Below are 57,671 nucleotides of genomic sequence, written 5' to 3' on the forward strand. Positions count from 1 at the left end.
GATTTATCGGCTAATGAGAGTAAAACAGAGATATATGAATACACACCATCTATAGAGACTCTAAACTTTGAGTATCTTGGATATAATTTTAATATATCCGATCAAAAGGTACATATTGACATTGCTAAAAAAAAGTATGACAAAAAAGTATTAAATAGACTTACGAGATATTTTAAATATTATAAATCTTCCTCTCATACTGATGAAGATTTCTGGGTTCTTTATTATAGATTAAAAAATTTAATTTATGGTGTAACATCGAGCGGGGAAAAAGGTACTGATCATAAGTTAAAATTTGGAATTGGTTTTAATTATAAGTTTATTAATTCCGACCACAGATTAAAAGATTTATTGAAGGCATTTCATTATTTTAGAACTAAATATTCAAATTATTTTACCTCGGAACAAACCGCACGCCTATTTAGTCTGATTACTGTTGATTCCGGGGTAAATGGAAGAATAATTCTTAACCAATTTTCTGACACCAATGATATTTTACTTTTACTCAAGAAGAGAATAACTTATACTAAGTATTCAACAATAAAGTTAGAAGAAATTGCACAGCAAATTGGTTGTCCATCAATTGTCAGAAGTAACGATAGCTTGTATCGATATAATCTACAAATACAGATAATGAAAAAATTACGAATTCGTTGATTTAACTGAGAGCTCAGGCTCTCTTTTTTCTTCCCCTCCCCTCTTGACTATGAAGTAGTCATTTTCCTAATTATTCCTTGTTGATCTTGGAGGTGGGATAGATGTAGATCTAAACTTGTCATCAAATTAACATGTTTTCCTGGTTCGTGTCATGGTTTTGTAATGGAAACGTACTTTCTTTGTAAGATTCAAAATGCTATAATGCTCTAAACAATTTTCCTTGCATAAGGAGGTTATTATGAAAAAAGATAGATTGTTAAAGAATCCATTCTTGGTGCGTCTACTTGGATTGCTGATGGCATTTTTCTTCCTATCAGCATTCACTGCACCTGAAAAACCAGACTACGGTATTTATGACCCAAATCATTATTTGACAGAGGAAGTAGTTACTCAGATTCGTGATTTGAATGAAGCCAATAGTCAAAAGGCAGAAAAGCTTCAAATAGGTGTCTATATCGTAGACAGTCTGGAAGGTGAAAGCATTGAAACAGTAGCAAATGAAACCGCTAGGGCATGGAAGATTGGCTATTCAGGCGATAATTTTGGAACTCTCATTGTAGTAGCTGTTCAAGACCGTAAATCAAGAATTGAAACCAGTAATAACACCGCCATTAGAATAACAGACTATCAAACCAAGCAGATCTTGTCAGCCAGTCGTACAGATTTTAAAACTGGTGACTATAGTAAAGGAATTCTAGCGATTGCCAAAGGCTTAGACAATCAGTTTTATAGAGGAACTGGGACCTTCTCGTCTGATGATGGCTCCTCTGATATCAAACGTTATTCCGAAAGTATCAGTGGGAAAAAATCTAATCGAGATAGAACTAGTTCATCAAACCGCCGTCAAAAAAATGACCCCATAAAAGATTTCTTTATGTTCCTGACGATAATATATTTTATTGGAGTCATTATTGCCATTATCAGAGGTAGAGGTGGCGGAGGGGGAGACTCCTCTGACGGCGGCTGGTGGTTTAGTGACTCATCCGATTCGGGTTCATCTTGGTCTGACTCAGGCTCAGATTCTTCTAGTAGCTGGGACGGTGGTGGCTTTGATGGTGGTGGTTCATCTGATGATTGGTAATGTTCGTATGTAATTTAAAGAAATAAGTAGGTTTAAGAAATGAAAAATAAAGGAATTATTTATGTATTAAGTATTTTACTGGCTATTCTCTTGCTAGGTGGATGCTCAGTAGTAGGTACCTATAATGGTCTTGTATCAGAGCAAACCAAGGTTGAACAAGCACAGGCAGATGTAGCGACAGCCCTTCAACGTCGTTCGGATTTGATTGGAAATCTGGTAGAGTCTGTAAAAGGACAAATGAACCATGAAACAGAGGTCTTTACCCAAATCGCAGAAGCGCGAGCAAAAATTGGAACTGGCTCAGTCACCTCTAAAGAAAACCAAGAAGCTCAAGGAGAGTTGAGTTCAGCTATTTCACGTTTGCTTGTGTTGACGGAGAACTATCCTGAGCTTAAGAGTAATCAAAATGTTGAACAACTCATGACGGAGTTGGCTGGAAGCGAAAATCGTATTTTTGTAGCCCGCAAGGATTACAACCAGGCAGCAACTGACTACAATCAAAAATTAAGAAGCTTTCCAACTGTTCTCTTTGCTAATATGATGAACTTTAAAGAAGCAGAAACCATCAAAGAAAACGAAGAAGCCAAGACAGCTCCAAAGGTTGATTTTGGCAATTCTACAACCAAAGAATAGGCTTGAAATTTCTAAAAGAAAATTGATGATTAGCAATTGTTTGATCATTTACAAAAAAAGGCTCTAAATGAGCCTTTTTTATCTTGTATAAACATGGATTCTTTCTTGAAAAAGTTGGTCAAATATGCTACAATAAAAAGAACATTCTAAAATATTCAGAATTTAAAGTAAGGAAAAAAATGGCAAATTTATTAAAAACAATCATCGAAAATGATAAAGGGGAACTTCGCCGCTTAGAAAAGATGGCTGATAAAGTCCTCAAATACGAAGATGAAATGGCTGCTTTGACAGACGAGCAGTTGCAAGCTAAGACAGAAGAATTTAAGCAACGTTATCAAAATGGTGAAACGCTTGATCAACTCTTGTACGAAGCCTTTGCGGTTGTACGTGAGGGAGCTAAGCGTATTCTTGGACTTTTCCCATACAAGGTTCAGGTTATGGGTGGTATCGTTCTTCACCATGGTGACGTTCCAGAAATGCGTACCGGTGAAGGGAAGACCTTGACAGCGACCATGCCGGTATACCTCAATGCCCTTGCAGGCAAAGGGGTTCACGTAGTTACCGTCAACGAATACCTTACAGAACGTGACGCGACTGAGATGGGTGAGTTGTACTCATGGCTTGGTTTGTCAGTAGGGATCAACTTGGCAGCTAAATCTCCAATGGAGAAAAAAGAGGCTTACCTTTGCGATATTACCTACTCAACCAACTCAGAGATTGGTTTCGACTATCTTCGTGACAACATGGTTGTACGTGCAGAGAATATGGTTCAACGTCCACTCAACTATGCCTTGGTCGATGAGGTTGACTCTATCTTGATCGACGAGGCTCGTACACCATTGATTGTTTCAGGAGCGAATGCTGTTGAAACAAGCCAGCTCTACCACATGGCTGACCACTTTGTGAAGTCTTTAGATAAAGATGACTATATCATTGATATTCAGTCTAAGACAATCGGGTTGTCTGATTCAGGTATTGACAAGGCTGAAAGCTTCTTCAAACTAGAAAATCTTTATGATATCGAAAATGTGGCGTTGACTCACTTTATCGATAACGCCCTTCGTGCCAACTACATCATGATTCTTGATATCGACTATGTGGTTAGCGAAGAGCAAGAAATCTTGATTGTCGACCAATTTACAGGTCGTACAATGGAAGGTCGTCGTTACTCTGACGGATTGCACCAAGCGATTGAAGCCAAAGAAGGTGTACCAATCCAAGATGAAACGAAGACATCAGCATCGATTACCTACCAAAATCTTTTCCGTATGTATAAAAAATTGGCAGGTATGACTGGTACTGGTAAAACAGAAGAAGAAGAATTCCGCGAAATCTACAACATCCGTGTTATTCCAATTCCAACCAACCGTCCGATCCAACGTATCGACCATTCAGACCTTCTCTACGCTAGCCTCGATGCAAAATTCAAGGCTGTCGTTGAAGATGTTAAGGCTCGTTACCAAAAAGGTCAACCAGTCTTGGTAGGTACTGTTGCCGTTGAAACCAGTGATTTTCTTTCTAAAAAATTGGTTGAAGCAGGCGTACCTCACGAAGTATTGAATGCTAAGAACCACTACAGAGAAGCGCAAATCATCATGAATGCTGGTCAACGTGGTGCGATCACTATCGCAACCAACATGGCCGGTCGTGGTACCGATATTAAGCTTGGTGAAGGAGTTCGTGAACTTGGTGGTCTCTGTGTCATCGGTACAGAACGTCATGAGAGCCGTCGTATCGATAACCAGCTTCGTGGACGTTCAGGTCGTCAAGGTGACCCAGGTGAATCACAATTCTACTTGTCACTTGAAGACGATTTGATGAAACGTTTTGGTTCAGAACGTTTGAAAGGTGTCTTTGAACGTCTTAATATGTCTGACGAAGCCATCGAATCTCGTATGTTGACACGTCAGGTCGAAGCAGCGCAAAAACGTGTTGAAGGAAATAACTATGATACTCGTAAACAAGTCCTCCAATATGATGACGTTATGCGTGAACAACGTGAGATCATCTACGCACAACGCTATGATGTTATCACTGCAGAACGTGACTTGGCTCCTGAAATTCACGCCATGATTCGCCGTACGATTGGACGTATTGTAGATGGCCATGCTCGTTCTAAGCAAGATGAAAAACTCGAAGCAATCTTGAACTTTGCCAAGTACAACTTGCTTCCAGAAGATTCAATTTCACTTTCAGACCTAGAAGGTTTGTCAGACCAAGCTATCAAGGATGAACTATACCAACGTGCGTTGAAAGTCTACGATAGTCAAGTTGCCAAGCTTCGTGACGAAGAAGCTGTGAAAGAATTCCAAAAAGTATTGATTCTACGTGTAGTTGACAACAAATGGACAGACCATATTGATGCCCTTGATCAGTTGAGAAATGCTGTTGGTCTTCGTGGTTATGCCCAAAACAACCCTGTTGTAGAGTATCAAGCAGAAGGCTTCCGTATGTTTAACGATATGATTGGATCCATTGAGTTTGATGTGACTCGCTTGATGATGAAAGCACAAATTCATGAACAAGAACGTCCACAAACAGAACACCATATCAGTACGACAGCAACTCGCAATATCGCTGCGCAACAAACAAATCTTCCAGCTGATTTGGATCTAAGTCAAGTAAAACGCAATGACTTGTGTCCATGTGGTTCTGGTAAGAAATTTAAAAACTGTCACGGTAAACGACGTTAAAATTGACTAATTTTCAGGCGGATGCCTAGTGAAAACTGAATTTTCGCTTGGCGTCCGTTTGCTTTATAAGGAGATGAATGATGGTATTTACAGCAAAAAGCCCTAAAATTAATATTGAAGAAGTTCGTAGTTTGTCTAAATTAGAAGGACAAGCGCTGGCCAATAAACAGCAACGCGATCAAGAGCTTGAAGCGATTATTCGTGGTGAAGATCAGCGTATTTTGTTAGTGATTGGTCCTTGTTCATCTGATAATGAAGAAGCAGTTCTCGAGTATGCCAAGCGATTGGCAAAACTGCAAGAAGAAGTCAAAGACCGCGTCTTTATGGTGATGCGTGTCTATACTGCTAAACCACGTACTAATGGTGATGGCTATAAGGGTTTGATTCACCAACCAAATGCCAAAGAAGCACCTAGCCTCATCAATGGGATCAAGGCAGTTCGTCATTTGCATTATCGTGTTATTTCTGAAACAGGAATGACGACAGCAGATGAAATGTTGTACCCAGAAAACCTTCCTTTGGTAGATGACTTGATTTCTTATATGGCAGTTGGAGCTCGTTCGGTTGAAGACCAACAACACCGTTTTGTAGCCAGTGGAGCAGATTTCCCAACAGGATTTAAAAATCCAACATCAGGAAATCTCAATGTTATGTTCAACGGTATTTATGCGGCTCAAAATAAACAGAGTTTCCTTTTCCTAGGGAAAGAAGTCGAAACTACAGGGAACCCTCTAGCGCATGCTATTCTCCGTGGTGCCCTCAATGAATACGGGAAAAACATTCCGAACTATTACTACGATAATTTAATGGATACTATTGCCCAGTATGAAAAGATGGGACTTGAAAATCCATTTATCATCATTGATACCAACCATGATAACTCAGGGAAACAGTACATGGAACAAATTCGTATCGTACGTCAAACTTTGATTAACCGCGATTGGAATGAAAAGATTAAAAAACATGTTCGTGGCTTCATAATTGAGTCTTATCTAGAAGATGGTCGTCAAAATGAACCAGAGGTCTTTGGAAAATCTATCACTGACCCATGTCTTGGATGGGAAAATACTGAAGCTCTTGTTCGTGAAATCTACCAAAGACTAGGAGAATAATATGGCATTTATCGAGAAGGGTCAAGAAATCGATATTGAAGCGATTAAGGCGGAAACACAGCTATCTGCAGAAACATTGCAACATAAGGAAAGTCGTGACCAGGAACTAGCAGACATCCTTTCAGGAAAGGATGACCGCATCTTGTTGGTCATTGGGCCTTGTTCGTCTGATAATGAAGAAGCAGTGCTTGAATATGCTCGTCGTTTGGCAGACTTGCAGAAAAAAGTAGCCGATAAGATTTTCATGGTCATGCGTGTTTACACAGCTAAGCCACGAACCAATGGAGATGGCTACAAGGGCTTGGTTCATCAGCCAGATACTTCGAAGGCTCCAAGCTTGATTAATGGTTTGCAGGCAGTTCGTCAACTTCATTATCGAGTGATTACAGAAACTGGATTGACCACAGCGGATGAAATGCTTTATCCGGCTAATCTCGTCTTAGTTGATGACTTGGTGAGTTACCATGCAGTGGGTGCGCGTTCAGTAGAAGACCAAGAGCACCGTTTTGTAGCTTCAGGAATCGATGCACCAGTGGGAATGAAGAATCCAACCTCTGGAAATCTGTCTGTTATGTTTAATGCTATTTATGCTGCACAAAACAAACAAACCTTTCTCTTTCACGGCCAAGAAGTTGAAACTTCAGGAAATCCCTTGGCTCACGTAATCTTACGTGGAGCTATGAATGAATATGGGAAGAATGAGCCAAACTTCTACTATGAAACTCTTTTAGATGCTATTGGACGTTACGAGTCTATGGGGCTTGAAAATCCTTTTATCATGATTGATACCAACCATGATAATTCAGGGAAACAATATATGGAGCAAGTTCGAATTGTTCGCCAATCTTTGCTCAATCGTGACTGGAATGAAAAAATAAAGAAGACAGTTCGAGGCTTCATGATTGAGTCTTACTTGGCAGATGGTCGACAAAATCAACCAGAAATTTTTGGCTGCTCTATTACAGACCCATGTTTAGGATGGGAAAATACAGTAGCCCTGGTAGAAGAAATCTATTCTACCTTAACAAAATAAGTGAAAAGGATGGAGTTGGGGGTATCTCAACTCCTTTTGAGAAAAATGATAGTTGGACACGGAATTGATATTGAAGAATTAGCATCAATACAAAATGCAGTTGAAAAAAGAAAAGGTTTTGCCCAGCGTGTCTTGACAGACAAGGAAATGGAGCGCTTTTCCAGTCTCAAAGGTCGCAGACAGGTCGAGTATTTGGCTGGTCGTTGGTCAGCTAAAGAGGCTTTCTCAAAGGCTATGGGAACGGGAATTGGGAAGCTGGGCTTTCAAGACTTGGAAATCTTGAACAATGAAAGAGGAGCTCCCTACTTCAGCAAATCCCCGTTTTCAGGAAAAGTTTGGCTATCAATCAGCCATACAGATCAGTTTGTGACAGCTAGTGTTATTTTGGAGGAGAATCATGAAAACTAGTCCACATAGACCAACCAAAGCCCTCATCGATCTGGGTGCTATCCGCTACAATATCCAACAAATGGGAGCGCACATTCCCAAAGATACCCTCAAATGGGCAGTTGTAAAAGCCAATGCCTACGGACACGGAGCGGTAGCTGTTGCGACGGCTATCCAGGATGACGTCGATGGTTTTTGCGTTTCTAATATCGATGAAGCCATTGAACTTCGTCAGGCAGGAATTTCTAAGAAGATTCTTATTTTAGGAGTATCTGAGGTTGAATCTCTTTCATTGGCTAAGGAGTATTCCATTACCTTAACAGTGGCAGGATTGGAATGGATCCAGAAACTCATAGCTACAGAGCCAGACTTATCAGGTTTAACCGTTCATCTTAAAATTGACTCAGGTATGGGACGAATTGGTTTTAGAAGAACTGGTGAGGCAGCACAAGCTCAAGCTTTACTCAAGGAACATGGGGCTAATGTTGAAGGGATCTTTACCCATTTTGCAACTGCTGATGAAGAGTCGGATAGTTACTTTAATCAACAGTTAGAATGCTTTAAGGGAATCCTAGCTGACTTGCAAGAAGTACCAGAACTAGTCCATGCGAGTAACTCTGCGACTACTCTATGGCATGCGGAAACGATTTTTAATGCAGTTCGTATGGGAGATTCTATGTATGGTCTCAATCCAAGCGGACAAGTTTTGGAGTTGCCTTATGAACTAAAACCAGCCTTGACCTTAGAAACTGCTATTATTCATGTTAAAACAGTCCCAGCTGGGGCTTGCATGGGCTACGGAGCGACCTATCAGGCAGACAGTGAGCAAGTCATTGCTACTTTGCCAATCGGTTATGCGGATGGTTGGACACGAGATATGCAGAATTTCTCAGTGCTGGTGGATGGACAATTGTGCCCTATTGTAGGGCGAGTATCTATGGACCAAATCACGATTCGTTTGCCTAAGCTGTATCCATTGGGGACCAAGGTAACTTTGATTGGCTCAAACGGTGACAAGGAGATTACTGCAACAGATGTAGCAGTCTACAGAGGGACGATTAATTATGAGGTGGTTTGCCTCCTTAGTGATCGAGTTCCGAGAGAATATCATTAAGAAACAAAAGGAAAGGATAGGAGCATGAATTTACATCAACCCTTGCATGTCTTGCCTGGCGTGGGACCAAAATCAGCAGAGAAATATGCCAAACTAGGAATTGAAAACCTGCAAGATCTCTTGCTCTACTTTCCTTTCCGTTATGAAGATTTTAAAACCAAGCAGGTGCTAGAACTAGAAGATGGCGAGAAAGCAGTTCTGTCTGGTCAGGTGGTGACGCCAGCTAGTGTTCAATATTATGGTTTTAAGCGCAATCGCCTACGTTTTAGTCTTAAGCAGGGTGAGGTTGTGTTCGCGGTGAACTTCTTTAACCAACCTTACTTAGCAGATAAGATCGAGCTAGGAGCGACTTTAGCAGTCTTTGGCAAGTGGGATCGTGCCAAGGCAAGTCTCACTGGTATGAAGGTTTTAGCCCAAGTCGAGGACGACCTTCAACCTGTTTATCGTTTGGCGCAAGGAGTTAGTCAAGCAGGCCTTGTTAAAGTCATTAAAACCGCCTTTGATCAGGGACTAGATCTCTTGATAGAGGAAAATCTCCCTCAGTCCTTGCTAGACAAATACAAACTCATGCCCCGTAGTCAAGCTGTTCGTGCCATGCACTTCCCTAAGGATTTGGCAGAATACAAACAGGCCCTCCGTCGAATCAAGTTTGAGGAACTCTTTTATTTCCAAATGCAATTACAGACCCTCAAGTCTGAAAATAAGGTTCATGGAAGTGGTCTAGTCTTGAATTGGTCGCAAGAAAAACTAAGGACGGTAAAAGAAAAGTTGCCTTTTGCCTTGACCCAAGCCCAAGAAAAGAGCCTGCAAGAGATCATAACAGATATGAAGTCGGACCATCACATGAATCGACTCTTACAAGGGGACGTTGGTAGTGGGAAGACAGTGGTTGCAGGTCTAGCGATGTACGCAGCCGTAACGGCAGGGTATCAGGCTGCCCTCATGGTTCCGACCGAGATCCTTGCAGAGCAACATTTTGAAAGTCTAGAGAGTCTCTTTCCTGAGTTGAAACTAGCTCTTCTAACAGGCTCGCTGAAAGCTGCTGAAAAGCGCACGGTTTTGGAAACTATTACTAAGGGCGAGGTTGATGTAATCATCGGTACCCATGCCCTTATACAGGATGGGGTGGACTATGCTAAACTCGGTTTGATTATCATCGATGAGCAGCACCGTTTTGGTGTGGGGCAAAGGCGTATTTTACGTGAAAAAGGAGAAAATCCAGATGTCCTCATGATGACGGCAACTCCGATTCCACGAACCTTAGCCATCACAGCCTTTGGAGATATGGATGTTTCCATTATTGACCAGATGCCAGCTGGACGTAAACCCATCGTGACACGTTGGATCAAGCATGAGCAATTACCCCAGGTTTTGACTTGGTTGGAAGGTGAGATTCAAAAAGGTTCTCAAGCCTATGTTATTTCGCCCTTGATTGAAGAATCTGAAGCCTTGGACCTTAAAAATGCCATTGCTCTATCAGAAGAGTTAACAGCTCATTTTGCAGGGAAAGCAAAAGTTGCCCTCTTACACGGTAAGATGAAGAGTGATGAAAAAGACCAGATTATGCAGGAATTCAAGGAAAGAAAGACAGACATCTTGGTTTCTACGACAGTTATCGAGGTCGGGGTTAATGTTCCCAATGCAACAGTCATGATTATCATGGATGCTGATCGCTTTGGGCTTAGTCAACTTCATCAACTTAGAGGTCGTGTCGGTCGTGGGGACAAGCAGTCCTACGCAGTTCTAGTTGCCAATCCAAAAACTGATTCTGGGAAAGACCGCATGCGTATCATGACAGAAACGACCAATGGTTTTGTCCTTGCGGAGGAAGATTTGAAAATGCGAGGCTCTGGAGAAATCTTTGGGACCAAACAGTCGGGTCTACCAGAGTTTCATGTGGCCGATATTATTGAAGACTTCCCGATTTTAGAAGAAGCTAGAAAGGTAGCCAGCTATATCAGCTCCCTCCCTAACTGGCAAGAGAACCCGGAGTGGCACATGATTGCCTTGCATCTAGAGAAAAAAGACTTCCTGGATTAAGCTTTTTCTAAGAAAAATATAAGTTTGCTTTTAGGATTGTTATCTATACTAGAGTCATCAAAAAGAAACGAGGACTCTCTCATGACCATTAAAGTAAACTATCAAAAAACATTTTAAAAGGAAACTCAACCTTCTCCTAAATACTAAGAAAAGAGCGAAATCGCTCTTTTTTATTTTTTTTAAAACTACTTTCAGAGGGATTCTTGCAGGGGTCAGACATTAAATCCACTTTCCGTTTCCCTTTCTTTCTTGCATTGCTTCTCCATATGTGCTACAGTTATGATAACGGTTACAAAATAAAGGAGAATTCTATGAGAAATACAGCATTAGTAGAAGAAATGAAAACATATAAAGGAAGAGATGAAGTTCCTCAAGATTTTGATGCTTTTTGGGATGGTGAGATTGACAAGGTTTCGGTCTTACCTGAATACCAACTAGAGGAACGTAATTTTCATATTCCAAATGTGAAGTGCTATGAGTTAACCTTTAAAGGTACACGTGATGGTCTCGTTTATGCGCGTGTAGTTTTACCAAAATCAGAAGAGAGAGTGCCTGTCATTTTCCACTTTCATGGCTATATGGGACGTTGTTGGGATTGGACAGATATGCTAGCCTTTACCGTCGCTGGTTATGGTGTTGTATCGATGGATGTTCGTGGGCAATCCGGTTACTCACAAGATGGTTTGCGCTCACCACTTGGCAATACAGTAAAAGGCCATATCATTCGTGGTGCAGTAGAAGGAAAAGAGCAACTATTCTACAAAGATGTCTATCTAGATATTTATCAATTGGTTGAAATTGTAGCTAGTCTGCCTCAAGTAGATGAAGAGCAGTTGGCTAGTTACGGAGCTTCACAAGGTGGAGCGCTGGCTTTAGTGGCTGCAGGGCTCAATTCACGTATCAAACGAACTGTGGCTATCTATCCGTTCTTATCTGATTTTAGACGCGTATTAGAGATTGGAAATACCAGTGAAGCTTACGACGAGCTCTTCCGTTACTTTAAGTTCCATGATCCATTCCATGAAACAGAAGAACAAATCATGGAGACGCTTAGCTATATCGATGTGAAAAATCTTGCCCATCGAATCAAAGGTGAGGTGAGAATGATTACGGGTCTTGATGATGATGTCTGTTACCCAATCACCCAGTTTGCTATCTACAATCGTTTAACCTGCGAAAAGAGCTATCGTATCATGCCGGAATATGCTCATGAAGCCATGAATGTCCATGTCAATGATCAGGTATACAATTGGTTATGTGGTAGTGAAATTCCCTTTACCTATGTTTGCCAGTAAAAGTTTGTGAGATGAGCCTTGCCAAAGCAGGGCTCTTTTTGTGACAAAGCTCAGAAAGTAGTTTCAATTACTTCGAAGTCTAGAAACATATTGGGAAGTAAAATCTATTATATAGCAATACTCAAAAAGTAACATCTTTATTATATAATAAAGGTAAGATAAAATTTGAAAGGAGAAAATGGTCATCTTTTTGCAGCCAGAAAGAATGATAGACGCATCTAAAATCAAAAAGAATGGGAGACCATTCGATTGATACTTTTAACTTTCGATGTAGGAGAGTTAAAAATTTTAAGCAAGAAAGAAAGCGCTTTATTTTAGTGAAAATGAAAGGAAAAATATGAAACAGAGAGAATTTGATCAAAAAGAACGCTATGGAATTCGAAAATTGACAGTGGGAGCTGCATCCGTAGTCATTGGAACAGTTGTTTTTGGAGTTTCACCAGTTTTAGCTCAGGAAGCTCTAACAACTAATGGTGAAACAACTGGTCAAGCTTTGCCAGAATTGCCTAAAGAAGTAGAAACAGGAAATCTTGCTAATCTTGATAAGGAACTTGCAGATAAGTTGACAACAGCTACAGATAAAGGGACTGAAGTCAATCGTGAAGAATTACAAGCAAACCCAGGTTCTGAAAAACCAACAGAAGATGGAACCACTGAAACTACGGCTACTGAAAACGAAGAAGAGCCTGGGAATGTTCCTCGTGACTTTTATGCAAAAGAACTAGAGAATGTCAATACTGTTGTAGAGAAAGAAGATGTAGATACCAATGCAACAAATGGTCAACGAGTTGATTTGAATGATGAACTCGATAAACTGAAAAAACTTCAGAATGCAACTATTCATATGGAGTTTAAACCAGATGCATCTGCTCCTCGTTTTTACAACCTATTCTCAGTTTCTAGTGATACAAAAGTAAACGAGTATTTCACTATGGCAATCCTTGATAACACAGCTGTCGTTGAAGGTCGTGATGCCAATGGGAATCAATTCTATGGTGATTATAAAGATGCTCCTTTGAAAATCAAACCAGGTCAGTGGAACTCTGTAACCTTTACAGTTGAAAGACCAAAAGCAGATCAACCTAAAGGTCAGGTTCGCGTCTATGTAAATGGTGTCTTGTCGCGCACAAGTCCTAAGTCTGGTCGCTTCATCCAAGACATGCCAGATGTTAATCATGTACAAATCGGAACAACAAAACGTACAGGCAAAAACTTCTGGGGTGCTAATCTTAAAGTCCGTAATCTAACTGTTTATGATCGTGCCCTTTCTCCAGAAGAAGTTAAAAAACGTAGCCAGTTCTTTGAAAGAGGTGAATTGGCGAAAAAACTTCCTGAAGGTGCAGAAGTAACTGAAAAGTTAGATGTATTTGAAGGTGGTGTGAACCGCAAGCCAAATAAAGATGGTATTGCAAGTTACCGTATACCTGCACTTCTAAAGACAGATAAAGGTACCTTGATTGCCGGAACGGATGAAAGACGCTTGCATCACTCTGACTGGGGTGATATTGGTATGGTCGTTCGTCGTAGTGATGACAATGGAAAGACATGGGGAGATAGAATTACCATCTCTAATCCTCGTGACAATGAGAAAGCTAAAAATCCAGAATGGCCATCACCAGTTAATATTGACATGGCTTTAGTCCAAGATCCGAAAACCAAGAGAATCTTCTCAATTTATGATATGTTCCTCGAAGGGAAGGCAGTATTCTCTCTACCAGGGAAAGCACCACAAGCCTATGAGCAAATCGGTGATAAGGTTTACCAAGTCTTGTACAAACAAGGTGATGCGGGACGTTATACTATCCGTGAAAATGGTGAAGTTTTTGACCCTGAAAATAGAAAAACCGATTATCGTGTTGTAGTGGATCCTAAAAAGCCTGCTTATAGTGATAAGGGTGATCTTTATAAGGGTGAAGAACTACTTGGTAATGTTTACTTTGAGTATAGTGACAAGAATATCTTTAGAGTAGCGACTACGAGCTACCTGTGGATGTCACATAGTGATGACGATGGCAAAACATGGTCTGCACCAAAAGACATTACATATGGCATTCGTAAGGAGTGGATGCACTTCTTAGGAACAGGTCCAGGTACAGGTATTGCCCTCCGTACAGGTGCTCACAAAGGACGACTTGTAATTCCTATTTACACAACAAACAATGTATCGCAACTTAGAGGTTCTCAGTCTTCACGCGTTATTTACTCGGATGACCATGGTGAAACATGGCAGGCTGGAGAAGCAGTCAATGATAATCGTCCAGTTGGTAGACAGATAATTCATTCTTCTACTATGGATAATTCTGGAGCTCAAAATACGGAATCGACAGTGGTTCAGTTGAACAACGGAGACCTCAAGCTCTTCATGCGCGGATTAACAGGCGATCTTCAAGTTGCAACAAGTAAAGATGGCGGAGCGACTTGGGAAAAAACAATCAAGCGTTATACGGATGTCAAAGATGTCTATGTTCAAATGTCTGCAGTCCATACTATGCAAGATGGTAAAGAGTACATCATCCTTAGTAATGCTGGTGGACCAGGACGTTATAACGGTTTAGTACATTTGGCTCGTGTTGAAGAAAATGGTGAATTAACTTGGCTTAAACACAATCCAATTCAAAGTGGCAAATTTGCTTATAATTCACTGCAAGATCTTGGTAAAGGTGAATTTGGTTTGCTATATGAGCGTGCTGATAGTCAACAAAATGAATATACCTTGTCTTATAAGAAATTCAACTGGGATTTCTTAAGTAAGGATATGATTTCTCCAACAGAAGCAAAAGTAAAAAATACTGTGGGGATGGGTCAGAATGTTGTTGCTCTTGAGTTTGACTCTGAAGTTTTGGTTAACAAGGCACCAGTTCTTAAATTGGCAAATGGAAATTTAGTTCCATTCTTGACACAATACGATACGAAAACCTTGTTATTTGCAGTCAATAAAGAAGACATTGGTCAAGAGGTAAGAGAAATCGTATCAGGTTCGATTGAGAGTATTCATAATTTGCCAATCAATCTAGAGGGTGCAGGAATACCAGGTGCTATTCATGGAGAGTCTTCCTCTGTTGAAGAGCTTCCAGACTTCACAGGTGGCGTGAATGGTGAAACAGAAACCAATGAACTACCTGATTACGAAGGTGGAGCAAATGGAGAAGGAACTATCCAGGAGAAGCCAGAATTCACGGGCGGTGTAGCCCCAGATGACACTCCAGTTCACACAAGCGCAGACTTCACAGGTAGAGTGAATGGAGAAACGACAGTTAATGAGCTTCCAGAATACGAAGGTGGCGTGAACGGAGAAACAACTCTCCAAGAAACACCAGAGTTTACGGGTGGGGGTTCCCCAGTTGACACTCCAGCTAGCACAAGTCCAGACTTCACAGGTGGCGTGAATGGTGAAACAGAAACCAATGAACTACCTGATTACGAAGGTGGAGCAAATGGAGAAGGAACTATCCAGGAGAAGCCAGAATTTACGGGCGGTGTAGCCCCAGTTGACACTCCAGTTCACACAAGCGCAGACTTCACAGGTGGCGTGAATACTGAGGAGGCTGTCGTAACGGAAATTCCAGAGTACACTGAACCTATTGATACAGCAGGCGACCAAGCAGCACCAATAGTAGAAATTCCGGAATTCACGGGTGGCGTCAATGCGGTCGAAGCAGCAGTCAATGAAGTCCCAGAATTCGTAGGTGGTGTGAATGCAGTTGAGGCTCTTAAGAATGAATTGCCTGAGTTCGTAGGCGGAGTCAACTCTATTCTAGCTCTCAATCATGAACTTCCAGAATACGTAGGAGGAATTAATGCGGTCGAAGCAGCAGTCAATGAAGTTCCAGAATTCGTGGGTGGCGTGAATGCAGTTGAAGCGCTTAAGAATGAACTTCCAGAATTTACAGGTGGATCTAATGCAGTCCAAACACTTGAGAGAGAACTTCCAGAATTTACAGGTGGATCTAATGCAGTCCAAACACTTGAGAGAGAACTTCCAGAATTCACAGGTGATGTCAATGCAGTCGAAGCGGCAGTCAATGAAGTTCCAGAATATAAGAGCGAGGAACAACCACTTGTAACTCTAGTAGCACAACAAGATAAGACTTACCAAGCTCCTGCAGCTCAACCACAACAACCAGCTCTCCCTGAAACAGGAAGTGAAGTTTCAACTTCTCTAGTATCTCTCGGTCTTGTTGGTATGTTCTTGGGATTGTTTGGAATGGCCAAGAAAAAAGAAGATTAATCTACTATTAAATCTTAAAGATATCTAAGAAAAATAGTGAAATTGAAAGAGTCTGTGACGGTGATTTGTTACAGACTCTTTCGTTTATAGAAAGCATAGAAAGTGCTGGAATAGCTAGAGCGAAGATGATTCGAGTGGAAAGCTCCCCTCTGAAACTACTTTCAGCAGAATCTGTTTCATAAAATTGTTTTGAAACTTCAATCTATTCTAGTACAAGTTATTGAAAGCGCTTTAAAAATGATATATAATAGGCTCATAAGAAAAAAGAAAAGGAGGAAAGTAGATGCCACAAATCACTAAAGAGGCTTTGATTGAGCAGATTAAAGATGGAATCATCGTTTCTTGTCAGGCACTTCCTCACGAACCGCTTTATACAGAAGCGGGAGGTGTTATGCCCTTGCTAGCCAAAGCAGCTGAGCAAGGTGGAGCAGTGGGTATCCGAGCAAATAGTGTTCGTGATATTAAGGAAATTAAAGAGGTCACAAACCTTCCGATTATCGGAATTATCAAACGTGATTATCCGCCACAGGAACCATTCATCACAGCCACTATGAAAGAGGTTGATGAATTAGCGGCTCTAGACATTGAGGTTATCGCTCTTGATTGTACCAAGAGAGAACGCTATGATGGTTTAGACATTCAAGAATTTATCCGTCAAATCAAAGAAAAATATCCAAATCAATTGTTGATGGCTGATACAAGTACCTTTGAAGAAGGTCTTACAGCAGTTGAAGCTGGAATTGACTTTGTTGGAACAACCTTGTCAGGTTACACATCTTACAGTCCAAAAGTTGATGGCCCAGACTTTGAATTGATTAAGAAACTTTGCGATGCAGGAGTAGATGTTATCGCAGAAGGTAAGATTCATACACCAGAACAAGCTAAGCAGATCCTAGGTTACGGAGTGCGAGGTATCGTAGTTGGTGGCGCTATTACTAGACCAAAAGAGATTACGGAACGATTTGTTGCGGGTCTCAAATAAGACAATTAAAACACGAGGAGAGTGGTTGATTCGCAAAATAAAATGAAAACGTATACAAAATTGCCAATACTCATTATCCGCTTCGGATACGCTTATCATCATTTAGGAGAATACTAATGAAATTTAAAAAACTAGCTTGTACAGTACTTGCAGGTGCTGCAGTTCTATCTCTTGCTGCTTGCGGCAAATCAGACGCTAAAAAAGATGCTGCAAGTGATTCAGGAAAAACAGAAATCACTTGGTGGGCATTCCCAGTCTTTACTCAAGAAAAAACTGGTGACGGTGTAGGAACTTATGAAAAATCTATCATCGAAGCTTTCGAAAAAGCAAATCCAGATATCAAAGTTAAACTAGAAACAATCGACTTCAAATCTGGTCCTGAAAAAATCACTACAGCTATTGAAGCTGGAACTGCTCCAGATGTACTCTTTGACGCACCAGGACGTATCATCCAATACGGTAAAAATGGTAAATTGGCTGAGTTGAACGATCTCTTCACAGATGAATTTGTAAAAGATGTTAACAACAATAACATCATCCAAGCAAGTAAAGCTGGTGATAAAGCTTACATGTATCCAATCAGTTCTGCACCATTCTACATGGCTATGAACAAGAAAATGTTGGAAGACGCAGGAGTTGCAAACCTTGTAAAAGAAGGTTGGACAACAGATGACTTCGAAAAAGTTTTGAAAGCGCTTAAAGATAAAGGCTACACACCAGGTTCATTGTTCAGTTCAGGTCAAGGGGGAGACCAAGGAACACGTGCCTTCATCGCTAACCTTTATGGCGGTTCTGTAACTGACAAAGATGTAACTAAATACACAACTGACGATCCTAAATTCGTTAAAGGTCTTGAAAAAGCATCTAGCTGGATCAAAGACGGTTTGTTGAACAACGGTTCACAATTTGACGGTGGTGCAGATATCCAAAACTTTGCAAACGGTCAAACTTCTTACACAATCCTTTGGGCACCAGCTCAAAACGGTATTCAAGCTAAGCTCTTGGAAGCAAGTAAAGTTGAAGTGGTTGAAGTACCATTCCCATCTGACTCAGGCAAGCCAGCTCTTGAATACCTTGTAAACGGATTTGCAGTATTCAACAACAAAGACGAAAAGAAAGTCGCAGCAGCTAAGAAATTCATCCAATTCATCGCAGATGACAAAGAATGGGGTCCTAAAGACGTAGTTCGTACAGGTGCATTCCCAGTTCGTACTTCATTTGGAAAACTCTATGATGATAAACGTATGGAAACAATTGGTAGCTGGACTCAATACTATTCACCATACTACAACACAATCGATGGATTTGCTGAAATGAGAACACTTTGGTTCCCAATGTTGCAAGCTGTGTCTAATGGTGACCAAGAACCTGCTGCAGCTTTGAAAGCATTCACTGAAAAAGCGAACGAAACAATCAAAAAAGCAGCTAAATAATAAGTCCTAAATAAAAACTGAAATCCCCCCTTTTCCCTGTGCATATCTGTGTACGAAAAGGGGGGCATTTGTTTAAAAATATAAGCAACTGACAGGTCAAAATTAAAATGAAGTTCTTACATTAGCTAATCTTTAAAAGAATTTCATTTTGATTTTAGATCAATGTCAGATGATAGTCAAAAAACAAAACTATTTGAAAGTGAGGTGCCAATTGTGAAAGTCAATAAAATTCGCATGAGGGAAACAATTATTTCATACGCGTTCCTAGCACCAGTATTAATCTTCTTTACCGTCTTCGTTTTAGCTCCAATGATCATGGGCTTCATCACTAGTTTCTTTAACTACTCGATGACTAGCTTTGAGTTTGTGGGCTTGGACAACTACATTCGTATGTTTAAAGACCCTGTCTTTACAAAATCTTTGATTAATACCGTAATCTTGGTAATCGGATCTGTACCAGTCGTAGTACTCTTCTCACTATTTGTGGCATCGCAAACTTACCAACAAAATGCCGTTGCTAGATCTTTCTACCGTTTCGTTTTCTTCCTTCCTGTTGTAACAGGTAGTGTTGCCGTAACAGTAGTTTGGAAATGGATTTACGATCCACTATCAGGTATTTTGAACTTCGTGCTTAAGTCAAGTCATATCATCAGCCAAAACATTTCTTGGTTGGGAGATAAAAACTGGGCTTTGATGGCGATTATGATTATCCTTTTGACAACATCAGTTGGTCAACCAATCATTCTTTACATCGCTGCAATGGGTAATATTGATAACTCACTTGTAGAAGCAGCTCGTGTTGACGGTGCGACTGAGTTCCAAGTATTCTGGAAGATTAAATGGCCAAGCCTTCTTCCAACAACTCTTTATATCGCAATTATCACAACCATCAACTCATTCCAATGTTTCGCCTTGATTCAATTGTTGACATCTGGTGGTCCAAACTACTCAACAAGTACACTTATGTACTACCTATACGAAAAAGCCTTCCAATTGACTGAATATGGCTATGCCAATACTATTGGTGTATTCTTGGCAGTTATGATTGCCCTTGTCAGCTTCGCTCAATTCAAGATCCTCGGAAACGACGTAGAATACTAAGGAAAGGAGACAGCTATGCAATCTACACAAAAGAAACCTTTAACAGCCTTTACTGTTATTTCAACAATCATTTTGCTCTTATTAACTGTACTCTTTATCTTCCCATTCTACTGGATTTTGACAGGTGCATTCAAATCACAACCAGATACCATTATGATTCCACCACAATGGTTCCCTAAAGCTCCAACTATGGAGAACTTCCAACAATTGATGGTGCAAAACCCAGCCTTGCAATGGATGTGGAACTCAGTCTTCATTTCTTTAGTAACTATGTTCTTGGTTTGTGCAACCTCTTCACTAGCAGGTTATGTATTGGCTAAGAAACGTTTCTATGGACAACGCATTCTCTTTGCGATCTTTATCGCTGCCATGGCTCTTCCAAAACAAGTTGTCCTTGTGCCATTGGTACGTATCGTCAACTTCATGGGAATCCATGACACTCTTTGGGCAGTTATCTTGCCTTTGATTGGATGGCCATTTGGGGTCTTCCTTATGAAACAGTTCAGTGAAAACATTCCGACAGAATTGCTCGAATCTGCTAAAATCGATGGATGTGGCGAGATTCGTACCTTCTGGAGCGTAGCTTTCCCTATCGTGAAACCAGGATTTGCAGCTCTTGCAATCTTTACCTTCATCAATACTTGGAATGACTACTTCATGCAATTGGTAATGTTGACTTCACGCCAAAACTTGACCATCTCTCTCGGGGTTGCGACTATGCAGGCTGAGATGGCAACAAACTACGGTTTGATCATGGCAGGGGCTGCCCTTGCAGCTGTGCCAATCGTAACAGTCTTCCTTGTCTTCCAAAAATCCTTCACTCAAGGTATTACTATGGGAGCTGTCAAAGGATAGTACTCTGCGAAAATTGAATATAGTACAAATTGTTTATCAGTATGCAGAAGTATAGTTGATAGACTAAGAGAATACAGGATATATAAGTGTCTACAAAATGGAGAGGAGTTGCTTGCTTCACGAAGTTTTGTTAGACACTTATAAACTTACTGGCTAGACATCTTATGTCTGAAGGTATTAATCAGGTAAAGGAAATTACTATGATTTTTGATGATTTAAAAAACATTAGCTTTTACAAGGGAATTCATCCAAATCTGGACAAGGCTATTGATTATCTCTATGAGCATCGTAAAGATAACTTTGAATTAGGGAAATACGAGATTGATGGAGATAAAGTCTTTCTAGTTGTACAGGAAAATGTTCTCAACCAAGAAGAAAATGATCGCTTTGAGCATCATAAAAACTATGCAGATTTGCATTTATTAGTTGAAGGACATGAATATTCTAGTTACGGTTCTCGTGTCAAAGATGAGGCTGTAGCCTTTGACGAAGCTAGCGATATCGGCTTTGTCCATTGTCATGAACAATACCCACTTTTATTGGGTTATCACAATTTTGCAGTCTTTTTCCCAGGTGAACCTCATCAGCCTAATGGCTATGCAGGTATGGAAGATAAAGTTCGCAAATATTTATTTAAAATTTTAATCGATTAGTCAGTTAGGAGGAGCAAACAATGGCACATAAAGGATCTGGATTGATAAAAGCAGCATTCGATACGGATAACTTTCTTATGCGATTTTGTGAGAAGGTTTTAGACATCGTGACGGTCAACCTACTCTTTGTTGTGTCTTGTTTGCCTATTGTGACAATCGGAGTAGCAAAAATTAGTCTCTATCAGACAATCTTCGAAGTTAAGAGTAGTCGACGTGTTCCTGTTTTTAAAACTTATATGAGAGCCTTTAAGCAAAATTTGAAATTAGGTCTCCAGTTAGGTCTGTTGGAACTAGGAATTTTTCTGATTAGCGTTGTTGATTTATCTCTATTCTGGGGGCAAACCAGCCTAGGCTTCCAGCTAATTAAGGCCATTTGCTTAGGAATTCTGATATTTTTAACACTAGTTATGTTGGCTAGCTATCCTATTGCAGCGCGTTATGACTTGACTTGGAAAGAAGTACTCCAAAAGGGCTTGCTCTTAGTTAGCTTTAACTTCGTGTGGTTCTTCTTGATGCTTGCGATTATTTTATTAATCATTATGCTTCTCTATCTATCAGGCTTTACTCTAGTGCTCGGTGGATCAGCATTTCTACTCTTTGGCTTTGGTCTTCTTGCCTTTTGCCAGGCTGGATTAATAGAAAAATTGTTTGCTAAATATCAAGCAGATTGAAAATGATATGAAACTACTTTCAAACATGAAAAGCTATGGAAGATGAATAGAAATTAAAATCTAAGTGGCTTGGATGTATTGAAAGCGTTTTTCACAAGGTGTATACTAAAATAGTAAAAATCATCTGCTCAAAGCAGAAAATAAGAAATCTTAGGAGAAATCTATGTCAGATTTAAAAAAATATGAAGGTGTTATTCCTGCCTTCTACGCATGTTATGATGATGAGGGAGAAGTAAGCCCAGAACGAACTCGTGCTTTGGTGCAATACTTCATTGATAAAGGTGTTCAAGGACTTTATGTTAACGGTTCTTCAGGTGAATGTATCTACCAAAGTGTAGCAGACCGCAAGTTGATCTTGGAAGAAGTCATGGCTGTTGCTAAAGGTAAATTGACAATCATTGCTCACGTGGCTTGCAATAATACCAAAGACAGTATCGAGCTTGGTCGCCATGCTGAAAGCTTGGGAGTAGATGCTATTGCAACAATCCCACCAATTTACTTCCGTTTGCCTGAGTACTCAGTAGCAAAATACTGGAACGACATCAGTGCAGCAGCACCAAATACAGACTACGTTATCTATAACATTCCTCAATTGGCAGGAGTTGCTTTGACTCCAAGTCTTTACACAGAAATGTTGAAGAACCCACGTGTAATCGGTGTTAAAAACTCTTCAATGCCAGTTCAAGATATCCAAACTTTTGTAAGTCTTGGTGGTGATGATCATATCGTCTTTAATGGTCCAGATGAACAATTCCTCGGTGGTCGTCTCATGGGTGCTAAAGCTGGTATCGGTGGTACTTATGGTGCTATGCCAGAACTCTTCTTGAAACTCAACCAATTGATTGCAGATAAAGACCTAGAAACAGCGCGTGAATTGCAATATGCAATCAACGCTATCATTGGTAAATTGACTGCTGCACATGGAAACATGTACGGTGTTATCAAAGAAGTCTTGAAAATCAATGAAGGGCTTAATATCGGATCAGTCCGTTCTCCACTTACACCAGTGACCGAAGAAGATCGTCCAGTTGTTGAAGCAGCTGCTCAATTGATTCGTGAAACTAAGGAGCGTTTCCTCTAATCAATAGGAGGCTTTATGACTAATTACGTTGCAATTGATATTGGTGGAACTAATATCAAATATGGTTTGATTGACCAAGATGGACAACTGGTAGAGTCTCACGAAGTAGCAACTGAGGCACACAAGGGTGGTCCACACATCTTACAAAAAACAAAAGATATTGTAGCTAGCTATCTCGAAAAAGGTCCAGTGGCAGGTGTGGCGATTTCCTCTGCGGGAATGGTTGACCCTGATAAAGGTGAGATTTTCTATGCTGGTCCACAGATTCCGAACTATGCTGGGACTCAATTTAAAAAAGAAATTGAAGAAAGTTTCCAAGTTCCTTGTGAGATTGAAAATGATGTCAACTGCGCAGGGCTAGCAGAAGCGGTATCTGGTTCAGGAGATGGTGCGGGCATAACGCTATGCTTAACCATTGGGACAGGTATCGGTGGTTGCTTAATCATCGATGGTCAGATTTTCCATGGTTTCAGCAATTCAGCCTGTGAAGTTGGCTATATGCATATGCAGGATGGAGCCTTCCAAGATTTAGCATCTACAACTGCTTTGGTGAAGTATGTAGCTGATGCTCATGGGGAAGATGTAGAGCATTGGAATGGTCGAAGAATTTTTAAAGAAGCTACCGAAGGCAATAAACTCTGTATGGAGGGGATTGACCGTATGGTAGATTATCTGGGAAAAGGTTTAGCAAATATTTGTTATGTGGTTAATCCAGAAGTTGTCATCCTTGGCGGTGGCATCATGGGACAAGAAGCAATTTTAAAACCTAAGATTCGTAAGGCTTTGAAAGATGCCCTCGTTCCAAGCTTGGCAGATAAGACACAACTTGAATTTGCCCACCATCAGAATACTGCCGGTATGCTCGGTGCTTATTATCATTTTAGAACCAAACATTCCTAAATTGGCTTTGCCAATTTAGGTTTTTTACATAAAAGCAAAGAGTAACTTGCTTACTAATGTCAAGGAATCTTGCATTTTTGACTTCGATATAGTATATTTAAGTTAATTCAAATATATGCCAGTAACACTAACAGATATGAACTAAAGGAAAGCAATCATTGACCTATAATCAACAAGAAAAATATAAAAGTAAAGTAAGCTCCCCTGAGGACCAAGAAACAGAAATCGCAGCTTACGGTCCACTGCCAAGTAAGGCCCAATTGGATTATCACAAGGAAGAATTAGCAGCATTTATCCATTACGGGATGAATACCTATACGGATTCTGAGTGGGGTAACGGTAGAGAAAATCCTCAAAACTTTAACCCGACTAACCTTGATACAGACCAGTGGATTAAGACATTGAAGGACGCTGGATTCAAACGAACAATTATGGTTGTTAAACACCATGACGGATTTGTCATCTATCCTTCTCAATATACAAAACATACCGTAGCTGCTAGTCCATGGAAAAATGGTAAGGGTGACCTTCTTGAAGAAATCTCAAAATCAGCGACTAAGTATGACATGAATATGGGTGTTTACCTATCGCCATGGGATGCCAATCATCCAAAATACCATGTTGCAACTGAGAAAGAGTACAACGAATACTACCTCAACCAGCTCAAGGAAATCCTTGGGAATCCTAAATACGGAAATAACGGTAAGTTCATCGAAGTATGGATGGATGGTGCGCGTGGTAGTGGAGCTCAAAAAGTAACCTATACCTTTGACAAGTGGTTCGAGTACATCAAGAAAGCTGAAGGGGATATCGCTATCTTCTCTGCTCAACCGACAAGCGTCCGTTGGATTGGTAATGAACGTGGAATCGCTGGAGATCCAGTTTGGCATAAGGTCAAGAAAGCTAAAATCACTGACGATGTGAAGAATGAATATCTCAACCATGGAGATCAAGAAGGAGATATGTACTCAGTCGGTGAAGCAGACGTTTCTATCCGTTCAGGTTGGTTCTACCATGACAATCAACAGCCAAAATCAATCAAAGATTTGATGGATATTTACTTCAAGTCTGTTGGTCGTGGAACGCCACTCCTACTCAATATTCCACCTAATAAAGAAGGTAAATTCGCAGATGCAGATGTCGCTCGCTTGCAAGAATTCCGAGCAACCTTGGATCAAATGTATGCGACTGACTTCGCCAAGGGAGCAACTGTAACTGCAAGCTCTACTCGTAAGAATCACTTGTATCAAGCAAGCAACCTAACAGATGGTAAGGATGATACTAGTTGGGCATTGTCAAATGATGCCAAGACAGGTGAATTCACTGTGGATCTCGGTCAAAAGAGACGCTTTGACGTAGTCGAACTCAAAGAAGATATTGCTAAAGGTCAACGTATCTCTGGATTTAAGGTTGAAGTTGAGCTCAATGGTCGCTGGGTTCCATATGGAGAAGGTTCGACTGTTGGTTATCGTCGTCTCGTCCAAGGTCAACCTGTGGAAGCACAAAAGATTCGTGTGACTATCACGAATTCACAAGCAACTCCTATTTTGACAAACTTCTCTGTTTATAAGACACCAAGTAGCATCGAAAAAACAGATGGCTATCCTCTAGGTTTAGATTACCATTCAAATACAACAGCTGATAAAGCAAATACAACCTGGTATGACGAATCTGAAGGCGTCCGTGGAACATCCATGTGGACCAATCAAAAAGATGCTAGCGTAACCTACCGTTTCAATGGAACTAAGGCTTATGTCGTATCTACAGTGGATCCAAATCACGGTGAAATGTCTGTTTACGTGGATGGTCAAAAGGTTGTAGACGTACAAACTAATAACGCAGCTCGTAAACGTAGCCAGATGGTTTATGAAACAGATGACTTGGCTCCAGGTGAACACACCATCAAACTCGTCAACAAAACTGGCAAAGCGATTGCAACTGAAGGTATCTACACGCTCAATAATGCTGGTAAAGGTATGTTTGAGTTGAAAGAAACTACCTATGAAGTTCAAAAAGGCCAACCAGTTACTGTTGCCATTAAACGTGTTGGTGGTAGCAAAGGAACAGCAACAGTCCATGTTGTAACAGAACCAGGAACAGGGGTTCATGGTAAAGTGTACAAGGACACAACAGCTGACTTGACCTTCCAAGATGGTGAAACTGAGAAAACAATCACGATTCCAACGATTGACTTTACAGAGCAAGCTGATTCAATCTTTGACTTCAAAGTGAAAATGACCAGCGTTTCTGACAATGCTCTTCTTGGATTCGCTTCAGAAGCGACGATTCGAGTGATGAAAGCTGAATTATTTTAGAAAAATTAGCGAGTATAGATAAATGTCTATCGAGATTTTATGCAAAAAATTTTGAATGATAAAAAATCCTAAATTGTTAAAATCAATTTAGGATTTTCCCTTTCTGTGATTTCTACGATAACCATTCAGTCTATTATTCTCCCAATAGCTATTAAAGATTTTTTCTTTACTTTCGCGATCAATCTCTAGGAAATAAGCGTAGAGTAAATCAATGATAATCAGCATTGGAATCTGAGCAGAAATTCGTTGAATATAAGATGCTTGGTTTTGGCTTGCGACCAAAATAGTTTCTGTAAATGCTTGAGTATCCTTATTCGGTGAACTTGTAAATAGAACTGTCTTAGCTCCCATATCTTGGGCATCTAATAAACTATCGATGATGGACGGTGTTGTTCCTGAGAGGGAAAAACCAAAGACCAGACATTTTTCATCAATGATACTAGTCGTCCAGGCAAAACCGTCTGGATCTGTTAAGGCTTCACAGACGACACCCAATCTCATAAAACGTAGCTTCATCTCACGTGCGACTAGACCAGAACTCCCAGTTCCGAAAAAATACACGCGTTCGGATTGCTCAATCATCTGAGCTACACGTTCCAACTGCTCATCGTCAATCAATCCTTGAGAAATTTCTCGCACATTCGCATAACTTCTGAGAACTCGTTGAGTCAAAGGATTCATATCCTGTTGAGGAGCAGAAAGAGTGTCTCTTTGTTGCTGATATTTGAAGATGAATTCTCGATAGCCCTTAAAACCACATTTCTTGGCAAAACGAGTGAGCGCCGCCTGGGAAATATGAAGTTTTTGAGTAACTTGCTGAGAGGATAAGTCATCATTTATGGTATCTGCCTGCAGAAAATAGCGGGCAATTTCTTGCTCTAAATCGGTCATCTCTTCAAAGTGAAGGTCGATAATCGTAGAGATATCTTGCTTATTCATGGAACTCCTTTTATAGCTATTTGCCAAAATTACTTTGGCAAATCTAACAAATAAAATAGCGCTTACCTCCATTATATCATAGAAAATAATTTTTGGGCCAAAAAGGAAAAGTCTTTTCTTTTTCCATAATTTTCTACCTAAATTATGGTACAATGAAGAGTGTGATTTTGATTAGAAATGAGATTGATGTGTATGAGAAAATTCAATAGCCACTCGATACCGACACGGCTTAATTTGTTATTTGCAATCGTCATTTTGCTCTTTTTAGCAATTATTGGTCGTTTGCTTTATATGCAAGTTCTTCATAAGGATTTTTATGAGAACAAACTCGCTTCTGCTAGCCAAACTCGAGTAACCATGGGTTCCGCTCGTGGAGAAATTTATGATGCAACAGGTAAACCTTTAGTCCAAAACACCGTTAAGCAAGTTGTTTCCTTTACACGAAGTAACAAGATGACTGCGGCTGATTTGAAGGATATTTCTAAAAAATTGTTGACCTATGTCACAGTCACCTCTCCAGAGTTGACGGACCGTCAAATGGCTGATTACTACTTGGCTGATGCTGAAGTTTATAAGAAGACAGTTGAAGCTCTTCCAAAAGATAAACGATATGATTCAGATGGCAATCAACTTTCCGAATCTGAACTCTATAACAACGCTGCTGAGAGTATTACTTCCAGTCAATTAGACTACTCAGAGGATGAAAAGAAGGCAATCTATATCTTTAGTCAGCTCAATTCAGTTGGAAATTTTGCTACAGGAAATATTCAAACAGATCCTTTGAGTGATACACAGGTAGCTGTAATTGCTTCTGCTTCAAAGGAATTGCCAGGTATTTCTATCTCTACCTCATGGGATCGAAAGGTCTTAGAAACTTCTCTTTCATCTATTGTCGGAACTGTTTCTAGTGAAAAATCAGGTCTTCCAGCAGAAGAAGTAGACGCTTATTTGAAAAAAGGTTATTCGCTCAATGATCGCGTCGGGACTTCCTATCTTGAAAAACAATACGAAGAAGTCTTGCAAGGGAAACGGACCGTCAAGGAAATCCATTTGGACAAGCATGGAGACATGGAGAGCGTAGAGAATATAGAAGAAGGTAGCAAGGGAAAAAACATCAAATTAACCATTGATTTGGCCTTCCAAGATAGCGTAGACAGCCTCTTAAAGAGTTATTTTAATTCTGAACTTGCAAATGGTGGTGCTAAATACTCAGAAGGTGTTTATGCAGTAGCCCTTAATCCTAAGACAGGTGCTGTATTGGCAATGTCAGGAATTAAACACAATCTAGAAACAGGAGATTTGACACCAGACTCACTAGGAACAGTGACCAATGTTTTTGTACCAGGGTCTGTCGTTAAGGCGGCAACCATCAGTTCTGGTTGGGAAAATGGAGTCTTGTCAGGCAACCAAACCTTGACAGACCAACCAATCGTCTTCCAAGGTTCTGCCCCTATCAATTCCTGGTATACCCCTTATTATTACGGTTCCTTTCCGGTTACAGCCGTTGAGGCTCTAGAATATTCATCTAATGCCTACATGGTTCAAACTGCGCTAGGAATGATGGGTCAGACCTATCAACCAAATATGACAGTCAAAACCAACCAACTTGAGTCTGCCATGGGAAAACTACGCGCGACTTTTAGTGAGTATGGTTTGGGTGCTTCTACAGGTATTGACTTGCCCGAGGAATCAACAGGATTTATCCCCCAAAAATTTGACTTGGCTAATTATTTAACTAATGCTTTTGGCCAGTTTGATAACTACACACCGATGCAATTAGCCCAGTACGTTGCAACTATTGCTAACAATGGTGTTCGTCTAGCTCCACATATTGTCGAGGGAATATACGACAACAATGATAAGGGTGGCCTTGGGGAATTAATCCAAGCAATAGATACCAAGGAAATCAACAAGGTCAATATTTCTGAATCAGATATGGCAATCTTGCACCAAGGATTTTACCAAGTATCGCATGGAACTAGTCCCCTTACGACAGGACGGGCGTTTTCAGATGGCGCCACTGTTTCTATCAGTGGTAAGACCGGTACAGCTGAAAGCTATGTAGCTGGTGGTCAAGAAGCTAATAATACCAATGCCGTGGCCTATGCTCCAACAGAAAATCCTCAAATTGCAGTTGCAGTAGTCTTTCCTCATAATACCAATTTAACCAAAAATGTTGGGCCAGCAATTGCTCGCGACATTATCAATTTATATAACCAACACCATCCAATGAATTAGAAAGGAAGCCATGCTTTATCCAACACCTATTGCTAAGTTGATTGACAGTTATTCCAAACTTCCTGGTATTGGGATTAAGACAGCAACCCGTCTAGCCTTTTATACTATTGGAATGCCGGATGATGACGTCAACGAATTTGCTAAAAATCTCCTTTCAGCTAAAAGAGAGTTGACCTATTGTTCTATCTGTGGACGTTTAACCGATGAAGATCCCTGTTCTATCTGCACAGATCCAAGTCGGGACCAAACAACTATCCTCGTCCTAGAGGATAGTCGAGATGTAGCTGCTATGGAAAATATCCAGGAATACCACGGACTTTACCATGTTTTACATGGCCTCATTTCCCCTATGAATGGAATTAGCCCAGATGACATCAACCTCAAAAGTCTCATGACTCGCCTCATGGATAGCGAAGTTTCAGAGGTTATCGTGGCCACCAATGCAACAGCAGATGGTGAGGCGACTTCCATGTATATCTCTCGGCTTCTCAAACCCGCGGGGATTAAGGTTACTCGTCTAGCACGAGGTCTAGCAGTAGGAGCAGATATCGAATATGCGGACGAAGTAACGCTCCTAAGAGCCATTGAAAATCGTACAGAACTTTAGTCTGTAAGGATATAGAACAGGCAATTAGTTAGCAGATAAGACTTTAAGAAATCAAGAGACTAGATTTATTTTTAATCCAGTCTCTTTTGTGCTATTCAAGTTTAAAAAAATAAACAAATGTGATATACTAAAAAGCGAGTATTCTAGTAGAAATAGGACAATCATATGAAACAAACAATTATTCTATTATATGGTGGGCGCAGTGCAGAGCGTGAAGTGTCTGTATTGTCAGCTGAGAGTGTCATGCGTGCGGTTAACTATGACCGTTTTGAAGTCCAAACTTTCTTTATCAGCCAGTCTGGTGATTTCATCAAAACCCAAGAATTTACCCAAACTCCTGGCCAAGATGAACGTCTCATGACCAATGAAACGATTGATTGGGACAAGAAAATTGCTCCAAGTGCCATCTACGAAGAAGGCGCAGTTGTTTTTCCAGTTCTTCATGGACCTATGGGAGAAGACGGTTCCGTTCAAGGTTTCCTAGAAGTCTTGAAAATGCCTTATGTCGGTTGCAACATCTTGTCTTCAAGCCTGGCTATGGACAAAATCACGACTAAACGTGTCTTGGAATCTGCTGGGATTGCCCAAGTCCCTTACGTAGCCATTGTTGAAGGGGACGACTTAGCTTCTAAGATCGCAGAAGTTGAAGAAAAATTAAGGTATCCAGTCTTTACCAAACCATCTAATATGGGTTCTAGTGTTGGTATTTCTAAGTCTGAAAATAAAGAGGAACTCCATCAAGCTCTCGAACTCGCCTTTAAATATGATAGTCGTGTCTTGGTAGAGCAAGGTGTCAATGCGCGTGAAATCGAAGTTGGACTTTTAGGAAACTATGATGTCAAGAGCACTCTACCTGGTGAAGTTGTCAAGGACGTAGCCTTCTATGACTACGAAGCAAAATACATTGATAACAAGATTACTATGGATATTCCAGCCAAGATCAGTGATAATGTAGTAGCAGTCATGCGTAGAAATGCAGAAGCTGCCTTCCGTGCTATTGGCGGGCTTGGTCTCTCACGTTGTGATTTCTTCTATACAGATAAGGGAGAAGTTTTCCTAAATGAGCTCAATACCATGCCAGGATTTACCCAGTGGTCTATGTATCCCTTGCTCTGGGACAATATGGGGATTAGCTATCCAGAACTAATCGAGCGTTTGGTTGAGCTTGCTAAGGAAAGCTTTAATAAGCGTGAAGCGCACCTATTGTAAAGATAGCTATAAGGGCGGGGCAAGACTCCCTGCCCCTTTTTAAAGGAGTAAACATGAAACTTACGATTCACGAAGTTGCGCGTGTTGTCGGTGCAAAAAATGATGTGACAAGCTATGTGGACAGCCCACTAGTCAAGGCAGAGTTTGATAGTCGTTTGATTGGACCTGGTGATTTATTTGTGCCACTCAAGGGGGCGCGTGATGGTCATGACTTTATCGAGACGGCTTTTGAAAACGGCGCTACTGTAACCCTGTCAGAGAAGGAAGTAGCAGGTCATCCTTACATTTTAGTAGAGGATGTTTTGACAGCCTTTCAAGCTCTTGCAGCTTATTACCTTCAAAAAACAGGAGTAGATGTCTTTGCTGTTACAGGTTCAAATGGGAAGACAACGACCAAGGATATGTTGGCTCATTTACTTTCTACAAGCTACAAAACCTACAAAACGCAAGGAAATTACAATAACGAGATTGGATTGCCTTATACAGTTCTCCATATGCCGGATGATACTGAAAAGTTGGTCTTGGAGATGGGACAGGATCACTTGGGAGATATTCATCTTTTGTCTGAACTGGCTCATCCGAAAACAGCTATTGTGACTCTGGTCGGAGAGGCACATTTGGCCTTCTTCAAAGATCGTTCAGAGATTGCCAAAGGTAAATTACAGATTGCTGATGGAATGGGGAACGGTAGCTTGCTTTTGGCGCCAGCTGATCCCATTGTAGAGGATTATCTACCTGCTGACCAAAAAGTAGTTCGTTTTGGTCCGGGTGCAGAACTCGAGATTACAGAATTAACTGAGCGTAAGGATAGCTTGACTTTCAAGGCTAATTTCTTGGAGAAATCCCTTGATTTGCCAGTAACAGGTAAGTACAATGCGACTAATGCTATGATTGCTTCTTACGTTGCCCTGCAAGAGGGAGTGACTGAGGAGCAGATTGGTCAAGCCTTCCAGAATCTAGAGTTGACCCGCAATCGTACCGAGTGGAAAAAGGCTGCCAATGGAGCAGATATCCTATCAGATGTTTACAATGCTAATCCAACAGCTATGAAGTTGATTTTAGAAACTTTCTCTGCTATCCCAGCAAATGAAGGTGGAAAAAAAATAGCAGTTCTGGCGGATATGAAAGAACTTGGAGACCAGTCTGTCCAACTCCATAATCAAATGATTTTGAGCCTTTCCCCAGATGTCCTTGATACCGTTATTTTCTACGGTGAAGATATCGCTGACCTAGCCCAACTAGCCAGTCAAATGTTCCCAATCGGCCATGTGTACTACTTCAAGAAAACAGCCGATGAAGACCAGTTTGAAGCCATGGCCAAGCAGGTCAAGGAAAGTCTTGGTGCGCATGACCAAATCTTGCTTAAAGGTTCTAACTCTATGAATCTAGCTAAGCTAGTAGAAAGTCTAGAAAATGAGCACAACTGATTTTGCTAAGGCTCTGCAGAGAATGTTAGCTATTACCGATACTGGTTTGACCTATACAAGGGATCCTTTTGACCGTGAACGTTATGAGGATTTACGTCAGATTTTATGGAGTGTTTTGCAGGATCAAACAGAGCTCGATCAAGAGGAATTGACTGCAATTTTAAAACCAACAGGTAGCTATGCAACTCCCTTGATGGATGTGCGGGCTTGGATTGTTCAAGACCAGAAGATTTGTTTGGTTAGAGGACAAGGAGAGGATACTTGGGCATTACCTGGTGGCTTTGGTGAGGTAGGATATTCTCCCAAGGAAAATATCCGAAAAGAAGTTCAGGAAGAAACAGGATTTTCGGCAGAAGTAGGCTCTTTATTGGCAGTTTTTGATACCAACCGCTTTCAACTTCAGAACAAGCAGTATGCAAAGTTCGTCTTTGACTGTCAGTTGTTAGATGGACGCTTTCAGGAAAATCAAGAAGTTGCAGAACTAGGATTTTTTGACATTTCGGCTCTCCCTCCCTTATCTGAAAAAAGAATAACTAAGGAACAAATGGATATTCTTTGGCAGGTCTATAAGGGTGAGCGGGAACAATATATTGATTAGAAGCTTTGCTTTATCTTAAGGCAGATAGCTACTTTGGAACACAAAAATATAAGAAATAAATGTAAGCTAGGCTCTATAGAAATGAGTAAGAGGTCTGCTTATATGAAAATGAGGAAAGTTACATGAATGTTTGGGATGCTTTATTTAGCACGCAGCCGACGGAGCCACCCCAATTTGATCTTCTTTGGTATGGAAATCTATTTACTTTATTGGCACTGACTGTATTTCTTGCTTATCGCTATGGTAATAAAAAAGTTTGTCAACGATTTTTCCAGATTTTACAGGCGACCCAGTTAATCCTTCTCTACGGTTGGTATTTGGTCAATCAGATGCCTCTAGCAGAAAGTCTACCCTTTTATCATTGCCGTTTAGCAATGTTTGTAGTGCTTTTGCTTCCTGGTGTTTCTAGAGTCAAACAGTATTTTGCTGTGCTAGGAACCTTCGGGACTTTGGCAGCCTTTGTTTATCCAGTGCCAGATCCCTATCCCTTCCCCCACATCGCTATTCTGTCCTTTATTTTCGGACATTTAGCCCTCTTTGGAAATTCCTTGATTTATCTCTTGAAGGACTACGATGCTAATTTATTGGATTTCAAACGAATCCTAGTCATCACATCTTCACTGAATGCTGTGATCTTTGTGGTTAATCTAATGACGGGTGGAGATTATGGCTTTTTGACAAAACCGCCATTGGTTGGAGACCACGGTCGTTTGATCAATTATCTAGTCGTTACCCTATTCTTGACTTGTGCCATTTACTTGGTCTCTAAAGCTTTTCAGACCATGCTTGAGGAGAAGGGTGAAAGAAGACTACGAATCTGGCAAAAATGAAAAAATATTTTCCCAACCGCTTGACTTTTATCTGAGAATTTTGATACAATAGTAGGCGGTATTGTTTACCCCATTTGTAAGGCCCCGGAACCTTTCAAATAACTTGCGGACCGGAACATCCGCCCTGTAAACAAAAACGACATTCATATAGGAGAAATCATGAACAAAACTACATTCATGGCTAAACCAGGCCAAGTAGAACGCAAATGGTACGTTGTTGACGCAACTGATGTACCTCTTGGACGCCTTTCAGCAGTTGTTGCTAGCGTGCTTCGCGGAAAAAACAAACCAACATTCACACCACACACTGATACAGGTGACTTCGTAATCGTTATCAATGCTGAAAAAGTTAAATTGACTGGTAAAAAAGCAACTGATAAGATCTACTACACTCACTCAAACCACCCAGGTGGATTGAAATCAATTTCTGCTGGTGAACTTCGTTCTAAAAATGCAGTACGTTTGATCGAGAAATCAGTTAAAGGTATGCTTCCACACAATACTCTTGGCCGCGCCCAAGGTATGAAATTGAAAGTATTCGTTGGAGCTGAGCACACTCACGCTGCACAACAACCAGAAGTTCTTGATATTTCAGGACTTATCTAAGGAAAGGAACAATAAAGTATGTCACAAGCACAATATGCAGGTACTGGACGTCGTAAAAACGCTGTTGCACGCGTTCGCCTTGTTCCAGGAACTGGTAAAATCACTGTTAACAAAAAAGATGTTGAAGAGTACATCCCACACGCTGACCTTCGTCTTGTAATCAACCAACCATTCGCAGTTACTTCAACTGCAGGTTCATACGACGTTTTCGTTAACGTTGTAGGTGGTGGTTACGCTGGTCAAGCAGGAGCTATCCGTCACGGTATCGCTCGTGCCCTTCTTCAAGTAGACCCAGACTTCCGCGATTCATTGAAACGCGCAGGACTTCTTACACGTGACTCACGTAAAGTTGAACGTAAGAAACCAGGTCTTAAGAAAGCTCGTAAAGCATCACAATTCTCAAAACGTTAATCAATACGATTATATCAACGTTTCAAAGCACTTCATGGTTCACACCATGAAGTGTTTTTTTGATGATTTTTAGCAAAATTCACACCACTTTTCACACCAAATTCACACCATTATTTATTTAGGGAACGATAAGCAATCTCTCCAACAGCCATTGGGATTACGTTTGAAGTGTTGACATAAGTCTTAGTTGTAATCATATCACTATGAGTGAGGGCCTCAGAAATAGCTTCCATAGAGGTTCCAGCTTGTTTAGCGAGTGTAGCTCCTGTATGTCGTAATTTATGAGGAGTTGCATGTGCAAGTTCTGGATGACGACGCTTAACAGATTTCATCTTGTTGTTAAGGTAATCAGCATGGAGACAACTGTTTACATTCCCCTTTGTATCAATATACGTAAATACATACTGATCAGGAGTTTGGATAATATTGAATTTAGCCAGTTCAATTTTTTGTTGTTTTTTCCATTCCTGAAGCAAGTCAGTTAACTCGTTAGGAATTCGAAAAGTTGTCTTCTTGTTTCCTTTGGTAGACTTTGGATTCTTGTATCTATCTAAAGCTTGTACTAACTGAATTTCCTGTTCTTTTGTATTGATATGCTTCCATTGCAAAGCGTAGCTTTCTGATTTTCTATCTCCTAAGAAGAAGGTAGTATAGAACAAAACATAGTCTTTGAATAGAATTTTTTCAGCCTCCAGATCTTTTTCAAAAGCTGTAAACCATGCTTGAAGTTCTTCTTGAGATAGATATAAATCTTCATCTTTTTTAGATTCCTGTAGCTCGATTTTCTTAGTGGCTTTGATACGGCTTATAGTTTTTGATAGGCGATTAGTTTCGATGTACTCTAATTCTTCAGCCCAGTCAAAGATAGAGTTAACGTAGCTCCTGATAACTTTAAAATTTGCATATTCTTCAGCCTTTTGAGTTAATAGGTTTAGCACAACTTGCTTATTTTGATTAAGAAAGTCTATTGAATAATTACCAAGTAACGGTAGGATGTGTTTTCTAAAAGCAATTTCTGTTCCAACTATAGTTGCTTGAGATGGTGGTTTAGCAGCAGAAGTAGTCTGACCTGCTTTGTAGGATTCCCACCAAACGTTTTGATAGAAATCTGAAAAGAGAATAGAACTGCTATTCTCTAATAAAGCAGATCCTCCACTATGAATTTTATCAATCTTGTTTTGAAGCTCTAGTTCGTATTTTTTTGCTTCACTCCTTGTCTTGAACCGTTTTTCAATCACTTTCTTATCAACACCTAGTGAAGACTTGACTTCCTCAGGAATGTAGATACGTAAGCGATAAGTTCCATTTTTAGTTTTTGAAATTGACATAGTATTCTCCTTTGTAATTGAGCTAGAAAAATACCGTGATTTCATTATAACAAACCACGGTAGAAATACTACTGATTTTGTAACCAGAGATTGATTTCAGATTTGCTAAAGCGAATAGTTTTACCAACCTTAATGCAAGGCAATCCTTGCTTAATCCACTTGTCTAAAGTATTGTTTGTTATATTCAAGTACTCACAAGTCTGCTTTTTATTTAAAAGTTGATTGGTATTTTCATTAATATCTAAAAAATTATCTAGTTCTTTCTTAACAGTATCTGATATTAGTAATTGAAATTGCCTAATCATTTCGTCTGGAATAAATAAATTCATAAAAAGTCCCGTTTATTTCTTTCTGTTAGATTTAAATTTTTTTAGTTTGTATTTTGTTTTTTAAGTCTTCAAGGGTTGAAGAGTTAAAAAATAGGGAAACGTTGCTGTAGCAATACTTTTCCATTTTTTAAATCAGAATTTATATTAAAATGGTATATGTGTTTTCCAAGTTTTATTAAAAAAATAATCCAGGAATGAACCTATGTCTTTATCCTTGATTTGAATAATTTCATTAAAAAATGGATCTTTTTTTTCATTTGTAAAACTAGGGATTTTAAAAGAAAGGAGTTCATTATTTTGATTATCCTTGTAGCAACCAAAATCAAGGATAGTAATAAGAGATAGAGTATTTAGCATTAAGCGAAAGAGATATAGTACTTGCCATGTAATCATAATAGAAAGAAAATTACTTTCATTTTTTAAGTCATTCCTCCTACTCTCTTTAATAAGATTTTTTTTAGTTCTTGCAGAGTTTTTTGGATTTACAAATTCAGATACATCAATAAACAAGAAAATAGATTCATCCAATGTTAATGGATATAAATAATCCATAGCATGATTTAGTTGAGTTTCAAAAAGTGTTTTTATATATCCATCTTTACCTTTTTCCTCATACAATTCTTTTAACTTATTTTGGGTATCTCTTACTGAAGTTTGAACAATTATCTTAAAGTTTGATAATCCTTTCTTAATCACACTATACACAAATGAAGAGAGCTGATCATTATGTAGTTTATCTAAGTCAGTAGTCTGGAATTCACTTTTAATTTTTTTTTCTTTCAGTGTCATTTCGTATCTATAGATGCGGTATTTACGAGATACGTTTAATTCAATCTGTTTATTATGTTCTGCTTTTGCTGTTTTATCGTAAAGAACATGCAACAAGTTTTCATTTTTTTTACTTGAAAGAATATGATGATCTTCAGAAGTTGAACATTTTGTATAAACTTTTTTATTTACTTGAGATGTATTAGATAAGCTCCTCAATAATAAATTTCTTGTTTGAAAATGAATAATCGAATCAGTAGCAAATGTAAATGCGATTTCCATTTCAAGAACCCTAATAATAGTTGGGATAATCCAAATACCAGTTTGCTGTTTGATTCCTGTTATAACGTTTATTAGTTTCTTTCGTATTGCTGAAATAGAGAGAATTTCAAAATTGAGACCCCCATGATTCAGCTGTAGTAAGCAATAATTAACAGTATCTCCGTTTTCTTTTTTATAAATTTTTCCAATTTCAAGTCTTCCGAATTCCCTTGATTGGATAATTAAATCGTCTATCTGATTTGAATTGTAATTAAATTTTTTAACTTCACGAGGATTCGTTTTTCTGAATTCTATCAGTTTTTCAATGTCAACAATTAGATTTTCACCTAAGTTAAAAACCATGCGATCAAAGCCCCAGAAGGAATTCATAAAACTAAAACAAGATTGAATTTCTTTCTCATTTAAATGCTTCTGTTCAGTAGAAACTTTAAGTTGTCTTATCAAGTTTTTAAGGTTTCCTTTCTACTATTATTTTTGATTGAAATTATGTTAGGAAGTATTAGAGATTGAAAAAAACAGTTAAATTATTTTAACCGCATTTGTAATTCAATTTATCCCTTTTTTTTCATATATAATTAGTATGCCAGGAACTTTGCTAAGAACTGTGTTTTTTTAAATTTTTTTGTGAAAAAATTTTTAAAAATAAAAAAACACTCAATTAAGAGTGCTTTAAAAACGCGTCTTGACAAGGTTTTGAAGAAAAAAAGTAGGCTCTTACCTACTTTAATTTTTTTAGTTTAGAACAAGAATGTTAAGAAAGAAATCAATACTTTCAGTACGATCTTTTATTGATGTAACAAGGTTTTGAAGGAAAAAGTAAGTTTTTATCTACTTTATTTATTTTTATAAAAAATTTTTTTTATTCTTCATTTAAATTTAGGATGTTGAGAAAAAAATCAATAATTTCAGTACGATTTTTATTTAGTTGAATTTTTTAATTTTAATGAGAGATGTATCATAATGTTTGGGAAAAGTTATTTAGTTTGCTTGTGCGATTAACTTATATGCATAGGATTTTTGAAACTCTTCTGGTCGATTGTGTCCGAGAGCACGTGATACAATTAAACAAGCTTTTCGATCAAGGACAACACCTTTTAATTCGCCTCGTAGATAAATTTTTTCTTTTTTATCTTTGATATCTTTGGGATCTCGCGCGACAAGAAGATAAAGACGTTTTGCGTATTCTGCACGATATTTATGAGGTTTTAAAGCAGATGGAACTTGAAACACACGCTTTTTACCAGCTAGTTTAAATTCTTCAACAAACCTCTCTAATTCTTCTTTATCTCGCGTAATAATCGGAATCCATCGGTCTCGTGCTCCTTTTGATTTATGCTTTTTACCAATGATTTTAAGATAGTATCGACCATCTTCACGTTGATGTAGAGAATCACCTGTAATAGCTTTTAATTCATTCTTACGTAACCCAGTGGCAGATACGATTGAGAACCAGCGATTATTTGTTTCTTCAGACATCCTGTCATCATTAGACTTCAAACGATTATTCTTTTTGTCGGCTCGATATCGAATATCCGTTGCAATAAAAGCAGTAGAAGATACACCTAAGACTTTAGCTAATGCTGCTTTATAGGTTGACTGGGTTGGAGCAGAAAGTCCTAATTTCTTACAATGTTCTAAGTATTGATTTACTAAGTCAATCCATCCCTCAATATCGTTAGATTTATCAAGGGTTTCTAAATCTTCGGCAGTAGTTATTGAGGCAACAAAGGAAGCGAATCTACTCCAAGATCCAGCGTAATTGTGTAAGGTTCAGTCTGTATGGATTAAATGAATGTCCTCTCCCGTTTTTTTGGATTCATTTCGCTTGATTCCCTTTCCTTTTTTAAAGCGCGTGACTAGATTAGTTAGTCCTTTTGATTGGACGAATTGTTTCCGACCCTCAAAAGTTGTTAGAGAATCCATCTGTTGTTTCTTAGCTTTCTCTTTAGCTTCTCGTCGTTCAGCACGACTACGTCTCTTCTTTGCCATAGTTCTTTCCTTTCTATTGTAGATAATGTGCTTATAAAGAAGATCTTAAGAAAATTCTTAAGGTTTTTTTAATTCAAGTTGAAGTAGTGCAGTGACTTAAGCTTATATTCACTGATGTAGTATCTTCCCTTTGCTTAGGGCGCTTCTTAATTGATGGCTAAGAAGATAACCAAGTCATTTTACAACATGACAAGTTGACTCAATTCAAATAAGATGTAGAGTTCCATCTTTCAGATAAAAATCTGTTGTTTTTTCTTGTTAGTCTTTTTCAGGTTTAAATGCTCTGAATTTAGCGACTGAGCTAAGCTAGTTTTTGTATTTGATTTTTAGACTTTTGTTATTTACTTTAGTTTTTATACTTTGATTTTTTACTTTGTTATGATCAAAAAATTTTTTTAAACTGCTGTTGACATTACTTTTATTATCTATACATTTATTTTTTTTTGGTAAATGAAATACAAAAATTGGTTCCTGTTATTTACTTTCGTTTTTTACTTTTATTCTTTACTTTGTTACGATCAAAAAATTTTTTTTTAAACTGCTATTGACATCTTTTTTATTATCTATACATTTATTTTTTTTTAGTTAATGAAATACAAAACTGGTTCTTTCCTAACCCAGCTTAAACCTACTGTTTCCACGATAGCTACCTCCTTTCAAACATAAAAAACGTAGCTATATTAGTTACGTCTCTACTTAATCAATTATCTACATATTATTAGTATGCCATAAATTTTAAAATAAAAAAATCAGGATAAGATTTTTTTACGTTATTCACTTTTACCTAGTACTGTGTGTTTAGCGTGACTTACACATACGTTCCTGTCAACGCTAAACACACAGAAAAATCAGAATCGTAAAAAAACTGATGGATGAGAGAAAGATGAAAAACTACAAAAAATTTAATAAGAGAAACAACTTATGTATCGTTTTTCCTTAATTATTTTTTTTTATTTTGAAATTTATGGCATACTATAATTATGATAATACTCAAGGAGGGAACAACTATGTTTCTAAAATATTATTCACTCATTAACTTTATTCTCTATAAAAATCGCAGAGAATTCGAAAACTCATTTGATTGCTACCCAAAAAAGACAGTGTATGAGTTCTATATTAGGGAGTCTACAGGAGGAATGAAAATTAGGCAAAAAGAACATAATGCAATTCATGTTAGCCTAGCTTCTAATAGAGGAAGTTATATTACACTTTACTTAAGGAATTTTACGCCAGAGGATTTGGTGGCTATGATGAATTCTTTAATCAAACAGAAGAAAGAACTTGGATATGAGAGGTTGATTTGCTTGTTATCAGATCTCAAAAATGATGAACGCTTAAGTTTATTGATGAAGTTATCCAAGATGAAATAAACATACTTGGACGAGTATCTTAGTGTGTTTTTGTGGTAAATTTGTCTTTAAAATAGATAAGATAGATTATTTGATAAAGCCATTGTATTAGATGATTGGTTTGTCAACAATGTAACAGATGAATTATTTCATTCAGCTAGAGCTGGATAAAAACGCACCAAAATTGGTGCGTTTTTATTTTTTATGCTATAATAGAAATAAATAAAAGGAGGAATTACATGATTGGAGAAAATATAAAAACGTTACGTAAAACACATAAATTAACCCAGCCTGAGTTTGCAAAGATTGTTGGTATTTCTAGAAATAGTCTGAGTCGTTATGAAAATGGAACAAGTCGAGTTTCGACAGAATTAATAGATCGTATCTGCAAGAAATTTAATGTTTCGTATATCGATATCGTAGGGGAGGAAAAAATGCTCACACCAGTAGAAGATTATCAATTGACTCTGAAAATTGAAGTGATTAAAGAACGGGGGGCGAATATCTTAGCGCAACTTTATCGTTTTCAAGATGAACAAGGAATTGCATTTGATGATACTTTGAATCCTTGGGTTCTAATGAGCGATGATTTGTCTGATTTGATTAATACGAGGATTTATCTTGTTTCAACGTTTGAGGATATAGAGCGATTTAATGGCTATTTGGATGGTATTGAACGTATGCTAGAACAAGCTAGTCATCTGGTGGTGGCTTAATGAAACTAGAAGAATTTAGTCAAGATAATTTTGAACAAGCCTCCAAACGGCTTATCCGTTCTTTAACTCGTGGTAAAACAACTTCGTCTCAGCCCAAGGCTATCTTGCTAGGTGGACAGAGTGGTGCTGGGAAAACAACGATTCATCGTATTAAACAAAGGGAATTTCAAGGTAATATCATTATCATTGATGGAGATAGTTATCGCTCTTTTCATCCGAACTACCTTGGCCTACAGGAAAAGTATGGCAAAGATAGTGTGGATTATACCAAAGTATTCGCGGGACAAATGGTTGAATATCTTGTAGATGAGTTGAGTAAAAAAGGTTATCATTTATTAATCGAGGGTACCTTAAGAACAACAGAAGTTCCCCGAAAAACGGCCCAATTATTAGAAACTAGAGGATATAAAGTTTCACTTGCACTGATTGCGACCAAGCCAGAATTGTCTTATCTCAGTACCTTGATACGTTATGAGGAGCTCCATGCTATAGATCCTAGTCAAGCGAGAGCGACTCCCAAAGTGCACCATGATGGAATTGTAGAACATTTAGTTGATAACTTACGAGAGTTAGAAAATGACAAAATTTTTAATCAAATTCAAATTTATCAAAGAGATCAATCGTGTGTTTATGATTCGGAAGTAGATCAAATCTCAGCAGCAGAAGTTCTACACGAATGCCTATTTGGAAAATGGAATAAGGTGGAGGAAGAGATGTTGAAGGTGGGACAGGAACGGTTGAGAGAGCTGGGGGAAATTGATAAGTGACGAAGGGCTAATTTATTAGTACATTTAAAAAAGTAATTTATTTTTGTACCAGATTTAACTACTCATAATCTCTGGGAAATGGTTGAACAGTATAAAACAGGTAAATTAAGAGATTATGAATAAGGGCATTTTAAGTAATGTAAAGAAAAGCAAAGAATATGCAAAGTGTTTATTTTAAGGCAATCATCACAAGTTAATTTTTAAAAATAATTTAGTATTTTTTGTTTTTTTGACCAAACTATGACCAAAATTTGACCAAAAAAATATATTTTAGTGAATGAATATAGAATAAAGTGGATCAGGAAACTGGTCTATTTTTTTGTGAAATAGTATTCAGAGTAATTCAAAAATATTTTATCATTCTCACTATGGAATTTTTCTGTCCAATTAGAAATGTTGAAAGAAATTAAATAATATTTTGGGTGTATAGATTAGATATATAGTTTTAAATATGATTGCGCTTTCAAAAATGTTGTATTTTATTGAGTTATCCCTTGACAATTTTGTTTAGAAAATATATGATAAGGATAATGACAGCGGTGTCATTTTGTCTGATGAAAAAAATTAGTAATAAATATTAAAAAAACAATAAAAAATTTGGAGGTGTTTTATGAAGCATTTTGTTCACAATGAGGTTTTTAGTATTCGGAAACTTAAGGTTGGATTGTGCTCTGTTTTGGTAGCGATTTCATTTCTGGGGGTACAAAGTGTTTTTGCTGATGAAGCTGTTACAAGTACTTCACAGATATCTATGAATAAGCTTTATACTTCAACAACCAATAGTTTAGAAAGCTCATCAACTAATAATGATGATAAATCTACTGGGATTGACTCTTCTACTTCACAATTAACCGAAAGTAATGTTGATTCTCCTTTGATACCTAATAAAGAATATAAAGAAGATGGGGTAAATACTGGAACTTATGAAGATGAAATGAAAGATTCTCCTCTAGTTTCTAATAGTGCCCTTTCTAATTCAACTATCAAAACTTTAGAAGGTTCCTTAACTAGTAATCATGACAGTTTGACTGATTTTATTACTACTTATTCAAAGTCAGTTAGTTCTGAGAACGAAGTTGCAGATACTTCTAATAGTAATGAAGTGAGAGATAGTAACACTGCTTTAGAAAAAGGGACTGAAGTTTCGGCTTTAAGTGTAAAAGATTATGGTGCAGTGGGTGATGGTGTATCAGATGATAGACAAGCAATTCAAGATACAATAGATGCAGCTGCTAAAGGATTAGGCGGAGGAAAAGTATATTTTCCTGAAGGTACTTATTTAGTTAAAGAAATTGTCTTTTTGAGAAGTCATACTCACCTAGAAGTACATGAAAAAGCTACAATATTAAATGGTATCAATATCAAAAATCATCCTTCTATTGTATTCATGACGGGTCTATTCACTGACGATGGAGATCAAGTTGAGTGGGAACCAACTGAAGATATCAGTTACTCTGGTGGAACAATTGATATGAATGGAGCTTTGAATGAAGAGAGGACAAAAGCTAAGAATCTCCCTTTGATCAATTCTTCAGGAGCCTTTGCTATAGGAAATTCAAAAAACGTAACAATAAGTAATGTTACCTTTAAAGATAGCTATCAGGGGCATGCCATTCAAATTGCAGGTTCAAAAAACGTACTAGTAGATAACTCTCGTTTTTTGGGACAAGCTCTTCCTAAGACTATGAAGGATGGTCAGATCATCAGTAAGGAGTCTATTCAAATAGAGCCATTAACCAGAAAAGGCTTTCCATATGCATTAAATGATAATGGCCAAAAATCTGAAAATGTAACGATTCAAAATTCTTATTTTGGTAAAAGTGAAAAATCAGGTGAATTAGTAACTGCAATTGGGACACATTATCAAACTGCAACAACTGAAAATCCTTCAAATATTAAAATTCTAAATAATCATTTTGATAATATGATGTATGCGGGTGTTCGCTTTACAGGATTTACTGATATTTTAATAAAAGGAAATAGGTTTGATAAGAAAACTAAAGAGGAAAGTGAACACTATCGTGAAAATGGTGCTGCTTTAGTTAATGCTTATAGTTATAAAAATGTTAAAGACGTATTAGATCTGAATAAACATGTGACTATTACTGAAAATGTATTTAATATTGCTGATGCTAAAACAAAAGCAATACGTGTTGCAAAAGATAGTGCAGATTATCTTGGAAAAGTGTCTGATATTACTGTAACAAAGAATATCATTCATAATAATTCGCAAAATGCTGAACAGCCAAATATTGAATTATTAAGAGTCAGCAACAATTTGGTAGTATCTGATAATATCATTTCGGGAGGTAAAGACGGAATCGTAATTGAAGAATCCGCTGGAACTATTACTGTCCTAAATAATCAACTTTCCAATTTAACAGGAAATCATGTTTCCTTACTTAAAACTGATTTTAAAGGGACTAGTTCAGACACAAATAATAGTGTTGGTGATTTTAATATTATAACTGAGAATGAAAGTTATAAAATCTTTTCCCAAAATTCAGACAACCACTCAGATAACCACTCAGATAACCACTCAGATAACCACTCAGATAACCACTCAGATAACCACTCAGATAACCACTCAGATAATCATGTGGAGGAATTAAAACCTGTAGTTGAAAACAAAAATAATTTAGCTAATAATTACTCAGCAAATAGTGTAGATGATAAAATTGAAAAATCAAATCATGATTCAGATAATGTAGTAACAGTAGAAATTTCACAAAAACAAGATGATGTAACCAATATTAGTGAAGTAGTGAAGGTAAAAGATAATCAACATGCATTACCAAAAACTGGATTAAATAAAATGGCTGAGATGGTTATAACTGTAATTGGAATTTGCCTTCTATTTGGACAATGGAGTTTAAAACGTCGTTATGAAGATAGATAGAATTTGCTCAATACAAGGTAGCGCTAAAGAGAACGAAGATAGCGTAGATTACAAAAACCAATATTTCTGGATTATAGATGGAGCAACAGATTTATTTAATGCAAAAGACTCTATAGGTTATTCAGTTTCAGAAGTATCTCATCTTATTTCTGAGTGTCTCAAGCAGTATTGTAACGATTCTTTATCATTGAAGAAAATTTTCGAGCTTGCTTTAGATGACGTTAGAAAAAGAATTAAGATAGATAAGTGTGAGTTTGATGATTATTCCCAGTTGCCAACATTTGCCTTTATTTTTGCGAAATTATCTGGTTTAAAATTAGAATACATAATGATTGGCGATTGTGTTATGATAGTCAACAATCAAGTGATTACAGATCATAGAGTAGATTGTCTTTTTGAGCAGGGAAAATTTGCAATCAAATCTAATCATGAAGTTGATAAAAAGACAATATTACAAAATATTAGGAAGCTAGCTAATAAACCAGAAGGATATTGGATAGGTTCACTAGATAAAAGTAGTATAAATCATGTTATAAATGGTAGTTTGGAAGTAACTAGTAATCATATTGTTTTAATGACTGATGGTTTTTACGACTTTTATACTCAAAATTCAGGCTACTCTTTTGAAGAATTGATTGAAATAAGAAAAAAATCTAGAAATATTGATCCTATTTATGGAAAAAAAGATGATGCAAGTATTTTGATTATTGAGGTTAGATAATGTTGAGAAGCAATTTTGACAATGAAATCATTGAATTGTCGAACAATCTAGAAAATATATGGGACTCTATAATAAAAAAGTATGAAATAATTTTTGACACTCTAACCGAAGTTCAAAAACAAAGTATTGTAGATAATGATTTAGTTATCAATGAAGCAGTTGTTGAAATAGATATGAAAGGAATCGAACTAATCTGTTTACAACATCCTGTCTCTAGTGATTTGAGAAAAATTATTACTATAGTAAAGCTATCAACAGATATTGAACGTATCGGAGACCGAATCGTTGAAATAGTTATAGTTTTAAAAAATGTTCATGCAATGCATGAATGGGGGGCGTTGTTTTATGAATTGTTAAAAATACATTTTGAACTAGGCGAGTACTTAAAGAGAGCTTTATTATGGTTTAAGAAGAGAAATTATGAGTTTGACGTATATGACTATAATAAAAAATATCATTTAATATCTAATTTATGTCAAAAACTAGGAGATAAAGCAGTAGAGAATTTTCTTATTGAACCCAAAAATGTTGATGAAGCTATTGTATTTTTAGAAGTTATTAATATTCTTGATAAGATGTCCCATACAACACAATCTATTTATAAATGGTTAGATTATCAGGAAAGAGGAGTATTATAGATAAAGAGGAGTAAATATGCAGACAATAGTAGATAATTTTGTTAATAGAGTTATTGAATATGGAATTTATAAACCGATGGACCAGATATATATAAAAAATAGAGTTTTGGCCTTAATCGGGGAAGAAGGAACTGATAAGATTTCAAATGATAGTGATCTTAAAAAATTAAAAGACGATTTAGTAGAAATAGCTTTAAAGAATGGTAAAATTGCTGATTTAGCTGAGGCGAAGGAATGTTTAGGTGCAGAGCTGATGAATTTCATCGTTCCATTACCAAGTCGCCTTAATGATATTTTTTGGAGTTCATATGATGTTTCTCCACAGGAAGCAGTTGAAGAGTTCTATCAGCTAAGTAAAGATAGCGACTATATTAAATTGTCAGCTATCTCTAAAAATATAGCTTTTCATACTGAAACTAATTATGGTTCACTTGAAATTACAATCAATTTATCAAAACCAGAAAAAGATCCGAAAACAATCGCGGCAGAGAAATTAGTAAAGTCATCTAATTATCCAAAATGTTTACTTTGTATGGAAAATGAAGGTTATCAGGGGAGAATAAATTATCCAGCACGTGCTAATCATAGAATTATTCGATTGGAACTGGGAGACGAAGTATGGGGGTTCCAGTATTCTCCATACTCATATTTTAATGAGCATGCGATATTCTTGAATAGTCAACATGTACCAATGGCTATTACGTCAAAAACATTTGAACAATTATTGGAGATTGTTGATATTTTACCAGGATATTTTGCTGGTTCAAATTCTGATCTTCCTATCTCAGGAGGATCTATCCTTAGTCATAATCACTACCAGGGAGGAAAACATATTTTCCCAATGGAAAAAGCAAAATTTGAGAGAGAATTTCTTTTTAAAGACTTTGAGGATATTAAAGCTGGGATTATAAAATGGCCAATGTCAGTGATTAGGCTACAAGGTGAAAATAAAAATCGTTTGGTAGAATTAGCCACTAAAATCCTAGATATCTGGAGAGAATATTCAGATTTAGACGTAGACATCATTGCTAAGACTGAAGATGTTCCACACCATACGGTGACTCCTATTGCTCGTAAAGTAAATGGGAGATATGAATTGGATATTGTTTTGAGAGATAATCATACTACTGAACAATACCCAGATGGTGTTTACCATCCTCATCAAGATGTACAACATATTAAAAAGGAAAACATCGGGTTAATTGAGGTGATGGGACTTGCGATTTTACCACCTCGTTTGAAAACAGAGTTAGAAGAAGTTGAGAAATATCTTTTAGGAAAAGATAACGCAATTGCTGATTATCATTTAGAATGGGCCGTTCAATTGAAAGAAAAATATCCTGGACTTAAAGAGGAGGAGGTTCATAGCGTAGTTCAAAATGAAGTAGGGCAAGTATTTGCGAGAGTTCTCGAAGATGCAGGTGTTTATAAGAATACTCAAACCGGACATGAAGCATTTATGAGATTTGTTAAATCGGTTGGAATTAATTAGGAGGAAGTAAAAATGGCAATATTGGTAACAGGCGGAGCTGGTTATATTGGTAGCCATACCGTAGTAGAATTACTAAATTTAGGCAAGGAAGTCGTTATTGTCGACAACCTTTCAAACTCAAGTATTTTAGTATTAGATCGTATTGAAGCAATTACAGGGCAACGTCCTGCGTTTTACGAATTAGATGTTTGTGATAAACAAGGATTGAGAAAAGTTTTTGAACAAGAATCTATTGAGGCTGCAATTCATTTTGCAGGATACAAAGCTGTCGGCGAATCCGTGCAAAAGCCTGTAATGTACTACGAAAATAATATTATGAGTACATTAGCTCTTGTTCAAGTGATGTCAGAGTTTAATGTTAAAAAGATTGTATTTTCATCGAGTGCAACTGTATACGGTATTCACAATCAATCACCCCTCGTTGAGACAATGCCGACAAGTGCAACAAATCCTTATGGATACACCAAAGTGATGCTTGAACAGATTTTAAAAGATGTTCATGTAGCAGATTCAGAGTGGAGTATTGCATTGCTTCGTTATTTCAATCCGATTGGTGCTCATGAGTCTGGGTTGATTGGTGAAGATCCATCAGGCATTCCTAACAACTTAATGCCTTTTATTGCACAAGTAGCGGTAGGTAAGCGACCAGAGCTAAGTGTTTTTGGAGATGATTATGATACGGTAGATGGTACTGGTGTTCGCGATTATATCCATGTAGTGGATTTAGCGATAGGGCATATAAAAGCTTTAGAAAAAGTATCTGAAAAAACAGATGTTTATATTTATAACCTTGGTTCAGGAGAAGGCACAAGTGTATTACAACTTGTAAATACATTTGAAAGTGTTAATAAGGTTCCAATTCCGTATAAAATTGTACCAAGACGATCAGGAGACGTTGCGACTTGTTATGCAAATGCAGATAAGGCGTATAAGGAATTAAATTGGAAGACTACAAAAACGGTCGAAGACATGTGTAGAGATACATGGAATTGGCAATCAAAAAATCCTAATGGATACAATAAATAATAAAGTTCAAGTAGTCTTGTAATATATATATTAAAAAAAATTAAAAAAAATTAATGAAAGCGCTTGACAAAGTAAACGGTTACATTGTATAATACAAATATGAATGACACCGATGTCAAAAAATATAAAAGAAGGTCTGTTTATGAAAAACTTAACAAAAATTAAGTTCAAAGAGAACGGAGAATTTAATCATTTTCCTGGAAATACAGTTGTAGCAAATCTTTATACTAATTCAGATTTGATGGAAGTTGTTGATATCATTCAATCACGCTATAGAGAGTTACCATTTATAGACAAATTCACATTAACTCCAAGAGATTCTATTCATATGACTGTAATTGAATTGCTTTGCCATGAAAATCGTGAGCCTGAATTTTGGAGTAGCCATCTACCATTGGATACGCCATTACAAGAAATTCATGATTACTTTGCAAAACAACTAGAAATTTTCCCATTGCTAAACGAAGATATTCATATGCGTGTGACTGAAATGGGAAATCAAAACATTTTAGTAGAACCAGCCGATGAAAAATCAGCTAAACGATTAGAAGAAATTAGAACATATGTTTCTGAAAAAGCAGGTGTTCGGTTCCCTAATCATGATCGCTATCAATTCCATATCTCAATTGGATATCTTCGAGTTCCATTAACTGAAGAAGAAAATGAAGAGTTTACTAAAGTGAAAAAGGAATTAACCGAAGTTCTGCTTGAAAAGATTCCTGTCATTACAGTAAATCGTATCGATTACACAGTATTTGAAGATATGAGACGTTTTGTTCCATATTGCGAAAAATTTTAAAATAAAATTATAATTAAAAATAAAAAGGAGATTTCATATGAAAAAATCTAAATTATTATCGTTTTTAGCTGCAGGGGTTGCGGTTACAACATTGGCAGCATGTTCAGGTGGTTCAACTAATTCATCAAATTCTTCGAGCGATACACCTCAATCAGAAGAAAAAGCTGACAAGAGCCAAGAATTAGTAATTTATTCTAACTCTGTTTCAAACGGACGTGGGGATTGGTTAACTGCTAAGGCTAAAGAAGCTGGTTTCAATATTAAAATGGTTGACATTCCAGGTGCTCAGTTGGCCGATCGTGTTATTGCTGAAAAAAATAATGCAGTAGCTGATATGGTATTTGGTATTGGAGCTGTTGATTCAAATAAAATTAGAGATCAAAAATTATTGGTACAGTACAAACCTAAATGGTTAGATAAAATTGACCAATCTCTATCAGATAAAGATAACTACTACAATCCTGTAATTGTTCAGCCATTAGTTTTAATCGGTGCTCCTGACGTGACTGAAATGCCTAAAGATTGGACTGAGTTAGGCAGCAAATATAAAGGTAAATATTCAATTTCTGGACTTTCAGGGGGAACAGGGCGTGCGATCTTGGCAAGTATCCTTGTTCGCTATCTCGATGATAAAGGAGAATTAGGCGTTTCTGAAAAAGGTTGGCAAGCAGCTAAAGAATATTTGGAAAATGCGTACACTCTTCAAAAGGGTGAAAGTTCAATTGTTAAAATGTTAGATAAGGATGACCCAATCCAGTACGGTATGATGTGGGGTTCTGGTGCATTAGTTGGACAAAAAGAACAAAATGTTGTATTTAAAGTAATGTCTCCTGAAATTGGTGTTCCGTTTGTAACTGAACAAACAATGATTTTGAATACTAGTAAGAAACAAGCTTTAGCTAAAGAATTTATTGATTGGTTTGGTCAAACAGAAATTCAAGTAGAGTACAGCAAAAACTTTGGTTCTATTCCTGCAAATACTGAGGCAGTGAAAGAGTTACCAGAAGCTACTAAGAAATTTGTTGATCAAGTGAAACCGCAAAGTATTGATTGGGAAGCTGTTGGAAAACATTTGGATGAATGGGTTGAAAAAGCTGAACTAGAATATGTAAAATAGGCCATAAGTGTAAATTTTAAAATTCCAAGTCTCTCTAAAGTTTCTAAACCTACATGAGAAATTAAGAGAGACTTTTCATTTATAAGTAAAGGAAGTTAGTAATATGATTAAATTTGATAACATTCAAATTAAATACGGTGATTTTATCGCGATTGATAATCTAAATTTAGATATTAAGGAAGGAGAATTCTTTACCTTCCTTGGACCATCTGGTTGCGGTAAATCAACAACTTTAAGAGCTTTGGTAGGTTTTTTAGACCCTTCATCTGGAAGTATTGAGGTTAATGGGAAAGATGTTACTCATATGGAGCCAGAAAAACGTGGAATCGGGATTGTATTCCAATCTTACGCACTATTTCCAACAATGACAGTTTTTGATAATATTGCATTCGGTCTAAAGGTTAAAAAAGTTGCTCCAGATGTTATTAAAGCCAAGGTTTCTGCAGTGGCCGCTAAAATTAAGATTTCAGATCAACAGTTGCAACGTAACGTTTCAGAATTATCTGGAGGACAACAACAGCGTGTAGCTCTAGCTCGTGCTCTTGTGCTTGAGCCTAAAATTCTCTGTCTGGATGAACCCTTGTCAAACCTAGATGCAAAATTACGTGTAGATTTAAGAAAAGAGTTGAAACGTCTTCAAAAAGAATTGGGAATTACAACTCTATATGTTACACATGACCAAGAGGAAGCGTTAACGCTATCTGATAGGATTGCTGTCTTTAATAATGGTTTTATTGAACAAGTGGGAACACCAGTAGAAATTTATCATAATTCTCAAACAGAATTTGTATGTGATTTCATTGGAGACATTAACGTACTTACAGATGAAACTGTTCACGGAATTCTTCTAAATAATGCTCATGTTCTTTTGGAAGATAAAAAAGGTTACATTCGTTTAGAAAAAGTTCGCTTCAAACGTGAAACAGATCAGGATTTTGTTTTAAAAGGTTCAATTATTGATGTGGAATTTTCAGGAATTACAATTCGCTATACTGTTCAGGTATCTGAAAATCAAATTATTAATGTAACAAGTATCGATAGTCAGTCTGCTATTAGATCTGTCGGAGAAAGTGTGGAATTGTTTATCACACCATCAGACGTTCTGCAATTTTAAGGAGGTGCAGTATGCGTCATAAATTAAATTGGAAAGATTGGCTCATTCGTTTAGGGTTAATCTGGTTCTTGGTAACTTTCATTATCTATCCAAACTTTGATTTAGTAGTTAATGTATTTGTAAAAGGTGGAGAATTTTCACTTGATGTCGTACAACGAGCTCTTAAATCTCAACGTGCGATTCAGAGTATTATGAACAGTTTTAAGTTAGCATTCTCACTAATTATAACTGTTAATGTTGTTGGTGTACTTTGTGTATTGTTTACAGAATATTTTGATATTAAAGGAGCTAAAATATTAAAACTAGGATACATGACGTCACTAATCTATGGTGGAGTAGTTTTGGCTACTGGTTATAAATTCGTTTATGGACCATATGGAATGATTACCAAATTTTTACAAGGTATTATTCCATCTTTAGATCCTAACTGGTTTATTGGTTATGGTGCAGTTCTATTTATTATGACATTTTCTGGTACTGCTAATCACACCTTATTCCTAACTAATACAATTCGTAGTGTAGACTATCATACTATTGAAGCTGCACGTAATATGGGTGCAAAACCATTTACAGTGTTTAGAAAAGTAGTATTGCCAACTCTTATTCCTACTTTATTCGCTCTGACAATTATGGTTTTTCTAAGTGGGTTATCAGCAGTAGCAGCACCTATGATTGTTGGTGGGAAAGAATTCCAAACTATTAACCCAATGATCATAACATTTGCTGGAATGGGAAATTCTCGTGACTTAGCCGCCTTTCTAGCAATTATTTTGGGTGTTGCCACTACGATTTTGCTTACTATTATGAACAAGATCGAAAAAGGCGGAAATTATATTTCTATTTCTAAAACGAAAGCACCTTTGAAAAAACAAAAAATCACATCTAAACCATGGAATATCATTGCACATATTGTTGCTTATGCTTTGTTCACTGTTTTCATGTTACCATTGATTTTCATTGTATTGTATTCATTTACTGACCCAGTTGCAATACAGACAGGAAACTTATCATTATCAAACTTTACTCTTGATAATTACAGATTGTTCTTTAGTAATAGTGCTGCGTTTTCTCCATTCCTAGTCAGCTTTATATATTCTATCATTGCTGCAACTACTGCAACAGTTCTTGCTGTTGTGTTTGCGCGAGTAGTTCGTAAACATAAAGCTCGATTTGATTTCTTGTTCGAATACGGAGCTCTTCTTCCTTGGCTATTACCAAGTACACTTCTAGCAGTTAGTTTATTGTTCACTTTCAACCAACCTCAACTTTTAGTCTTTAACCAGATTCTAGTTGGTAGTTTAGTAATTTTGCTAATCGCTTATATTGTTGTAAAAATTCCATTCTCTTATAGAATGGTACGTGCAATCTTATTTAGTGTTGATGATGAGATGGAGGATGCTGCTAGAAGTATGGGGGCTTCACCATTTTACACAATGATGAAGGTTATTATTCCTTTCATCTTGCCGGTTGTTCTCTCTGTTATCGCACTCAACTTTAATTCTTTATTGACCGATTTCGATTTATCTGTATTCCTTTATCATCCATTGGCTCAACCATTAGGTATTACGATTCGTTCTGCAGGTGATGAAACAGCAACATCTAACGCACAAGCTCTTGTATTCGTTTATACAATTGTTCTAATGATTATTTCTGGAACTGTGTTATACTTCACACAGAGACCACGCGGTAAGAAAAGGAAATATTAATGCTATCATCCGGCATGGGACTATCATACATTGAAATTATCATTAGAGTTGTATTATCTTTGGTCATTGGAAGTATTATTGGCTTGGAAAGAGGAAGTAAATCTCAACCAGCAGGTATTCGTACACATAGTATCGTTTGTATGGCTGCTTGTTTGATTATGATGACTAATGAATTTGTATCTTATAAGTTTGGAACAGGAGATCCGACACGTTTAGGTGCTCAAGTTATTTCTGGTGTTGGTTTTCTTGGAGCTGGAACAATTCTTATCACAGATAAAAAGAAGGTTACGGGTCTGACAACTGCAGCAGGAATCTGGGCTTCTGCAGGAATAGGTTTAGCTATTGGAGTAGGTTTTTATGAAGGTGCTCTGTTAGTAGCTATTTCTGTGTGGAGTGTGATTACTATGTTTCAGCCTTTAAAAAAATATCTTCAAAGTCGTTCAAAAGTTATTGAATTATATATTGTAGTTAAATCTACTGAGGCATATAATCGAGTATTAGTTTATTGTGCAGAAAATGGAATTCGATTGAATGATTCAAGAACTGCTTTTGGAGATGTTAATTCTGAAAGAATTGAATATTTTGATGTTCCAGACAAAAGAATAGCATCATTTATGACTCTAGAACTTTCAGGTAAGTTTGAACATCTTAAACTAATGGAAGAAATAGCAGATATTGTTGGTGTTATTTATGTTGAAGAAGTTAGTTGATATAGAATAAACAAAGGGGCAGTTATTCTTGTCCCTTTGTTTTTTAGATTAAAAATTACTCAAGATTATTTTCAATGTATAAAGGTGTACATAAATGAAGGTGTATAATATTAATTTTGATTGTGGAAGAATAACGTATTTTGAATATAATTCTTTAATGCAAGTGTATAGATTTCATTCTTTTTATGATATTTGTGAAATGGTATTTTCGTCTTCTTTACCAGCTGATGATATACTAACAAAGCTTATTGATAAGGAAAAGATTATTCCGATCTTAGACTGCTATGTTCAAATGTTATTAGATACATTTATAGTTTCAATAGATTTTACCGTAAATGATTCTTTACATTTTTATGGTAATTTATTTTCATACAAATTTATCAGATGTGAAGTAGAAAAAATTGTAAAGAATAAAGATTTGAACTGTCAATGTTGTTTTTTTGAATCAGAAGAATAGAGTTCAAAATTTAAGATTATTTGAATTAAAGTTAAGGTTATAATACAATAAAATATTTTACTAAATTATCTTGTTTTAAAAAGTAAATATTGTATAATAATTATATAAAGGCCATAATGGAGGACTGAAGTGAAAAATATAAATGATAAAAAGGTAACTATTTATGATATTGCAAATTTATCAGGTTTTTCTCCAAAGACAGTTTCACGTGTTATAAATGGTGGTGAAAAGGTAAAAGAAGAGACTTATCAAGCTATAAAAAAAGTCATTGATGAATTATCGTATGTTCCAAATGCATATGCGAAAAATTTGACTAAGAAAGAAACTATAAACATTTTGATTTCTGTTAAAAAGATTGATTCATTTCCTTTGATTTGGTTTCAAACTTTGCTAGATAAAGTTTTACAAACTTGTAAGGAGTTTGGTGTAAACGCTATTGTTGAATACTTTGGTGAAGAAGATACAATTAGTAATTCAATAATTTCAAGTACTGGAAGCTTAATAGATGGAGTAATAGTATTTTATGAAAGTAAAGACGATATTAGGATTAATTACTTACAGAAGAATAGTATGCCTTTCATAGTTTTTGGAGAATCTCGAACACCGAATGTCGTTTATGTATCTAATAACAATTTTCAAGCTACTTATGACATGATGAAATTAGTATCAGAAGAGAATATTGATAGTATGTGGTTACTTATGGGAGGAGAGTCTCTTGTTAATAAGGATCGTGAAAGAGGTATTCGTACTTTTCTGACTGATAAAAATTATTTAATGGATTTACAAGTTATTTATGGTTTAACTACAATTGATTCAGTTTATTCATATGCTATAAATCATTTAACTAAACAAAACCATCCAGATATGATATTTGTTTCTGGGGACGAGAAGGTTCAGGGACTGATTCGTGCGTGTTATGAGAAGGGAATTATCATTCCTGATGATATTTCAATAATTGGTTTTGATAATATTCCTATTTCTCAATATTATACTCCGGCTTTGTCTACGATTTCTCCTAATTATGCTATGTTAGCCCAAAAAATGATAGAAGGTGTTTTAGCAATCATTAATCGAGAAAATATAGAATCTGTGGAGGTATCTTCAAAGATTGTTAGAAGACAAAGTTTTTAATCGGTAAAAAATACCGATTTTTTTGTTTGATAAAATATTAAAATAGTAGTAGAATACAGTTTATGACACCGATGTCATTATAGAACGAGGTGAATTAATGTCTACAATTTTTAACCATTCATTTAACAGTATTGTCGAGTTAAGGCATGTTATATCAATACTAATCGCTTGTGCATGTGGGTGGGCAATTGGTTATGAGCGTAAGGCACGTAATAAGCAAGCAGGAGTAAAAACGCATATAATTGTTGCTTTAACATCAGCTTTAATGATGATTCTCTCAAAAGAAGCATTTTTAGACACACCATCCTATGATACTTCTAGGGTTGCAGCTCAAATTGTTAGTGGTATTAGCTTTATAGGTGGAGGAATTATTTTTACTCGTGATAAGAAAGTTAGTGGAATAACTACTGCTGCAGGGATATGGGCTACTGCTGGTATAGGTATGGCAATTGGTGCTGATTTTTGGATATTTGGTTCTTTTTGTAGTTTCATAGTTGTTCTTGTGCAATTAGTGACACACAGTAATGGTAAAAATCATGAGATTTATCAAGCAAAGATAGTGTTAGAAACTAATGATATTTCTTTACTTGGTAAGATTTATACTAATCTGGGAACACTTGATTTCAGAAAATATAATGTTGAGTTAAAAGAACAGTTGTCTAATAATTCTTATGATATTTTGATTTCAATTGAGAATGATAGGGAGATATCGATTATAGATATTGAGACTTTCTTACTTAATGAAGATAAAAATATAAAAATAAAAGAGTTTAAGCTAAAGAATTATATGAAAAGTTGAAATATTTGAATATGAAAACTTTTAAGTCGTCGAAAATAAATAAAAAATAACACTATCATTGGATATTGTTATTTTTTTTGTTTTCATTGTAGAATTGTGTAGCAATTTCTTTAACATAATTTTCATATTTTACTGGAATTTCAGCATTAGAAATATAGTGTTGGTAATTGAAACTATCATCAATTGGATATTCACTATTTACTAGGCTCATAAAATCAAGGATTCTTCCTTTTTCAGTATCAGATTACACCAGTGACCGAAGAAGATCACCCAGTTGTAGAAGCAGCTGCTCAATTGATTCGTGAAACTAAGGAGCGTTTCCTCTAATCAACAGGAGGCTTTATGACTAATTACGTTGCAATTGATATTGGTGGAACTAATATCAAATATGGTTTGATTGACCAA

At 37.2% G+C, this 57,671-nt stretch carries 49 protein-coding genes and 2 pseudogenes (2 of these 51 cut by a window edge); 45 read left to right on the plus strand and 6 right to left on the minus strand.

Annotated features, from left to right (window positions below; genetic code table 11):
- The 20 genes and pseudogenes from TZ94_RS01405 to TZ94_RS01500 all read left to right on the plus strand — a co-directional run.
- Positions 1-657, plus strand: the 3' portion of a protein-coding gene (locus TZ94_RS01405; protein ID WP_052689726.1) for an RNA-directed DNA polymerase. 576 nt of this gene lie to the left of the window's left edge; 657 of the gene's 1,233 nt are visible here — the last part of the coding sequence; its start codon lies beyond the left edge, outside the window; the stop codon is at positions 655-657.
- Positions 658-895: 238 nt separating this feature from the next.
- Positions 896-1,738: a TPM domain-containing protein gene (locus TZ94_RS01410; RefSeq protein WP_045613481.1), complete on the plus strand. Its 843-nt coding sequence runs from the start codon at positions 896-898 to the stop codon at positions 1,736-1,738.
- Positions 1,739-1,777: 39 nt separating this feature from the next.
- Entirely contained in the window at positions 1,778-2,371 is a 594-nt protein-coding gene (locus TZ94_RS01415) for a LemA family protein (RefSeq protein ID WP_045613482.1), read from the plus strand.
- A gap of 179 nt (positions 2,372-2,550) precedes the next feature.
- Positions 2,551-5,064 carry a preprotein translocase subunit SecA gene (gene secA, locus TZ94_RS01420; protein ID WP_045613483.1) on the plus strand — a complete coding sequence of 838 codons (2,514 nt, stop codon included), beginning with the start codon at positions 2,551-2,553 and terminating at the stop codon, positions 5,062-5,064.
- An 80-nt stretch (positions 5,065-5,144) separates the two neighbouring features.
- A complete protein-coding gene (locus TZ94_RS01425; protein WP_045613485.1) occupies positions 5,145-6,176 on the plus strand; it encodes a 3-deoxy-7-phosphoheptulonate synthase in 1,032 nt (343 codons plus the stop codon).
- 1 nt (position 6,177) lies between these two features.
- Entirely contained in the window at positions 6,178-7,209 is a 1,032-nt protein-coding gene (locus TZ94_RS01430; protein WP_045613486.1) for a 3-deoxy-7-phosphoheptulonate synthase, read from the plus strand.
- Between the two features lie 45 nt (positions 7,210-7,254).
- Positions 7,255-7,617, plus strand: a complete 363-nt coding sequence (gene acpS, locus TZ94_RS01435; RefSeq protein WP_025173302.1) for a holo-ACP synthase — start codon at positions 7,255-7,257, stop codon at positions 7,615-7,617.
- Positions 7,607-8,710, plus strand: coding sequence for an alanine racemase (gene alr, locus TZ94_RS01440; protein WP_045613488.1), 1,104 nt, complete (start codon positions 7,607-7,609; stop codon positions 8,708-8,710). Before acpS ends, alr begins: the two co-directional genes overlap by 11 nt.
- Before the next feature lie 24 nt (positions 8,711-8,734).
- Entirely contained in the window at positions 8,735-10,750 is a 2,016-nt protein-coding gene (gene recG / locus TZ94_RS01445) for an ATP-dependent DNA helicase RecG (protein ID WP_045613490.1), read from the plus strand.
- A gap of 311 nt (positions 10,751-11,061) precedes the next feature.
- Positions 11,062-12,045, plus strand: a complete 984-nt coding sequence (locus TZ94_RS01450) for an acetylxylan esterase (protein WP_045613492.1) — start codon at positions 11,062-11,064, stop codon at positions 12,043-12,045.
- 337 nt (positions 12,046-12,382) lie between these two features.
- Positions 12,383-16,273 carry an SIALI-17 repeat-containing surface protein gene (locus TZ94_RS01455; protein WP_045613494.1) on the plus strand — a complete coding sequence of 1,297 codons (3,891 nt, stop codon included), beginning with the start codon at positions 12,383-12,385 and terminating at the stop codon, positions 16,271-16,273.
- Positions 16,274-16,556: 283 nt separating this feature from the next.
- Complete coding sequence (locus TZ94_RS01460) at positions 16,557-17,255, plus strand: N-acetylmannosamine-6-phosphate 2-epimerase (RefSeq protein WP_045613496.1); 699 nt, start codon at positions 16,557-16,559, stop codon at positions 17,253-17,255.
- 116 nt (positions 17,256-17,371) lie between these two features.
- Positions 17,372-18,688, plus strand: coding sequence for an ABC transporter substrate-binding protein (locus TZ94_RS01465; RefSeq protein WP_045613498.1), 1,317 nt, complete (start codon positions 17,372-17,374; stop codon positions 18,686-18,688).
- A gap of 234 nt (positions 18,689-18,922) precedes the next feature.
- The gene (locus TZ94_RS01470) at positions 18,923-19,789 is read left to right on the plus strand and encodes a carbohydrate ABC transporter permease (protein WP_033587514.1); all 867 of its coding nucleotides are present in this window, start codon (positions 18,923-18,925) and stop codon (positions 19,787-19,789) included.
- Between the two features lie 15 nt (positions 19,790-19,804).
- On the plus strand, positions 19,805-20,644 hold the full coding sequence (locus TZ94_RS01475) for a carbohydrate ABC transporter permease (RefSeq protein ID WP_045613500.1): 840 nt from the start codon (positions 19,805-19,807) through the stop codon (positions 20,642-20,644).
- Positions 20,645-20,844: 200 nt separating this feature from the next.
- Entirely contained in the window at positions 20,845-21,297 is a 453-nt protein-coding gene (locus TZ94_RS01480; RefSeq protein WP_045613502.1) for a YhcH/YjgK/YiaL family protein, read from the plus strand.
- Positions 21,298-21,317: 20 nt separating this feature from the next.
- Positions 21,318-21,968, plus strand: a complete 651-nt coding sequence (locus TZ94_RS01485) for a YesL family protein (protein WP_045613503.1) — start codon at positions 21,318-21,320, stop codon at positions 21,966-21,968.
- A gap of 163 nt (positions 21,969-22,131) precedes the next feature.
- A complete protein-coding gene (locus TZ94_RS01490; protein ID WP_045613505.1) occupies positions 22,132-23,049 on the plus strand; it encodes a dihydrodipicolinate synthase family protein in 918 nt (305 codons plus the stop codon).
- A gap of 15 nt (positions 23,050-23,064) precedes the next feature.
- Positions 23,065-23,949 (plus strand): ROK family protein, encoded by an 885-nt coding sequence (locus TZ94_RS01495; RefSeq protein ID WP_045613507.1) that lies wholly within the window; start codon positions 23,065-23,067, stop codon positions 23,947-23,949.
- A gap of 194 nt (positions 23,950-24,143) precedes the next feature.
- Positions 24,144-26,264, plus strand: a pseudogene (locus TZ94_RS01500) (alpha-L-fucosidase); the annotation flags it as partial.
- An 87-nt stretch (positions 26,265-26,351) separates the two neighbouring features.
- Here the strand turns inward: TZ94_RS01500 and TZ94_RS01505 are convergent.
- Positions 26,352-27,203: a MurR/RpiR family transcriptional regulator gene (locus TZ94_RS01505; protein ID WP_045613509.1), complete on the minus strand. Its 852-nt coding sequence runs from the start codon at positions 27,201-27,203 to the stop codon at positions 26,352-26,354.
- Positions 27,204-27,395: 192 nt separating this feature from the next.
- Here TZ94_RS01505 and pbp2b point away from each other — a divergent pair, with 192 nt between their 5' ends.
- The 8 genes from pbp2b (at position 27,396) to rpsI (ending at position 35,129) form a co-directional block, all read left to right on the plus strand.
- Positions 27,396-29,441: a penicillin-binding protein PBP2B gene (gene pbp2b / locus TZ94_RS01510; protein ID WP_045613511.1), complete on the plus strand. Its 2,046-nt coding sequence runs from the start codon at positions 27,396-27,398 to the stop codon at positions 29,439-29,441.
- A gap of 10 nt (positions 29,442-29,451) precedes the next feature.
- The gene (gene recR / locus TZ94_RS01515; protein ID WP_045613513.1) at positions 29,452-30,048 is read left to right on the plus strand and encodes a recombination mediator RecR; all 597 of its coding nucleotides are present in this window, start codon (positions 29,452-29,454) and stop codon (positions 30,046-30,048) included.
- Between the two features lie 165 nt (positions 30,049-30,213).
- Positions 30,214-31,257, plus strand: coding sequence for a D-alanine--D-alanine ligase (locus TZ94_RS01520; protein ID WP_045613516.1), 1,044 nt, complete (start codon positions 30,214-30,216; stop codon positions 31,255-31,257).
- 53 nt (positions 31,258-31,310) lie between these two features.
- A complete protein-coding gene (locus TZ94_RS01525) occupies positions 31,311-32,684 on the plus strand; it encodes a UDP-N-acetylmuramoyl-tripeptide--D-alanyl-D-alanine ligase (protein WP_045613518.1) in 1,374 nt (457 codons plus the stop codon).
- Complete coding sequence (locus tag TZ94_RS01530) at positions 32,671-33,282, plus strand: NUDIX hydrolase (RefSeq protein ID WP_045613520.1); 612 nt, start codon at positions 32,671-32,673, stop codon at positions 33,280-33,282. Before TZ94_RS01525 ends, TZ94_RS01530 begins: the two co-directional genes overlap by 14 nt.
- A gap of 122 nt (positions 33,283-33,404) precedes the next feature.
- Positions 33,405-34,112: a TIGR02206 family membrane protein gene (locus tag TZ94_RS01535; RefSeq protein ID WP_045613521.1), complete on the plus strand. Its 708-nt coding sequence runs from the start codon at positions 33,405-33,407 to the stop codon at positions 34,110-34,112.
- A 159-nt stretch (positions 34,113-34,271) separates the two neighbouring features.
- Positions 34,272-34,718 carry a 50S ribosomal protein L13 gene (rplM, locus tag TZ94_RS01540; RefSeq protein ID WP_002876943.1) on the plus strand — a complete coding sequence of 149 codons (447 nt, stop codon included), beginning with the start codon at positions 34,272-34,274 and terminating at the stop codon, positions 34,716-34,718.
- Positions 34,719-34,736: 18 nt separating this feature from the next.
- Positions 34,737-35,129, plus strand: a complete 393-nt coding sequence (rpsI, locus tag TZ94_RS01545) for a 30S ribosomal protein S9 (RefSeq protein ID WP_002893764.1) — start codon at positions 34,737-34,739, stop codon at positions 35,127-35,129.
- A 110-nt stretch (positions 35,130-35,239) separates the two neighbouring features.
- Here the strand turns inward: rpsI and TZ94_RS01550 are convergent, their stop codons facing one another.
- The 5 genes from TZ94_RS01550 to TZ94_RS09915 all read right to left on the minus strand — a co-directional run bounded on the left by TZ94_RS01550 (position 35,240) and on the right by TZ94_RS09915 (position 39,825).
- Entirely contained in the window at positions 35,240-36,457 is a 1,218-nt protein-coding gene (locus TZ94_RS01550) for a tyrosine-type recombinase/integrase (protein WP_045613526.1), read from the minus strand.
- Between the two features lie 68 nt (positions 36,458-36,525).
- Positions 36,526-36,786, minus strand: coding sequence for a helix-turn-helix domain-containing protein (locus tag TZ94_RS01555; protein WP_045613528.1), 261 nt, complete (start codon positions 36,784-36,786; stop codon positions 36,526-36,528).
- Positions 36,787-36,930: 144 nt separating this feature from the next.
- Positions 36,931-38,280, minus strand: a complete 1,350-nt coding sequence (locus tag TZ94_RS01560) for a hypothetical protein (RefSeq protein WP_241767272.1) — start codon at positions 38,278-38,280, stop codon at positions 36,931-36,933.
- A 534-nt stretch (positions 38,281-38,814) separates the two neighbouring features.
- Positions 38,815-39,312, minus strand: a complete 498-nt coding sequence (locus TZ94_RS01565) for a hypothetical protein (protein WP_241767273.1) — start codon at positions 39,310-39,312, stop codon at positions 38,815-38,817.
- A gap of 294 nt (positions 39,313-39,606) precedes the next feature.
- Complete coding sequence (locus TZ94_RS09915; protein ID WP_045613532.1) at positions 39,607-39,825, minus strand: hypothetical protein; 219 nt, start codon at positions 39,823-39,825, stop codon at positions 39,607-39,609.
- A 1,136-nt stretch (positions 39,826-40,961) separates the two neighbouring features.
- Between TZ94_RS09915 and TZ94_RS09995 the strand changes: the two genes are divergently transcribed.
- From TZ94_RS09995 to TZ94_RS01665, 17 genes and pseudogenes are all read left to right on the plus strand, one after another.
- Positions 40,962-41,195, plus strand: coding sequence for a hypothetical protein (locus tag TZ94_RS09995; protein ID WP_241767274.1), 234 nt, complete (start codon positions 40,962-40,964; stop codon positions 41,193-41,195).
- A gap of 218 nt (positions 41,196-41,413) precedes the next feature.
- Positions 41,414-41,890: a type II toxin-antitoxin system antitoxin PezA gene (pezA, locus tag TZ94_RS01580; protein WP_045613535.1), complete on the plus strand. Its 477-nt coding sequence runs from the start codon at positions 41,414-41,416 to the stop codon at positions 41,888-41,890.
- The gene (gene pezT / locus TZ94_RS01585; protein ID WP_045613537.1) at positions 41,890-42,657 is read left to right on the plus strand and encodes a type II toxin-antitoxin system toxin PezT; all 768 of its coding nucleotides are present in this window, start codon (positions 41,890-41,892) and stop codon (positions 42,655-42,657) included. Before pezA ends, pezT begins: the two co-directional genes overlap by 1 nt.
- 610 nt (positions 42,658-43,267) lie before the next feature.
- Complete coding sequence (locus TZ94_RS01590; protein ID WP_045613539.1) at positions 43,268-45,556, plus strand: glycosyl hydrolase family 28-related protein; 2,289 nt, start codon at positions 43,268-43,270, stop codon at positions 45,554-45,556.
- Complete coding sequence (locus tag TZ94_RS09410) at positions 45,543-46,277, plus strand: PP2C family serine/threonine-protein phosphatase (RefSeq protein WP_071788247.1); 735 nt, start codon at positions 45,543-45,545, stop codon at positions 46,275-46,277. The genes TZ94_RS01590 and TZ94_RS09410 overlap by 14 nt, the downstream gene beginning before the upstream one ends.
- Entirely contained in the window at positions 46,277-46,915 is a 639-nt protein-coding gene (locus tag TZ94_RS01605; RefSeq protein WP_045613540.1) for a phosphate signaling complex PhoU family protein, read from the plus strand. Before TZ94_RS09410 ends, TZ94_RS01605 begins: the two co-directional genes overlap by 1 nt.
- A 16-nt stretch (positions 46,916-46,931) precedes the next feature.
- The gene (gene galT, locus TZ94_RS01610; protein WP_045613541.1) at positions 46,932-48,407 is read left to right on the plus strand and encodes a UDP-glucose--hexose-1-phosphate uridylyltransferase; all 1,476 of its coding nucleotides are present in this window, start codon (positions 46,932-46,934) and stop codon (positions 48,405-48,407) included.
- Positions 48,408-48,419: 12 nt separating this feature from the next.
- On the plus strand, positions 48,420-49,433 hold the full coding sequence (galE, locus tag TZ94_RS01615; protein WP_045613543.1) for a UDP-glucose 4-epimerase GalE: 1,014 nt from the start codon (positions 48,420-48,422) through the stop codon (positions 49,431-49,433).
- A 142-nt stretch (positions 49,434-49,575) separates the two neighbouring features.
- Positions 49,576-50,232: a DUF1868 domain-containing protein gene (locus TZ94_RS01620; protein WP_000793817.1), complete on the plus strand. Its 657-nt coding sequence runs from the start codon at positions 49,576-49,578 to the stop codon at positions 50,230-50,232.
- A 37-nt stretch (positions 50,233-50,269) separates the two neighbouring features.
- A complete protein-coding gene (locus TZ94_RS01625) occupies positions 50,270-51,349 on the plus strand; it encodes an extracellular solute-binding protein (protein WP_000748691.1) in 1,080 nt (359 codons plus the stop codon).
- A gap of 103 nt (positions 51,350-51,452) precedes the next feature.
- Positions 51,453-52,463 (plus strand): ABC transporter ATP-binding protein, encoded by a 1,011-nt coding sequence (locus TZ94_RS01630; protein ID WP_045613550.1) that lies wholly within the window; start codon positions 51,453-51,455, stop codon positions 52,461-52,463.
- An 11-nt stretch (positions 52,464-52,474) separates the two neighbouring features.
- The gene (locus tag TZ94_RS01635) at positions 52,475-54,169 is read left to right on the plus strand and encodes an ABC transporter permease (RefSeq protein ID WP_045613551.1); all 1,695 of its coding nucleotides are present in this window, start codon (positions 52,475-52,477) and stop codon (positions 54,167-54,169) included.
- Complete coding sequence (locus TZ94_RS01640; protein ID WP_045613552.1) at positions 54,169-54,879, plus strand: MgtC/SapB family protein; 711 nt, start codon at positions 54,169-54,171, stop codon at positions 54,877-54,879. Before TZ94_RS01635 ends, TZ94_RS01640 begins: the two co-directional genes overlap by 1 nt.
- Before the next feature lie 94 nt (positions 54,880-54,973).
- Positions 54,974-55,336, plus strand: coding sequence for a hypothetical protein (locus TZ94_RS01645; protein ID WP_045613553.1), 363 nt, complete (start codon positions 54,974-54,976; stop codon positions 55,334-55,336).
- A 129-nt stretch (positions 55,337-55,465) separates the two neighbouring features.
- Positions 55,466-56,467, plus strand: coding sequence for a LacI family DNA-binding transcriptional regulator (locus TZ94_RS01650; RefSeq protein WP_045613555.1), 1,002 nt, complete (start codon positions 55,466-55,468; stop codon positions 56,465-56,467).
- Positions 56,468-56,564: 97 nt separating this feature from the next.
- Complete coding sequence (locus tag TZ94_RS01655) at positions 56,565-57,266, plus strand: MgtC/SapB family protein (RefSeq protein WP_045613556.1); 702 nt, start codon at positions 56,565-56,567, stop codon at positions 57,264-57,266.
- A 342-nt stretch (positions 57,267-57,608) separates the two neighbouring features.
- Positions 57,609-57,671: pseudogene (locus TZ94_RS01665) on the plus strand (ROK family protein); its annotated part runs 258 nt beyond the window's last position; the annotation flags it as partial.

Source organism: Streptococcus infantis, from assembly GCF_000960085.1.
Taxonomy (GTDB): Bacteria; Bacillota; Bacilli; order Lactobacillales; family Streptococcaceae; genus Streptococcus; species Streptococcus infantis_C.

Coding starts and splice junctions, on each gene's coding strand:
- TZ94_RS01565 (WP_241767273.1), bottom strand. CDS start 39,312: ATGTCTGAAGAAACAAATAATCGCTGGTTCTCAATCGTATCTGCCACT.
- TZ94_RS01425 (WP_045613485.1), top strand. CDS start 5,145: ATGGTATTTACAGCAAAAAGCCCTAAAATTAATATTGAAGAAGTTCGT.
- TZ94_RS09410 (WP_071788247.1), top strand. CDS start 45,543: ATGAAGATAGATAGAATTTGCTCAATACAAGGTAGCGCTAAAGAGAAC.
- TZ94_RS01590 (WP_045613539.1), top strand. CDS start 43,268: ATGAAGCATTTTGTTCACAATGAGGTTTTTAGTATTCGGAAACTTAAG.
- alr (WP_045613488.1), top strand. CDS start 7,607: ATGAAAACTAGTCCACATAGACCAACCAAAGCCCTCATCGATCTGGGT.
- recR (WP_045613513.1), top strand. CDS start 29,452: ATGCTTTATCCAACACCTATTGCTAAGTTGATTGACAGTTATTCCAAA.
- TZ94_RS01485 (WP_045613503.1), top strand. CDS start 21,318: ATGGCACATAAAGGATCTGGATTGATAAAAGCAGCATTCGATACGGAT.
- TZ94_RS01525 (WP_045613518.1), top strand. CDS start 31,311: ATGAAACTTACGATTCACGAAGTTGCGCGTGTTGTCGGTGCAAAAAAT.
- TZ94_RS01410 (WP_045613481.1), top strand. CDS start 896: ATGAAAAAAGATAGATTGTTAAAGAATCCATTCTTGGTGCGTCTACTT.
- TZ94_RS01555 (WP_045613528.1), bottom strand. CDS start 36,786: ATGAATTTATTTATTCCAGACGAAATGATTAGGCAATTTCAATTACTA.
- TZ94_RS01620 (WP_000793817.1), top strand. CDS start 49,576: ATGAAAAACTTAACAAAAATTAAGTTCAAAGAGAACGGAGAATTTAAT.
- pezT (WP_045613537.1), top strand. CDS start 41,890: ATGAAACTAGAAGAATTTAGTCAAGATAATTTTGAACAAGCCTCCAAA.
- TZ94_RS01520 (WP_045613516.1), top strand. CDS start 30,214: ATGAAACAAACAATTATTCTATTATATGGTGGGCGCAGTGCAGAGCGT.
- TZ94_RS01645 (WP_045613553.1), top strand. CDS start 54,974: ATGAAGGTGTATAATATTAATTTTGATTGTGGAAGAATAACGTATTTT.
- TZ94_RS01635 (WP_045613551.1), top strand. CDS start 52,475: ATGCGTCATAAATTAAATTGGAAAGATTGGCTCATTCGTTTAGGGTTA.
- TZ94_RS01605 (WP_045613540.1), top strand. CDS start 46,277: ATGTTGAGAAGCAATTTTGACAATGAAATCATTGAATTGTCGAACAAT.
- TZ94_RS09915 (WP_045613532.1), bottom strand. CDS start 39,825: ATGGCAAAGAAGAGACGTAGTCGTGCTGAACGACGAGAAGCTAAAGAG.
- TZ94_RS01470 (WP_033587514.1), top strand. CDS start 18,923: ATGAGGGAAACAATTATTTCATACGCGTTCCTAGCACCAGTATTAATC.
- TZ94_RS09995 (WP_241767274.1), top strand. CDS start 40,962: ATGAAAATTAGGCAAAAAGAACATAATGCAATTCATGTTAGCCTAGCT.
- recG (WP_045613490.1), top strand. CDS start 8,735: ATGAATTTACATCAACCCTTGCATGTCTTGCCTGGCGTGGGACCAAAA.
- TZ94_RS01640 (WP_045613552.1), top strand. CDS start 54,169: ATGCTATCATCCGGCATGGGACTATCATACATTGAAATTATCATTAGA.
- TZ94_RS01450 (WP_045613492.1), top strand. CDS start 11,062: ATGAGAAATACAGCATTAGTAGAAGAAATGAAAACATATAAAGGAAGA.
- TZ94_RS01550 (WP_045613526.1), bottom strand. CDS start 36,457: ATGTCAATTTCAAAAACTAAAAATGGAACTTATCGCTTACGTATCTAC.
- TZ94_RS01535 (WP_045613521.1), top strand. CDS start 33,405: ATGAATGTTTGGGATGCTTTATTTAGCACGCAGCCGACGGAGCCACCC.
- TZ94_RS01530 (WP_045613520.1), top strand. CDS start 32,671: ATGAGCACAACTGATTTTGCTAAGGCTCTGCAGAGAATGTTAGCTATT.
- TZ94_RS01480 (WP_045613502.1), top strand. CDS start 20,845: ATGATTTTTGATGATTTAAAAAACATTAGCTTTTACAAGGGAATTCAT.
- galT (WP_045613541.1), top strand. CDS start 46,932: ATGCAGACAATAGTAGATAATTTTGTTAATAGAGTTATTGAATATGGA.
- TZ94_RS01455 (WP_045613494.1), top strand. CDS start 12,383: ATGAAACAGAGAGAATTTGATCAAAAAGAACGCTATGGAATTCGAAAA.
- pezA (WP_045613535.1), top strand. CDS start 41,414: ATGATTGGAGAAAATATAAAAACGTTACGTAAAACACATAAATTAACC.
- pbp2b (WP_045613511.1), top strand. CDS start 27,396: ATGAGAAAATTCAATAGCCACTCGATACCGACACGGCTTAATTTGTTA.
- TZ94_RS01630 (WP_045613550.1), top strand. CDS start 51,453: ATGATTAAATTTGATAACATTCAAATTAAATACGGTGATTTTATCGCG.
- secA (WP_045613483.1), top strand. CDS start 2,551: ATGGCAAATTTATTAAAAACAATCATCGAAAATGATAAAGGGGAACTT.
- TZ94_RS01495 (WP_045613507.1), top strand. CDS start 23,065: ATGACTAATTACGTTGCAATTGATATTGGTGGAACTAATATCAAATAT.
- TZ94_RS01430 (WP_045613486.1), top strand. CDS start 6,178: ATGGCATTTATCGAGAAGGGTCAAGAAATCGATATTGAAGCGATTAAG.
- TZ94_RS01475 (WP_045613500.1), top strand. CDS start 19,805: ATGCAATCTACACAAAAGAAACCTTTAACAGCCTTTACTGTTATTTCA.
- TZ94_RS01460 (WP_045613496.1), top strand. CDS start 16,557: ATGCCACAAATCACTAAAGAGGCTTTGATTGAGCAGATTAAAGATGGA.
- TZ94_RS01465 (WP_045613498.1), top strand. CDS start 17,372: ATGAAATTTAAAAAACTAGCTTGTACAGTACTTGCAGGTGCTGCAGTT.
- galE (WP_045613543.1), top strand. CDS start 48,420: ATGGCAATATTGGTAACAGGCGGAGCTGGTTATATTGGTAGCCATACC.
- acpS (WP_025173302.1), top strand. CDS start 7,255: ATGATAGTTGGACACGGAATTGATATTGAAGAATTAGCATCAATACAA.
- rplM (WP_002876943.1), top strand. CDS start 34,272: ATGAACAAAACTACATTCATGGCTAAACCAGGCCAAGTAGAACGCAAA.
- rpsI (WP_002893764.1), top strand. CDS start 34,737: ATGTCACAAGCACAATATGCAGGTACTGGACGTCGTAAAAACGCTGTT.
- TZ94_RS01625 (WP_000748691.1), top strand. CDS start 50,270: ATGAAAAAATCTAAATTATTATCGTTTTTAGCTGCAGGGGTTGCGGTT.
- TZ94_RS01655 (WP_045613556.1), top strand. CDS start 56,565: ATGTCTACAATTTTTAACCATTCATTTAACAGTATTGTCGAGTTAAGG.
- TZ94_RS01415 (WP_045613482.1), top strand. CDS start 1,778: ATGAAAAATAAAGGAATTATTTATGTATTAAGTATTTTACTGGCTATT.
- TZ94_RS01490 (WP_045613505.1), top strand. CDS start 22,132: ATGTCAGATTTAAAAAAATATGAAGGTGTTATTCCTGCCTTCTACGCA.
- TZ94_RS01505 (WP_045613509.1), bottom strand. CDS start 27,203: ATGAATAAGCAAGATATCTCTACGATTATCGACCTTCACTTTGAAGAG.